The organism is Nonomuraea dietziae, from assembly GCF_014195505.1.
GTDB classification, from domain to species: Bacteria; Actinomycetota; Actinomycetes; order Streptosporangiales; family Streptosporangiaceae; genus Nonomuraea; species Nonomuraea roseola.
Window position 1 is genome coordinate 2,513,472 of sequence record NZ_JACIBV010000001.1, and the last position, 55,369, is coordinate 2,568,840.

55 protein-coding genes, 1 pseudogene and 1 riboswitch (2 of these 57 only partly in view) are annotated in these 55,369 nt (G+C 71.2%); of the genes and pseudogenes, 32 read left to right on the plus strand and 24 right to left on the minus strand.

The window, feature by feature from the left end:
* Together FHR33_RS12145 and FHR33_RS12150 are read left to right on the plus strand one after the other, a co-directional pair.
* Positions 1-967 carry the 3' portion of an MFS transporter gene (locus FHR33_RS12145; RefSeq protein ID WP_183646159.1) on the plus strand. The gene continues 344 nt to the left of window position 1, outside the view, so only the last 967 of its 1,311 coding nucleotides appear in the window; its start codon lies off the left edge, out of view; it ends in the stop codon at positions 965-967.
* A gap of 17 nt (positions 968-984) precedes the next feature.
* Positions 985-2,463 carry an acyl-CoA synthetase gene (locus FHR33_RS12150; RefSeq protein ID WP_183646161.1) on the plus strand — a complete coding sequence of 493 codons (1,479 nt, stop codon included), beginning with the start codon at positions 985-987 and terminating at the stop codon, positions 2,461-2,463.
* Positions 2,464-2,703: 240 nt separating this feature from the next.
* Here FHR33_RS12150 and FHR33_RS12155 read toward each other — a convergent pair whose 3' ends face one another.
* The 3 genes from FHR33_RS12155 to FHR33_RS12165 all read right to left on the minus strand — a co-directional run bounded on the left by FHR33_RS12155 (position 2,704) and on the right by FHR33_RS12165 (position 5,896).
* Positions 2,704-4,014, minus strand: coding sequence for a uracil-xanthine permease family protein (locus FHR33_RS12155; protein WP_183646162.1), 1,311 nt, complete (start codon positions 4,012-4,014; stop codon positions 2,704-2,706).
* Between the two features lie 81 nt (positions 4,015-4,095).
* Complete coding sequence (locus FHR33_RS12160) at positions 4,096-4,305, minus strand: RNA-binding S4 domain-containing protein (RefSeq protein ID WP_183646163.1); 210 nt, start codon at positions 4,303-4,305, stop codon at positions 4,096-4,098.
* Between the two features lie 10 nt (positions 4,306-4,315).
* Positions 4,316-5,896: a PucR family transcriptional regulator gene (locus FHR33_RS12165; RefSeq protein ID WP_183646164.1), complete on the minus strand. Its 1,581-nt coding sequence runs from the start codon at positions 5,894-5,896 to the stop codon at positions 4,316-4,318.
* A 110-nt stretch (positions 5,897-6,006) separates the two neighbouring features.
* On the opposite strand from FHR33_RS12165, the gene FHR33_RS12170 reads away from it, so the two are divergent.
* The 6 genes from FHR33_RS12170 (at position 6,007) to FHR33_RS12195 (ending at position 14,345) form a co-directional block, all read left to right on the plus strand.
* Complete coding sequence (locus FHR33_RS12170) at positions 6,007-6,870, plus strand: oxamate carbamoyltransferase subunit AllH family protein (RefSeq protein WP_183646165.1); 864 nt, start codon at positions 6,007-6,009, stop codon at positions 6,868-6,870.
* Complete coding sequence (locus FHR33_RS12175; RefSeq protein WP_183646166.1) at positions 6,867-8,216, plus strand: AllF/FdrA family protein; 1,350 nt, start codon at positions 6,867-6,869, stop codon at positions 8,214-8,216. The genes FHR33_RS12170 and FHR33_RS12175 overlap by 4 nt, the downstream gene beginning before the upstream one ends.
* A complete protein-coding gene (locus FHR33_RS12180) occupies positions 8,213-9,592 on the plus strand; it encodes a YlbE family protein (RefSeq protein ID WP_183646168.1) in 1,380 nt (459 codons plus the stop codon). Before FHR33_RS12175 ends, FHR33_RS12180 begins: the two co-directional genes overlap by 4 nt.
* 205 nt (positions 9,593-9,797) lie before the next feature.
* Positions 9,798-12,035, plus strand: coding sequence for a serine/threonine-protein kinase (locus FHR33_RS50140; RefSeq protein WP_312895489.1), 2,238 nt, complete (start codon positions 9,798-9,800; stop codon positions 12,033-12,035).
* A gap of 31 nt (positions 12,036-12,066) precedes the next feature.
* On the plus strand, positions 12,067-12,882 hold the full coding sequence (locus tag FHR33_RS12190) for an MOSC domain-containing protein (RefSeq protein ID WP_183646170.1): 816 nt from the start codon (positions 12,067-12,069) through the stop codon (positions 12,880-12,882).
* 197 nt (positions 12,883-13,079) lie between these two features.
* Positions 13,080-14,345, plus strand: coding sequence for an MFS transporter (locus FHR33_RS12195; protein ID WP_312895490.1), 1,266 nt, complete (start codon positions 13,080-13,082; stop codon positions 14,343-14,345).
* Positions 14,346-14,664: 319 nt separating this feature from the next.
* Here the strand turns inward: FHR33_RS12195 and FHR33_RS12200 are convergent, their stop codons facing one another.
* Both FHR33_RS12200 and FHR33_RS12205 read right to left on the minus strand, forming a co-directional pair.
* Positions 14,665-16,263: a bifunctional 3'-5' exonuclease/DNA polymerase gene (locus FHR33_RS12200; RefSeq protein WP_312895491.1), complete on the minus strand. Its 1,599-nt coding sequence runs from the start codon at positions 16,261-16,263 to the stop codon at positions 14,665-14,667.
* A gap of 235 nt (positions 16,264-16,498) precedes the next feature.
* The gene (locus FHR33_RS12205; protein ID WP_246451790.1) at positions 16,499-17,986 is read right to left on the minus strand and encodes a metallophosphoesterase family protein; all 1,488 of its coding nucleotides are present in this window, start codon (positions 17,984-17,986) and stop codon (positions 16,499-16,501) included.
* 100 nt (positions 17,987-18,086) lie between these two features.
* On the opposite strand from FHR33_RS12205, the gene FHR33_RS12210 reads away from it, so the two are divergent.
* On the plus strand, positions 18,087-18,470 hold the full coding sequence (locus FHR33_RS12210) for a hypothetical protein (protein WP_183646176.1): 384 nt from the start codon (positions 18,087-18,089) through the stop codon (positions 18,468-18,470).
* Here FHR33_RS12210 and FHR33_RS12215 read toward each other — a convergent pair.
* Positions 18,439-19,977 (minus strand): FAD-binding oxidoreductase, encoded by a 1,539-nt coding sequence (locus FHR33_RS12215; protein ID WP_183660028.1) that lies wholly within the window; start codon positions 19,975-19,977, stop codon positions 18,439-18,441. The genes FHR33_RS12210 and FHR33_RS12215 overlap by 32 nt on opposite strands.
* A gap of 32 nt (positions 19,978-20,009) precedes the next feature.
* Between FHR33_RS12215 and FHR33_RS12220 the strand changes: the two genes are divergently transcribed.
* The 4 genes from FHR33_RS12220 (at position 20,010) to FHR33_RS12235 (ending at position 23,391) form a co-directional block, all read left to right on the plus strand.
* Positions 20,010-20,507: a TetR/AcrR family transcriptional regulator gene (locus FHR33_RS12220; RefSeq protein WP_183646178.1), complete on the plus strand. Its 498-nt coding sequence runs from the start codon at positions 20,010-20,012 to the stop codon at positions 20,505-20,507.
* Positions 20,504-21,985, plus strand: coding sequence for a glycerol-3-phosphate dehydrogenase/oxidase (locus tag FHR33_RS12225; RefSeq protein ID WP_183646180.1), 1,482 nt, complete (start codon positions 20,504-20,506; stop codon positions 21,983-21,985). Before FHR33_RS12220 ends, FHR33_RS12225 begins: the two co-directional genes overlap by 4 nt.
* 160 nt (positions 21,986-22,145) lie before the next feature.
* Positions 22,146-22,979, plus strand: coding sequence for a sucrase ferredoxin (locus FHR33_RS12230; RefSeq protein WP_246451792.1), 834 nt, complete (start codon positions 22,146-22,148; stop codon positions 22,977-22,979).
* Positions 22,980-23,079: 100 nt separating this feature from the next.
* Positions 23,080-23,391 (plus strand): WhiB family transcriptional regulator, encoded by a 312-nt coding sequence (locus FHR33_RS12235; RefSeq protein ID WP_183646185.1) that lies wholly within the window; start codon positions 23,080-23,082, stop codon positions 23,389-23,391.
* A gap of 235 nt (positions 23,392-23,626) precedes the next feature.
* On the opposite strand, the gene FHR33_RS12240 is transcribed toward FHR33_RS12235, so the two are convergent.
* A complete protein-coding gene (locus FHR33_RS12240) occupies positions 23,627-23,860 on the minus strand; it encodes a DUF397 domain-containing protein (RefSeq protein ID WP_183646187.1) in 234 nt (77 codons plus the stop codon).
* A gap of 64 nt (positions 23,861-23,924) precedes the next feature.
* Positions 23,925-24,815 carry a Sco1979 family transcriptional regulator gene (locus FHR33_RS12245; protein ID WP_183646189.1) on the minus strand — a complete coding sequence of 297 codons (891 nt, stop codon included), beginning with the start codon at positions 24,813-24,815 and terminating at the stop codon, positions 23,925-23,927.
* A gap of 178 nt (positions 24,816-24,993) precedes the next feature.
* Between FHR33_RS12245 and FHR33_RS12250 the strand changes: the two genes are divergently transcribed.
* Positions 24,994-25,458: an ATP-binding protein gene (locus FHR33_RS12250; RefSeq protein ID WP_183646190.1), complete on the plus strand. Its 465-nt coding sequence runs from the start codon at positions 24,994-24,996 to the stop codon at positions 25,456-25,458.
* Positions 25,459-25,461: 3 nt separating this feature from the next.
* Here FHR33_RS12250 and FHR33_RS12255 read toward each other — a convergent pair whose 3' ends face one another.
* The 6 genes from FHR33_RS12255 to FHR33_RS12280 all read right to left on the minus strand — a co-directional run bounded on the left by FHR33_RS12255 (position 25,462) and on the right by FHR33_RS12280 (position 31,181).
* Positions 25,462-26,091, minus strand: a complete 630-nt coding sequence (locus FHR33_RS12255) for a phosphoribosyltransferase (RefSeq protein ID WP_183646192.1) — start codon at positions 26,089-26,091, stop codon at positions 25,462-25,464.
* A 99-nt stretch (positions 26,092-26,190) separates the two neighbouring features.
* Positions 26,191-27,291 carry a ribosome small subunit-dependent GTPase A gene (gene rsgA / locus FHR33_RS12260; protein ID WP_183646194.1) on the minus strand — a complete coding sequence of 367 codons (1,101 nt, stop codon included), beginning with the start codon at positions 27,289-27,291 and terminating at the stop codon, positions 26,191-26,193.
* Positions 27,292-27,603: 312 nt separating this feature from the next.
* Positions 27,604-28,881 carry a serine hydroxymethyltransferase gene (gene glyA, locus FHR33_RS12265; protein WP_428834758.1) on the minus strand — a complete coding sequence of 426 codons (1,278 nt, stop codon included), beginning with the start codon at positions 28,879-28,881 and terminating at the stop codon, positions 27,604-27,606.
* Between the two features lies 1 nt (position 28,882).
* A riboswitch (ZMP/ZTP riboswitch) is annotated at positions 28,883-28,966 on the minus strand.
* A gap of 12 nt (positions 28,967-28,978) precedes the next feature.
* On the minus strand, positions 28,979-29,941 hold the full coding sequence (locus FHR33_RS12270) for a YihY/virulence factor BrkB family protein (RefSeq protein ID WP_221241073.1): 963 nt from the start codon (positions 29,939-29,941) through the stop codon (positions 28,979-28,981).
* Between the two features lie 65 nt (positions 29,942-30,006).
* Positions 30,007-30,378, minus strand: coding sequence for a YccF domain-containing protein (locus FHR33_RS12275; protein ID WP_183646197.1), 372 nt, complete (start codon positions 30,376-30,378; stop codon positions 30,007-30,009).
* 32 nt (positions 30,379-30,410) lie between these two features.
* Complete coding sequence (locus tag FHR33_RS12280) at positions 30,411-31,181, minus strand: TIGR03084 family metal-binding protein (RefSeq protein ID WP_183646199.1); 771 nt, start codon at positions 31,179-31,181, stop codon at positions 30,411-30,413.
* 1 nt (position 31,182) lies between these two features.
* On the opposite strand from FHR33_RS12280, the gene FHR33_RS12285 reads away from it, so the two are divergent.
* The 6 genes from FHR33_RS12285 to FHR33_RS12305 all read left to right on the plus strand — a co-directional run bounded on the left by FHR33_RS12285 (position 31,183) and on the right by FHR33_RS12305 (position 34,975).
* Positions 31,183-31,323, plus strand: a complete 141-nt coding sequence (locus FHR33_RS12285; protein ID WP_183646201.1) for a hypothetical protein — start codon at positions 31,183-31,185, stop codon at positions 31,321-31,323.
* Between the two features lie 62 nt (positions 31,324-31,385).
* Complete coding sequence (locus FHR33_RS53240; RefSeq protein WP_350655632.1) at positions 31,386-31,469, plus strand: putative leader peptide; 84 nt, start codon at positions 31,386-31,388, stop codon at positions 31,467-31,469.
* 116 nt (positions 31,470-31,585) lie between these two features.
* Entirely contained in the window at positions 31,586-33,259 is a 1,674-nt protein-coding gene (locus FHR33_RS12290; protein ID WP_183646203.1) for a nitrite/sulfite reductase, read from the plus strand.
* The gene (locus FHR33_RS12295; protein WP_183646205.1) at positions 33,256-33,399 is read left to right on the plus strand and encodes an Insertion element protein; all 144 of its coding nucleotides are present in this window, start codon (positions 33,256-33,258) and stop codon (positions 33,397-33,399) included. Before FHR33_RS12290 ends, FHR33_RS12295 begins: the two co-directional genes overlap by 4 nt.
* On the plus strand, positions 33,396-34,124 hold the full coding sequence (locus FHR33_RS12300) for a phosphoadenylyl-sulfate reductase (protein WP_183646207.1): 729 nt from the start codon (positions 33,396-33,398) through the stop codon (positions 34,122-34,124). Before FHR33_RS12295 ends, FHR33_RS12300 begins: the two co-directional genes overlap by 4 nt.
* A complete protein-coding gene (locus FHR33_RS12305; protein ID WP_376773135.1) occupies positions 34,121-34,975 on the plus strand; it encodes a sirohydrochlorin chelatase in 855 nt (284 codons plus the stop codon). The genes FHR33_RS12300 and FHR33_RS12305 overlap by 4 nt, the downstream gene beginning before the upstream one ends.
* 127 nt (positions 34,976-35,102) lie before the next feature.
* On the opposite strand, the gene FHR33_RS12310 is transcribed toward FHR33_RS12305, so the two are convergent.
* Positions 35,103-35,762 carry a DUF1707 SHOCT-like domain-containing protein gene (locus FHR33_RS12310; RefSeq protein ID WP_183646213.1) on the minus strand — a complete coding sequence of 220 codons (660 nt, stop codon included), beginning with the start codon at positions 35,760-35,762 and terminating at the stop codon, positions 35,103-35,105.
* A gap of 157 nt (positions 35,763-35,919) precedes the next feature.
* Between FHR33_RS12310 and FHR33_RS12315 the strand changes: the two genes are divergently transcribed.
* The 4 genes from FHR33_RS12315 to glgX all read left to right on the plus strand — a co-directional run bounded on the left by FHR33_RS12315 (position 35,920) and on the right by glgX (position 40,709).
* Positions 35,920-37,287, plus strand: coding sequence for an ankyrin repeat domain-containing protein (locus FHR33_RS12315; RefSeq protein ID WP_246451794.1), 1,368 nt, complete (start codon positions 35,920-35,922; stop codon positions 37,285-37,287).
* A gap of 118 nt (positions 37,288-37,405) precedes the next feature.
* Positions 37,406-37,933, plus strand: a complete 528-nt coding sequence (locus FHR33_RS12320; RefSeq protein ID WP_183646215.1) for a hypothetical protein — start codon at positions 37,406-37,408, stop codon at positions 37,931-37,933.
* Between the two features lie 97 nt (positions 37,934-38,030).
* Positions 38,031-38,459 (plus strand): OsmC family protein, encoded by a 429-nt coding sequence (locus tag FHR33_RS12325; RefSeq protein ID WP_183646218.1) that lies wholly within the window; start codon positions 38,031-38,033, stop codon positions 38,457-38,459.
* A gap of 123 nt (positions 38,460-38,582) precedes the next feature.
* Positions 38,583-40,709, plus strand: a complete 2,127-nt coding sequence (glgX, locus tag FHR33_RS12330; RefSeq protein ID WP_183646221.1) for a glycogen debranching protein GlgX — start codon at positions 38,583-38,585, stop codon at positions 40,707-40,709.
* An 8-nt stretch (positions 40,710-40,717) separates the two neighbouring features.
* Here glgX and FHR33_RS12335 read toward each other — a convergent pair whose 3' ends face one another.
* Together FHR33_RS12335 and FHR33_RS12340 are read right to left on the minus strand one after the other, a co-directional pair.
* Positions 40,718-41,605, minus strand: coding sequence for an IS5 family transposase (locus FHR33_RS12335; protein WP_312895989.1), 888 nt, complete (start codon positions 41,603-41,605; stop codon positions 40,718-40,720).
* A gap of 152 nt (positions 41,606-41,757) precedes the next feature.
* Positions 41,758-42,129, minus strand: a complete 372-nt coding sequence (locus tag FHR33_RS12340; RefSeq protein ID WP_312895492.1) for a hypothetical protein — start codon at positions 42,127-42,129, stop codon at positions 41,758-41,760.
* Between the two features lie 156 nt (positions 42,130-42,285).
* Here FHR33_RS12340 and FHR33_RS12345 point away from each other — a divergent pair, with 156 nt between their 5' ends.
* The 6 genes and pseudogenes from FHR33_RS12345 (at position 42,286) to FHR33_RS52565 (ending at position 48,044) form a co-directional block, all read left to right on the plus strand.
* Complete coding sequence (locus tag FHR33_RS12345; RefSeq protein WP_183646226.1) at positions 42,286-43,005, plus strand: pyrimidine reductase family protein; 720 nt, start codon at positions 42,286-42,288, stop codon at positions 43,003-43,005.
* 3 nt (positions 43,006-43,008) lie between these two features.
* A complete protein-coding gene (locus FHR33_RS12350; protein ID WP_183646229.1) occupies positions 43,009-44,133 on the plus strand; it encodes an ATP-dependent DNA ligase in 1,125 nt (374 codons plus the stop codon).
* 26 nt (positions 44,134-44,159) lie between these two features.
* Positions 44,160-44,513, plus strand: coding sequence for a hypothetical protein (locus FHR33_RS12355; RefSeq protein WP_183646232.1), 354 nt, complete (start codon positions 44,160-44,162; stop codon positions 44,511-44,513).
* 37 nt (positions 44,514-44,550) lie between these two features.
* On the plus strand, positions 44,551-45,981 hold the full coding sequence (locus tag FHR33_RS12360; protein WP_246452794.1) for an aldehyde dehydrogenase family protein: 1,431 nt from the start codon (positions 44,551-44,553) through the stop codon (positions 45,979-45,981).
* Between the two features lie 43 nt (positions 45,982-46,024).
* Positions 46,025-46,855: pseudogene (locus tag FHR33_RS52560) on the plus strand (acyl-CoA dehydrogenase family protein); the annotation flags it as partial.
* A gap of 178 nt (positions 46,856-47,033) precedes the next feature.
* Entirely contained in the window at positions 47,034-48,044 is a 1,011-nt protein-coding gene (locus FHR33_RS52565) for an acyl-CoA dehydrogenase family protein (protein ID WP_312895493.1), read from the plus strand.
* Between the two features lie 5 nt (positions 48,045-48,049).
* Here FHR33_RS52565 and FHR33_RS12370 read toward each other — a convergent pair whose 3' ends face one another.
* The 3 genes from FHR33_RS12370 to ligD all read right to left on the minus strand — a co-directional run bounded on the left by FHR33_RS12370 (position 48,050) and on the right by ligD (position 50,354).
* Positions 48,050-48,739, minus strand: coding sequence for a class F sortase (locus tag FHR33_RS12370; protein ID WP_183646238.1), 690 nt, complete (start codon positions 48,737-48,739; stop codon positions 48,050-48,052).
* Positions 48,736-49,293: a hypothetical protein gene (locus tag FHR33_RS12375; RefSeq protein ID WP_183646240.1), complete on the minus strand. Its 558-nt coding sequence runs from the start codon at positions 49,291-49,293 to the stop codon at positions 48,736-48,738. The genes FHR33_RS12370 and FHR33_RS12375 overlap by 4 nt, the downstream gene beginning before the upstream one ends.
* Before the next feature lie 62 nt (positions 49,294-49,355).
* A complete protein-coding gene (gene ligD / locus FHR33_RS12380; protein WP_183646243.1) occupies positions 49,356-50,354 on the minus strand; it encodes a non-homologous end-joining DNA ligase in 999 nt (332 codons plus the stop codon).
* Positions 50,355-50,684: 330 nt separating this feature from the next.
* On the opposite strand from ligD, the gene msrB reads away from it, so the two are divergent.
* Positions 50,685-51,086 carry a peptide-methionine (R)-S-oxide reductase MsrB gene (msrB, locus tag FHR33_RS12385; protein WP_183646246.1) on the plus strand — a complete coding sequence of 134 codons (402 nt, stop codon included), beginning with the start codon at positions 50,685-50,687 and terminating at the stop codon, positions 51,084-51,086.
* Between the two features lie 6 nt (positions 51,087-51,092).
* Here msrB and FHR33_RS12390 read toward each other — a convergent pair whose 3' ends face one another.
* From FHR33_RS12390 to FHR33_RS12405, 4 genes are all read right to left on the minus strand, one after another.
* Positions 51,093-51,713: a hypothetical protein gene (locus tag FHR33_RS12390; RefSeq protein WP_183646249.1), complete on the minus strand. Its 621-nt coding sequence runs from the start codon at positions 51,711-51,713 to the stop codon at positions 51,093-51,095.
* Between the two features lie 208 nt (positions 51,714-51,921).
* The gene (gene hemQ / locus FHR33_RS12395) at positions 51,922-52,623 is read right to left on the minus strand and encodes a hydrogen peroxide-dependent heme synthase (RefSeq protein WP_183646251.1); all 702 of its coding nucleotides are present in this window, start codon (positions 52,621-52,623) and stop codon (positions 51,922-51,924) included.
* 4 nt (positions 52,624-52,627) lie between these two features.
* Complete coding sequence (gene hemG, locus FHR33_RS12400) at positions 52,628-54,040, minus strand: protoporphyrinogen oxidase (protein ID WP_312895494.1); 1,413 nt, start codon at positions 54,038-54,040, stop codon at positions 52,628-52,630.
* 36 nt (positions 54,041-54,076) lie between these two features.
* Positions 54,077-54,718, minus strand: coding sequence for a class I SAM-dependent methyltransferase (locus FHR33_RS12405; protein WP_183646253.1), 642 nt, complete (start codon positions 54,716-54,718; stop codon positions 54,077-54,079).
* A gap of 145 nt (positions 54,719-54,863) precedes the next feature.
* Between FHR33_RS12405 and FHR33_RS12410 the strand changes: the two genes are divergently transcribed.
* A protein-coding gene (locus FHR33_RS12410; protein WP_183646255.1) for a DUF4349 domain-containing protein crosses the window boundary here: on the plus strand, positions 54,864-55,369 show its 5' portion. Its footprint extends 505 nt past the window's final position; the window shows 506 of its 1,011 coding nt (coding positions 1-506); its start codon is at positions 54,864-54,866; its stop codon lies beyond the right edge, outside the window.

Genomic DNA, 55,369 nt, shown 5'->3' on the forward strand with positions numbered 1-55,369 from the left:
CGCCCTGGCGCCGGTCGCGCTCGTCGTACTGCGGATCCTGCAGGGCATCGCGGTCGGCGGCGAGTGGGGCGGGGCGGTGCTCATGTCCGCCGAGCACGCCACCAGGCGCAGAGGCCTGTGGGCCAGCTTCACCAACGCGGGAGCGCCGTTCGGCATGGTGCTCTCGACCGCGGCGCTGGGCGGCACCGCGGCCCTCGTGGGCGACGAGGCGTTCCTGGCATGGGGCTGGCGCGTCCCCTTCCTCATCAGCGTCGTGCTGCTCGCCGTCGGCCTGTTCGTCCGCCTGCGGGTGGAGGAGACCCCGGTGTTCGAGGCCGCCAGGGACCAGGCCGTGCGCACCCCGCTGGGCGACGTCTTGCGCAACCAACCCAGGACGCTCCTGCTCGCGGTGGGCGTCGGCCTGTCCGCCTTCGTCGCCCAGGGGACGCTGACCACCTTCCTCATCGCGTACGGCGTGCAGGCCGGTTACGCGCGCCAGGACATCCTGAACGGCCTGACCCTGTCCTCCGCTCTGGCCGTCCTCGGCATCGTCGGCTGGTCCGCACTGTCGGACCGGGTCGGGCGGCGCCCCGTCGTGCTCACCGGTGCGGTGATCATGGCCGCGTTCGCCTTCGCGCTCTTCCCCCTGACGAACACGGGCAGTGTGGGCCTGCTCGTCCTCGCACTCGTGCTCGGCCAGTCGGTGATCCACCCGATGATGTACGGCCCGCTCGCCGCGCTGTACGCCGAACTCTTCAGCACCCGCAGCCGATACACCGGCGCCTCGCTCGGCTACCAGGTCGCCGGCCTCGGCGCCGGCCTCGCTCCCCTGCTCTTCGCCCAGATCCAGGCCGCCACGGGTGGCGGGGGGACGGTCGTGATCTCCTCGGTCATCGCCGGATTCTGCCTGCTGACGGTGCTGTGCACCCTGGCGCTCAAGGAGACCAGCCGCGAGGATCTGACCTCGGGCCCGGCTCCCTCTTCCTGACCGGAGGTCGCTCAACCATGAGGAACGCAGGAGTGGGCGGGTGGCCGGCCCGGCGGGCCCGGATGACGCCGGGCCGTACCGCCTTCGTGTTCGGGGACCGGCGCCTCACCTACGCCGAGGTCCACGAACGGAGCGCCAGGCTGGCCTCGCGGCTGCGCGAGGCAGGGGTGAGAGCAGGGGACCGGGTCGCCTACCTCGGCCCCAACCACCCCGCCTTCGCCGAGACGATGTTCGCCACGCACCTGCTGGGCGCCATCTTCGTCCCGCTGAACTTCAGGCTCGCGCCCCCCGAGATCGCCTACATGCTGGACCACTCGGGCGCGAGCGTCCTGGTCCACGCGCCGGAGTGCGCGCCGCCCGCCGCCTCGGCCCCGCTCACGCTCTCGCTCTCGCTCGAGGAGCTCGAGCCCTGGCTGTCGCAGGGCGAGGCCACGCCGCTCGACGTGCCGGTGACGCTCGACGACGTCGCCCTCATCCTCTACACCTCGGGCACGACGGGCCGCCCCAAGGGGGCGATGCTCACCCACGCCAACCTCGTGTGGAACACCTTCAACGTCATGGTCGGCGTCGATGTGACAGGCGACGAGGTGACGCTGATCAGCGCGCCGCTCTTCCACGTTGCGGCGCTGAACCAGACGCTGCTGCCGACCTTCGTCAAGGGTGGCCGCTCGGTGATCATGCCCTCGTGGGACGTGGAGGACTGCTACGACCTCATCGAGAAGCACGGCATCACCTGGATGTTCGGCGTCACCACGATGTTCGCCGCCCTCGCCCGCTCACCGCGGTGGGCCGGCGCCGACCTGTCCTCGCTGCGCCACCTCATGGGCGGAGGAGCGGCGATCCCCGCCCCGCTGATCCACACCTACCAGGAGCGGGGGCTGGTGTTCTGCCAGGGGTACGGGCTCACCGAGACGGCGCCGGGGGCCACCTTCCTCGAGGCGAGTCAGAGCGCCAGGAAGGTCGGCTCGGCGGGCGTCCCCGTCTTCTTCGCCAACGTGCGGGTGGCCGGTCCCGACCTCGCCGACGCCGTGGTCGGCGAGGTGCTCGTCCAGGGGCCCAACGTCACGCCCGGCTACTGGCGCGACCCTGAGGCGACGGCGGCGGCCTTCTCCGAGGACGGCTGGTTCCATACGGGCGACATCGCCAGGATCGACGAGGAGGGGCACCTCCACATCGTCGACAGGGTCAAGGACATGTACATCTCCGGCGGGGAGAACGTCTACCCGGCCGAGGTCGAGGCGGTGATGTTCGAGCATCCTGCGGTGGCCGAGGTCGCCGTGGTCGGGGTGCGGGACGCGACCTGGGGCGAGGTCGGCCGCGCGTTCGTCGTCCGCCGCCAGGGCGCGGACGTCACAGAGGACGAGCTGCGCGGCTTTCTCCTGCGACGGCTGGCCAAGTACAAGATCCCACGCTATTTCGAGATGGTGGACGACCTGCCGAGAACAGGCTCCGGCAAGATCCACAAACCCGCCCTCCGCGACCACCCGGCACCCTGACGGCCTCCCCGAGCCGAACGAACGCTCGCCATCACCCCACCCCACACCCCCCGCTCCCGACAGAACGCCCCGCCGCCGCCCGTTCAGCAGAACACCCGCCGTCCTCCCGCCACGCACCTCCTTTCAACAGAACGCCCGCCGCCGCCCCACCCCTGCCCTTCAGCAGAACGCCCGCCGTCCTCCCGGCCGTACGCGAAGGTGACGGAGCGGGGAGACCGCGGGCGTTCCGCTGAAGGACCGTCAGTCCCGGTGAAGGGCGCGCAGCCCGTGGTAGCCGGCCAGCAGCACGATGGTCCCCAGCGCGATCCCGCTCAGCGCGAACGTCCCCGTCATGGGAAAGGCCACGGGCCCGATCGCGCAGATGATCCCCGCGCCCACCGGCACCAGGTTGACCGGGTCGTTCAGATCGACCCTGTTCTCGATCCAGATCTTCGCCCCCAGCAGGCCGATCATGCCGTAGAGGATCGTGGTCACCCCGCCCAGCACCCCGCCCGGCGTCGCCGCCACCAGCGCGCCGAACTTCGGGCACAGCCCGAACAGGATCGCGATCACCGCCGCCACGTAGTACGCCGCCGTGGAGTAGACGCGCGTCGCCGCCATGACGCCGATGTTCTCCGCGTAGGTGGTCGTCGCGGGCCCGCCCACCGCCGTCGACACCACGGTGCCCACGCCGTCGGCCATGACCGCCCGCCCCATGTAGGCGTCGACGTCCGCGCCCGTCATCTCGCCGACCGCCTTGACGTGCCCGACGTTCTCGGCGATCAGCGCGATCACCACGGGCAGCACCAGCACGATCGCCGACACCTCGAAGACGGGCCCGTGCAGGGTCGGCAGGCCGATCCAGTCGGCCTGGGCCACCGCGTCGAAGTTCACCCTGAAGTGCTCGGTGACCTTTCCGTCGCCGCCGGGCGCGGTGATCATCCCGCCCGTCCTGTCCCACAGCCACGACAGCGCGAACCCGAAGACCAGACCGAGCAACACGCCGATCCTGCCGAGGAAGCCGCGGAAGACGCCGATGAAGACGAAGGTCGCCACCATCGTGATGAGCGCCACCCACGGGTCCTGCGGCCAGTAGACGTCGGCCGCCACGTAGGCCATGCCGAAGCCGATCAGCATGACGACCCCGCCGGTGACGATCGGCGGGAAGACCCTGTGGATGATCCGCACGCCCAGCAGGTGGATCGCCAGTCCCGCGAGGCCGAGCACCACCCCGACCGCCAGCAGGGCGCCCGTGACGGTGCCGTCGCCGCCGCCCGCCGCCCTGATCGCGACCACGGCGCCCACGAACGAGGCGCTCGAGCCGACGTAGCTGGGGATCCTCCCCTTGACGATCAACAGGAAGATGATCGTCGCCACGCCCGACATCATCACCGCGAGGTTGGCGTCCAGACCCATCACCAGAGGGAAGACGAACGTCGCGCCGAACATCGCGATCACGTGCTGGGCGCCGAAGCCCACCATGCGCGGCCACGACAGCCGCTCGTCGGGCTTGACCACCTCGCCCGGCGAGAGCTTCCTCCCGTCGCCGTGCACCTTCCAGCCCAGCGCCATCACACCACTTCCCAACCTGCGGTTACGTCTCCTGATTGATGTCGGAGAGAACCTTAGAGGTCAGGAGGACACGCCCGGTCGTCAGGTCACGTGAATGGTGAAGCCGTCGCCGCTGACCACGGCGCCAGACCTGATCTTGCAGGTCTTGCGGAGCTCGACCTCGCCGTCCACCAGCACCATGCCCTCGGCGATGAGGTGCTTGGCCATCCCGCCCGTCTCGGTGACGCCGCAGTACTTCAGCAGGTCGCACAGCGGGATGAAGTCAGAGTTGAGTTCGAAGTCCAGGTCCACGCACCACAGCCTAGATGCCGCGCATGCGCAGCACGTGCAGGGCCAGGGTCAGGTTGAGCCGCAGGTGGGGGTCCTCGGTGAAGTTGCCGAGCAGCCGCTCCAGCTTGCCGATCCTGTAGCGCAGGGTGTTGTAGTGGAAGTGCAGCCTGCGCGCGGTCTCGGCGACGTTCAGGTTGGTCTCCAGCAGCACCTGCAGCGTCCTGCGCAGGTCGGCGTTCTCGGTGTCGTCGTCCGCGGCGAGCGGTCCCAGCGTCTCGCGGACGAAGGCGTGTAACTCGGCGGTGTCGTTGACCAGCGACAGCAGCCGGTAGACGCCGAGCTGGTCGAAGTGGGCGACGGCGCCGGGCCCGTGCAGCTGGCGGCCCACGCGCGCCGCCTTCAGCGCCTGGCCGTAGGCCTCGGGCAGGGAATCGGCGCCGGGGCAGGTCCGGCTGGTCCCGGTGGAGAAGGTGCCGGAGGAGATCGCGTCGGCGAAGGCGGAGGCGGCGTCACGGGCCACCTTGGCGCTGTCGGCCGAGGCGTCGACGACGGCGACGACCTCGTGGGAGAAGCCGGCGACCGCGCCGCGCTGGTCGTGGCGGCGCACGGCCGCCGTCCACGAGGTGACGAGCCTGTCCTGGGCGGTCCGCTCGTCGCCCTCGGGGTCGAGCTCGGCCACCAGGACGGTGACCGGGCGCTCCAGGTCCCAGCCGAAGGCCCTCGACCTGTTGGCGACGCGCTCGCCCGTGCCCGCCCTGCCGGTCAGGACGTCGCGCAGGAAGTCGGCGCGGTACTTGCTCTCGACCGCGTTGACCGCGTCCTGCCTGGTGATGACGAGGGCGGCGACGGTCGCCGCGCGCTCCAGGATGCCGACGTCGCTGTCGTGGATGACCCCCGAGGGGCTGTGCGCGACGATCCTGCCGTGGTGGTGTCCCCCCGCCACGATGGGGACCGAGGTGAAGTCGCCGGCGCGGCCTGCCGTACCGGCCGGCTGGCGCAGGGCGGCGACGTGCTCGGGCGGGCCCGCGGCGGCCAGCGTCCTGCCCGCCCCGTCGATGGCCGCCACGGCCACGTCGAGCAGGCCCGCGACCTCGGCGGTGACCTCGCCGAGCCCACCGCCGGCCAGCACCACCTGCACCAGCGCGCGGTGCGCCTCCTCGGCGCGGACCAGCACGGCGGCCTGCCTGTTGAGGATGTCGGTCAGCACCTGGTTGAGGATGTCGTCGAAGCCGACGTTGTTGGGCAGCAGGATCAGCGGGAAGCCGAGCCTGTCGGCCTGGGCGACCATCTCGTCGGGCAGCTCGTCGACGTAGCGGCCGAGCTTGATGGCGAGCGCGGCCAGGCCGCGTTCGTCGAGGTCGGCGACCAGGCGGTCGAGCGACTGGGGGGTGTTGCGCAGCGGATAACCGGTGGTCAGCAGCAGCTCGTGCGGCTTGACCCAGGCGAGGATGTCGGGAACCTCCATCACGTTGAGCCGCTGGACGATCCGGTCGAGACCGGACCTCCCGGCGATCAGCCGCGCCTCTGCGAGCGTGGAGACGCCGAGCACCTCGCCCACGGAGACGCCATGGATGATCGTTCCGGTGCTCGCCAGGCGGACGGGGGGCTCCATGAAGCGATTGTGACCGATGAAGGCGTGTGTCAGGAAGAGCCAACCTTTTGACCGACTGTTGGCACATTTCTCCGTACGGAGGGGTGAGGGCCCGCTCTACCGTCGGGACCATGACGCTCGGCACGCAGAGAAGGGTTCACCCGCTGACCCACCTCACCGGGGCCGCGAGCTCGGCCGTGCGCCCGGTGCTCGAGTCGGCCAGGGCGCCCGCCAGGGTGCTGGCCGCCGTGTCCATGGGCGTGTACCTCGAGGTGCGGACCGAGCTGGAGCCCTCGGTGATCGCCTTGATCACCGGGGAGGCGACGAGGCTGCCCAACTCCGTGCTGCTGGCCGGCGAGCTGCCGCACGTCAGCGTGGGCGACGAGGCAGCCGTCGGCGACGGGGTGATCGAGCTCGGACGCTACAGGGTGAAGGCGCGCCGCTGGTGGGATCCCTCGCCCGCGCTGCCCTCCGTCGATCTCGTACGGCTGGCGCAGGCCACCTCGGCCCTGTCGCCCCAGACCACCAGACGCCCGGGTCTCGAGGGCAACGCCGCGATCACCCTGCTGGCCTCGGGCTGCGCGGCGGGCTCGCTGCTGAGGGCCGTGACCGCCGCCGAGCAGCTGGTGGGGCTGGGTCCCGGCCTCACGCCCAGCGGCGACGACGTGCTCGCGGGCCTGCTGGTGGCGCTGCGTCACCTGGGCTCGGCAGCGAAGGTCGAGCGCGCGGTGTGGCTGGCCGACTGGCTGGCCGCCGCCGTCACCTTCGACGCCGGCACCCGTACCACCCCGATCTCGGCGACGCTCCTGCACTGCGCGGCCAGGGGTGAGGCCAGCCCCGAGGTGAGCGCGGTTCTTCGCGGCATCACGGGGCAGCAGGCGCTCGAGCCCGCGCTGAGACGGCTGCTCCAGCTCGGCCACACCTCAGGCGCGGATCTCGCCCAAGGGGTCAGGATCGGCCTGGACTCCGTGCTCGCTTTGGGAGCCCGTCCATGAACTCGCTGGTGAAGGTGGTGCAGGGCGTCTACCACGACTCGGTGAGCCTGATGCGGGTCAGCCAGGCTCTGTCGGCGCTGCAGGGCGTGGAGGTGGCGGTCGTCGCGATGGCCACGCCGCTCAACCTCGATCTGGCCAGGGACCTGGGCTTCGAGATCCCGCCCGCCGAGCCCTCGGAGCTGCTGGTGGCGCTGAGGGCCGAGGACGTGACGGCCGCGACGGGCGAGCTCGAGCGCCTGCTGGGAGAGCTGTCGAGCCGTTCGGTCGCCACGGAGAGCGCGGGCTTTCCTCCTCGCACGACGCGCTCGGCCGCCAGGCTCGGCGAGGGGAACCTGGTGCTGGTGTCGGTGCCCGGCGAGCACGCCTTCGGGGAGGCGCTCGACGCCGTCGAGGCGGGCCTGCCCGTGATGATCTTCAGTGACAACGTTCCCGTGGAGCAGGAGGTGCTCCTCAAACGGCTGGCCGAGGAGCGCGGCGGACTGGTCATGGGCCCCGACTGCGGCACCGCGGTGATCGGCGGGGCGGGGCTCGGCTTCGCGAACGTGCTGCGCCCCGGGCCCGTCGGCGTGGTGGCCGCCTCGGGCACGGGGGCCCAGCAGGTGACCTCGCTGCTCGATCTGGCGGGGGTAGGCGTCAGCCAGGTGCTCGGGGTCGGGAGCAGGGACCTGTCGGAGCAGGTGGGCGGGGTGTCGGCGATGCGGGCGCTGCGCCTCCTCGACGAGGATCCCGCGACCGAGCTGATCGTGCTGATCTCCAAGCCGCCCGCGCCCGAGGTGGCAGGCGCCGTGCGCGAGGTGGTGGACAAGCTGCGCACGCCGGTGGTCACCGCGCTGCTCGGCACCTCCGACGGCGACCTGACCTCGGCCACGGCGCAGGTCCTCGACCGGCTCGGCCGTCCCGTGCCCGACTGGCTCTCGTGGAGCAGGCCGGTCGCGAAGGGATCGGTCAGGGGCCTGTACTCCGGCGGCACGCTGTGCACCGAGGCCTCTCTCATCACGCCTGGCGGGTTCGTCGACTACGGCGACGACGTCTTCACCAGGGGCAGGGCGCATCCGATGATCGACGCGACGCTCAGGCTCGAGGCGCTGGCGAAGCTGGAGCCAGGAGAGGTGGCGCTGATGGACGTGGTGCTCGGGCACGGCGCCGACCCCGACCCCGCGCTGCGCCTGGCCCCTGCGATCGAGGCGGCCACGCGCGGGGACGTCCAGGTCGTCATCGCGCTGGTCGGCACCGAGGGCGACCCGCAGGGCCTGCGCCGGCAGGCCGAGGCGCTTCACCAGGCGGGCGCGTCGGTCTTCACCTCCAACGCCCAGGCAGCCCGCCACGCCGCAGGGAGCGCACGGTGACCCTTCTGCCCGCCGATCCGCACGTCATCACCGTCGGCGCCGACCTGCTCGGTGAGGCGCTGGACGCGCAGGCCGTACCGAGGACCCCTGTCGAGTGGCGGCCACCGCTGCGGGGCACCGCCGCCGCGCTGGCGCGCGTGCTGGCCGACCCGCGCAGGAGCGCGGCCAACGAACTGGCCGTGGGCCGCCTGCTGTCGGCCAGGCCGCAGCTGGTCGGCGTACGGCCGGCCGCCGACGCGCTCGGCCTGGAAAGGGGCACCTTCCTGCACGCCGGGCCGCCGATCACCTGGGAGCGGGCCTCCGGCCCGATGCGCGGCGCGCTCATCGGCGCGGTGCTGCTGGAGGACATGGCCGCCACGGAGGAGGAGGCGCGGCGCCTGCTCGCAGGGGGCCGGGTGCGGCTCGACCCCTGCCATCACCACGGCGCGGTCGGTCCGATGGCCGGGGTGGTGAGCCCGTCCATGTGGATGTTCGAGGTGCGCGACGCCGAGCATGGCGGCACCGCCTACTGCTCGCTCAACGAGGGCCTGGGCAAGGTGCTGCGCTACGGCGCCTACGGCCCCGAGGTGCTCGAGCGGCTGCGCTGGATGGGCTCGGTGCTCGGCCCCTCGCTGCGTGACGCGCTGCGGGTCACCGGACCGATCGACCTGCGCGGGTTGATCGCCCAGGCCCTCCAGATGGGCGACGAGCTGCACAACCGCAACAGGGCGGCCACCTCGCTGTTCCTGCGCGAGCTCGCCCCCGCCCTGGTGGAGGCCGCTCCCGCGCACGCGGCCCAGGTGCTGCGCTTCGCGGGAGGCAACGACCACTTCTTCCTCAACCCGGCCATGGCGGCGGCCAAGGTCAGCACCGACGCCGCCCGCGGCGTGCCCGGATCGTCGCTGGTCGTGGCCATGGCCCGCAACGGCACCGACTTCGGCGTGCAGCTGTCCGGTCTGGGCGACCGCTGGTTCACCGGGCCCGCGGGCGTCCCCGACGGGCTCTACCTCGGCGCGTACGGCCCCGCCGACGCCAACCCCGACATCGGTGACTCCACCATCACCGAGACCTCCGGCCTGGGCGGCTTCGCCATGGCCGCCGCTCCGGCGATCGTGAAGTTCGTCGGTGGCGAGGTCGGCGACGCGATCACCGCCACCCGCTCGATGTACGAGATCACGCTCGCCGAGCACCCCGCCTACCAGATCCCCGGGCTCGGCTTCCGCGGCACACCCGTCGGAATCGACGTCGCGCTCGTCGCGCGGACCGGTCTGCTTCCCGTGGTCAACACCGGCATCGCGGGCAGGGTCGCGGGCACGGGCCAGGTGGGCGCGGGACTGGTGAGCCCGCCCGCCGAGGCGTTCATTGCCGCGTTGAACGCGCTCGCATTCGATAAGTGATCTCTTTGGCATTTTCCGCGTTGCCGCAGCTCACCCTGAAGATTACCTTCCGTTGACTTAGGTTGATCATTCTTCGACTTCCGTTTACTAATGGCATGCCTATATCGTGTCGAACCTCGCAATTTGCGTTGGGAATGGGGGGCGGGAGATGTCGGACCGCTTGCTCGGAAAGGTTCCCACCGAGGGAACCGGTGCGCCGGGGGGCGTGGAGAGTCAGGGTCGTCTGATCGGCCGCAGGTACAAGCTGCTGTCCCCTGTGGGCAGGGGCGGCATGGGCATGGTCTGGCATGCCCACGACGTGTTGCTCGACAGGCCCGTGGCGGTGAAGGAGCTGATCCTTCCCTACGGGCTCGACCACGCGGGCCTGCAGGTGGCCCACCGGCGCATGATGCGCGAGGCCCGCTCGGCCGCGCGGCTCGGCCACCCTGGGATCGTCACCGTCCACGACGTGGTCGAGGAGGACGGGCGGCCGTGGATCGTGATGGAGCTGGTCAGGGCCTGGTCGCTGGAGCAGGCCATACGGCAGAGCGGCCCGCTGCCCGTCATCCAGGCCGCCGAGATCGGCGTCAGGGTGCTCGACGCGCTCAGGCACGCCCACGCGGCCGGAATCCTGCACCGTGACGTGAAGCCCGGCAACGTCCTGCTGACCGCCGACCGGGTGGTCCTCACCGACTTCGGCATCGCCGCGATCGAGGGCGATGTCACGATCACGCAGACCGGGCTGCTCATGGGCTCGCCCGCCTACGTCCCGCCCGAGCGGCTGTCGGGGCAGCCCCTCACGCAGGCCGCCGACCTGTGGTCGTTCGGCGCGACGCTCTACGCCGCCGTCGAGGGCAGGCCGCCCTACGAGGGGCCCGACGCGATCGCGGTACTCGGCGCGGTGCTGACGCAGGAGCCGATCAAGCCGCAGCGGGCGGGGGCCCTGCTGCCGGTCATCGAGGGGCTGCTGCGCAAGAACCCCGCCGAGCGGATGAACGCCGCCCAGGTGGCCGAGCTGATGGAGCGGGTGCTGCGCAGCCACGGCTCCACCTCGGCGCGATCGGCGGGGCCCATCCCGACGCCCGCGGACTCCACGCCGATGCATCTGCTGCCGCCGCTCGATCCACCGTCGGGGCCGCTGCCCTCGCGGATCGTGGAGACGCCTTCGGGGCCGGTGCGGGTGCCGTACGACCCGCTGAACAGCCCTTCGGGTGCGCACGCCGAGCCGTACGCGGGGGTGGAGAGCCCTTCGGGCGCGCACCGCACCGACATGCTCTCCGCGCCCTCTACCGGTTTCGACGCCTTCGGCAGCTCCTCGGGCGGATACCCCACGGTCAGCCCCGCGGCCCGCCCCATGGGCGGCCCGACCGGCAACCCCACGGGCGCCCCGGCGGGCAGCCCGGTGGGAGGCCCGCCGGGCGGTCCGGTGGGAGGCCCGGCGGGCGGTCCGGTGGGCGGTCCGTTCGGCGGCTCGATGGGCGGTCCTGCGGGCGGCCCCACGGGAGCGCATGGTTACGACGCCCTGCGCAGCGCCTCCGACCCTCACGGCCACCGGCTGCCCAGCGGTTATGACGCCCTCCGCTCGCCCTCGGGCCCGCACGGCGCTCCCCCGCAGGCGGGCTCCCTCGAGAGCTCGCAGGGACGCGTGGGACCCCCCGCCTCGCCCGTACCGCAGCCGCAGCCGCAGCCGATCCTGCCGCTGACCGACAGCGTGCGCACGGGCCCCTCCGCGCAGTCTCCGTGGTCGCCGACCTCGGGAGAGACGACCCGCGCGACCACCCGCGACAGAGAGGACCGCTCGGCCAGGGGCCGCAGGAGGAGCTCGGGCGGCGGCGACGGCTGGCTGCACGAGGGCCGCCCGACCCCGCGCCTGGTGGTGACCGCCGTCGCGGCCGTCGGCGTGCTGACGGCCGCGATCTTGATCATCTCCTCGGGCGGCCCCTCGTCCGAGCCCGGCGTGGCGGCCTCGCCCAGCGCCTCACCGGCCGCCTCCTCTGCCCCCGTCCCCGTGCCGCTGGCGGCCGTGACGGTGCCCGAGGGGTTCAAGGAGCACGCCCCCGACGGCTTCTCCGCCGCGGTTCCCTCGGCGTGGAAGCTGAGCTCCTCCGCCGACAAGGCCGTCTTCGACGGGCCCAAGGACTCCGGCATGAAGATCACGGTGGAGCCCGCGACCCCGCAGAACGACGGCGGGCTCGCCGAACTCACCGGAAGGGAGGCCAACGGCGGCGTCGAGGGCTACCTCCGGGTGCAGCTGCAGGAGGCGAAGTACCGCGGGTGGAAGGCGGCCGACTGGGAGTACCAGTACACCCAGTCGAACGGCGTGCCCATGCAGGCCCTGACCAGGCACGTCACGCTGACGGGACAGAGCGCCTTCACGATCACTTTCGTCGCGCCTCAGCTCCAGTGGGACGACCAGGCCAAGACCCGCGAGGTGTTCCTGAACACCTTCAGCCCCGCTTCCTAGCCTCAGGGGGACATGGGGTACCGTCGCCGCCATGAAACTGGCGAGCGTCCATTTCTATCCGGTCAAGTCCACGATGGGTCACGACGTCCCCGAGGCTGAGGTCGAGCCCTGGGGACTGAAGGACGACCGCCGATACCTGGTGGCCACCCCCGAAGGCCAGATGCTGACCGCCAGGGAGGAGCCTCGGCTGCTGACCTGCAGGGCCGAGGTGTCCGGCGGCACGCTCACCCTCACGGGCCCGCACCGCGAGCCTCTCAGGGTGACGCCGACGGCCCTGTTGACCGAGGTGCGCGTGTGGCGCACGGAGGTGAAGCTCACCGACTGCGGCGACGAAGCGGCGGACTGGCTTTCGGCCCTGCTCGGCCGCTCGGTGCGTCTGGTGTGGCTGGACGACCCGACTCGCCGTCCCGTCAACCCCAAGCACGGCACGCCGCAGGACCGGGTGTCGCTCGCCGACGGCTATCCCGTGCTGCTCGCCTCCACCACCTCCCTCGACCGGCTCAACGACTGGATCGCCGAGACGGCGGTCGAGCGGGGAGAGGAGGTGCCCGCGCCGCTGCCGATGCGCAGGTTCCGCCCGAACGTGGTGGTCTCGGGCGTGGAGGAGCCGTTCGCCGAGGACGGATGGAAGCGCGTGCGCATCGGCGAGGTGGACTTCCGCGTGACCAAGCCGTGCGACAGGTGCGTGCTCACCACGATCGACCCCGACACCCTGGAGAAGGGCAAGGAGCCGCTGCGCACGCTCGCCAAGTACCGCAGGATCGACAAGCAGCTGCTGTTCGCCGTCAACCTCATCCCCGACGGGACCGGCGTGATCAGGATCGGCGACCCCGTCGTCCCCTCCTGACCACCCTGGGCTCAGAGTCCCCTGCGGCCGGTCACCCCCCTCCCGACCCACCCCGAGGTCGCAGTCACCTACGGACGGTCGGCCTCCTCCGCCACCCCCAGACCCCCAGTCACCTTTGGGCGGTCAAACCCTCGCCACCCACCCCAGGCCCGCAGTCCCCTTTGGGCGGATGTCAGGGGCTATGCGACACTTCACCGGTGACCACCGCCCCTGCCAAACCAGGATCGCCATCCGTCGAACGGGTGCAGCGCCGCACCCTCGCCGTCCTGTCCGCCGCGCAGATCACCGGCGGCGTCGGGGTGGCGGTGGGCCTGGCACTCAGCTCGCTGGTCGTCTTCGACCTGTCCGGGTCCGAGGCCATCAGCGGCCTCGCCGGAACGGCCACCGTGCTCGGCGCGGCGCTGCTCGCCCTGCCCGCGGCCAAGGCGGCGGGCAAGGACGGCAGGAGGGCCGGGCTCGGCCTGGCCTACGTCGCCGCGCTGACCGGATGTGTGATCTCGGTACTGGCCATCAGCATCGCCTCGTGGCCGCTGCTGCTGGCCGGACTGGTGCTGGTGGGCGGCGGCAGCGCGGGCAACCTGGCCGCGCGCTACTCAGCCACCGACCTCTCGCCTCCCGGCCACGCCGGCAGGCACCTGTCCCTGGTGGTGTGGGCGGCGACGATCGGCTCCGTCGCGGGCCCCAACCTGGCCGACCCCGCCGACCGGCTCGGCATGAGCATGGGCCTGGCGCCGACGGCGGGCCCCTTCGCCTTCGCCGCGCTGGCCTTCGCGGTGGCGCTGCTCATCGTCGTGGCGGGGCTGCGCCCCGACCCGCTCAAGCTCGCCAGGCAGCTCACCGGGACGGCCGGCGCCACCGGGGGCAGGTCGAAGACGATCAAGGACGCGTGGGGCACCCTGCGCGCCACCCCCGCCGCCCGCGCCGCGCTGCTGGCCATCGCGGTCAGTCACACCGCGATGGTGTCGGTGATGTCGATGACCCCTGTCCACCTGCGTCACGAGGGGGCGGAACTCAAGGTCATCGGCCTGGTGCTGAGCCTGCACATCGCCGGCATGTACGTGCTGTCGCCGGTGGTCGGGTGGCTGGCCGACAAGGTCGGCAAGGTGCCGGTACTGGTGCTCGGCATGGCGCTGCTGGTGGCGTCGGCGGCGCTGGCGGGTACGGCGGGCGACCGTGTCTGGCAGATCACGGCCGGCCTGACGCTGCTGGGCATCGGCTGGTCGTGCGGCCTGGTGGCGGGCTCGGCGATGCTGTCGGAGGCGGTGGCGATCGAGCGCCGCCCCGCCGTGCAGGGCCTGTCGGACCTGCTCATGAACATCTGCGGCGCCACCGGCACCATCATCGCGGGCGCGATCGTGGGAGCGCTGTCGTACGGCGTGCTCGGCCTCGTGGTCGGCGTCATGGTCACGGCCACCGGCCTGTGGCTCGCCCTGGCCCGCCCCTCGACGAGCACTCCCGCGTAGCACCCCATCCGCCTACGCTCCCGGGTGAAGCCGAACCGCCGCCGCCCCGTCGCAGACCCCTCCCCAGTGACCACAGCTCCCGCCCCCTCGCGCACCTCTCCTGGATGAGCCCCATCCCCACCCCAGCCACCTAGGCTCCCGGGTGAAGCTGAACCCCCGCCGCCGTCCTGCGCAAGACCCTCCCCGGTGACCAGAGCTCTCCACCGGCGCCCTGCGTTGCCCGGCAATCAGGGGTCGCCGTCCCGGAGCACGGCCCTCTCTGGTCAGAGCGCCGGAGGCGCGGTCTGGAAACGTCCGGCGGGAACCGCGGGCGCGGCGGTCACTTGGCGTCGGCGTAGCACGAGACCGTGACGGCCTCCATTGGGAAGCGCACGGGTGTCGCGCCGAACAGCAGCCTGCTCGCCTCGGCCGCGGCGGTGGCGATCGCCGCGGTCACCTGCTCGGCCTGCTCCAGCGGGCAGTGCACCATCACCTCGTCGTGCTGGAAGAACACCAGCCGCGCGGGTTCGGGCAGGAGCCCCCTCAGCACGGCCAGCAGCGCGAGCGCCCACTCGGCGGCCGTGGCCTGGACGACGAAGTTGCGGGTGAAGCGCCCCCTGTCGCGCGCCGCCCTGGCGCCGTCGGGCCCCGCGACGAGGTCCTTCCACCGCTGGGAGGGCGGCGGGCTGGTGCGGCCCAGCCACGACCTGACGAGCTTGCCCTCCTCCCCCGCCTTGGCCGCGTCCTCCACGAAGCGGTAGGCCAGAGGGAAGCGCTCGCGCATCACGGCCAGCAGCTTGGGCGCGTCGCCGCTGGTGCCGCCGTACATCGCCGACAGCATCGCGATCTTGGCGTGGTCGCGCTCGCCCCCGAACGCCTTGGCCAGCGCGGAGTAGAGGTCGATCTCGCCCGCCGCCCTGGCCAGGCCGCGGTCCCCCGCCATGGCGGCGAGCACCCTGGGCTCCAGTTGCGCCGCGTCGGCGACGATCAGCGCCCAGCCCTCGTCGGCCACCACCACCCTGCGCATCATCTTGTGGATCTGCAGCGCGCCTCCTCCGCTGGTGGCCCACCGCCCCGACACGACGCCGCCCACGACGTACTCGGCCCTGAACCTGCCCTCGCGCACCCACTGGTCGGCCCACGCCCAGCCGTGGAAGCTGTAGAGCCTGGCCAGCTCCTTGTAGGCCAGCAGCGGCCCGACGGCGGGGTGCTCGATCTGCTTGAGCTCACCGGACCTGGTCGTCTTCAGCGCCACCCCCGCCCCCTTGAACGCCTTGACCAGCTGCTGCACGGAGTCGGGGTTGACGGGGTGGCCGAAGGCGGCCGTCACCTGGTCGGCGAGCGCCTGGAGCTTGGCCGGCCGCATGCCGTGCACGGGCCTCGGGCCGAGCAGCTCGGTGAGCAGCTCGTCGTGAATGTCTCTGCGCCACGGCATGCCGTCGTGGCCCATCTCGGCCGCCACCAGCGCCCCTGCCGACTCGGCGGCCACCAGCAGCCTGAACCTGCCGGGGTCGGGCAGCGCCTCGATCCTGGCGAGCTGGTCGCGCAGCACCTCGGCCAGCGCGTCGGCGCCGAGCTCGGCCCGTTCGGGCTCGAACAGCGTGTCCTGCCGCGCGGCGGGGCCGGCGCCCTCGTCGTCGGGCACCGGCAGCCCGTGCAGCCTGGCGTGGGCGGCCTCGGCCGAGCGCGCCTCGCCGTAGCGACCCTCATGGGCCAGCAGCAGCCCCTCGGTGAGGGCCAGGTCGTGGCAGCGCGACACCCGCACGCCCGCTGCCAGCAGGCCGGGGTAGAGGTGGCGCGCGTCGGCGAAGACCCAGCGCGGCCTGTCCTCCTCCATCTCGCGGACGGCGCGCACGAGGTCGTCGACCCTGCGGAGCTCGCCCCCGACGGGGAGAAGGGAGCCGCCCCCTGAGGGGTCGGAGGTCAGCGCGACGTACACGCCTTCCAGCCTGCCAGGCCTTACCGACATTTCCCCGGCGGGCCCGCGCCGGAGCACCCGGTCGGCCCGCGCCGGAGCACCCGGTCGGCCCGCGCCGGAGAAGCCGGTGAGCCCGCGCCGGAAAACCCGACGGCGCCCGCGCTGGAGAACCCTGTGGCGCCCGCGCCAGGGAATCCGGTGGCGGCCGCACCAGGGAACCCGACGGTGCCCGCGGGGAACCCCGGTGGCGCCCGCGTCAGAGAAGGGAGATCGACACCTCGTCCTCCAGCGGCGGGTCGAGCTCCTGCGGGAGGCAGCCGGTCGCCGCGAAGCAGCGGATGGTCAGCTGCGAGGGTGTCACCTCCAGGTGCAGGAAGCTCTTGAAGAACGGCGGGGTGTCCCAGTCCGACAGCTCCGACAGGTAGCGGTGGAAGACGCTGCCGACCGGCAGCCTGAACGGCATCGGCCACGCGCCCAGCACACGCGCGGCCCACCTCATCCTTCGGGTGATCGTGACGGCCGGGTCGATCTGCCTGACCGGCGTGTTCTTGATCCGGTCGGCCATGATGCAGGCCGCCTCGGCGGGGGTGAGGAAGAGCCACCGCATGCGCAGGCGCTTGGCGTAGAGCTGGCTGTAGAACGACAGCGAGTCGCCGCGCAGCGGGTAGCACTTGAAGTCGTCCTCGTGCACCCCGGCGACGCCGACCCTGCCGATCGTGTGCGTGGCGTGCATGAAGGCCCCCGCCCCGCCCGAGACGATGTACTGGATCACCCTGTCGCCCACCCTGACCGGGTAGCGCTGGTAGTTGTGCACGTCACCGCCGATCGCCGCGACGTAGCGGTGCGCGGGGTCGCGGACGATGTCGTCGATGGTGCCCCCGCCCTCCAGGGCCGAGGGCTTGTGGACGTCGCGCGTGTAGATCGGCTTGCCGGTGATGAGGATCTTCGGCCGGGGGTCGAGCGAGGTACGGCGCAGCCACGCGGTCTGCTCGGCGTCGATGGCCCCCTTGATGCCGGTGTCGACGCCCACGATCAGCAGGCTCTCGCTCTCGATGGCCCAGTAGGGGGCGGGCTGCACCGCCTGCTGGGAGGGGGCGCCGCGCAGCTTGCGCGCCTCGGCGAGCGCCTGCTCGTCGATCCGCTCCGACTTGCGCCACAGCAGCGCGCGCAGCCCCCTGTCAGGGCGGGGCTTGAGCGGCGGCGCGTCGCAGAAGACGCGCATGAACCCGCCGAGCCCGTCGTACCAGTCGTGGTTGCCGGGAATGGCGTAGACGGGGGCCTGGTAGTCCTTGTAGGGCCTGAAGAACTTGTCGCAGTACTCGTTGCCCGCCCCCGTCGGGTAGACCACGTCGCTGGCGATCACCGCGAACGAGGTGTCCGCGCCCACGTGCAGCATGCCCGGCACGACCGCGTACTGGGAGTCGTCGCCCTCTCCCGGATCGCCTAAGAGCAGGAAGCTGAAGCTCTTGCCCACGCCTGGCCTGATCCTGAAGTCGCCGTCGACGCCGCGCGCCCGCTGCGCCTCGACCCAGCGCCGCCGTACCTCGCCCGAGGGATCGCCGAACAGGCCGGCGAGGATCTCGTTGCGTGAGCGCCAGAGCGTGCGCGGATGGAACCAGGAGAAGGTGTCGGTGTTGGGCCGAAGGCCCTTGTACGACCCGATCTGCTGGCATCGCCAGCCCGCGCCCTCCTCGGAGGTGCGGGAGGAGGACCGCTTTCCACGCTCTGCGGCGACTTCGACCATGACCATATCTTTACCCGATCACTGGGCCTGTCATCGAGTGACCACGTGCGGTAGCCTTCATCCCCCAAGCAAGCGGTTGTCGATCGTGCGGGGGGCTGGGATGGCCCGCAACGGTTCAGGGGATGGGCTGAGTGCCGACGCCGTCGAGGGGCTGCTCGCCTATGCCGCGACGCAGCGGCGGTTCGGCGGGCGAGCGGTGAGGAACGTCGAAAGAGCGATAGCGGGCGCCAGGGGGCTGGCGGCCCGCGATCCGGTCGCGCACACGGGCCTGCTGGTCAGGGCGCTACGCGAGGGCGCGAGGCTGCGGCTGGCGCGCGGCGACCCCGCGCGGGCGCTGCCGATGGCCGAGGAGTCGCTGGGTCTGGCCAGAGGGCTCGGCGGGGCGCCGCTGGCCATGACGTTGCACTGCGTGGCCGACGTGCTGACCGCTCTCCACCGCAAGGACGAGGCCCTCAACCTGCTGAGGGAGGCGGACAAGCAATGAGCACGCCGGGGTTCATGATCCCCTGGGGGTCGAGCCGTTGCTTGACCGCGCGCAGGATCTCCACGCCGAGCGGCCCGATCTCCTCGGCGTAGGCCTGGCTGTGGTCCCTGCCGACACCGTGGTGGTGCGAGATCGTGCCGCCCGCGGTCACGATGGCCTCGTTGACGGCCCGCTTGGCGCGCTCCCACTCGGGCAGACCCTGATTGGTCACCACGGTGAAGTACAGCGAGGCCCCGGTCTCGTAGACGTGCGAGATGTGGCACATGACCAGGGGTGAGCCGAGTTCGGCGTGCAGGGTGAGGCGCACCGCGTCGTACAGCCTGGGCAGGTTCGACCAGAAACCCGCCGTCTCCAGCGTCTCGACGGTGGCGCCTGCCGCGAGCAGGGAGTCGCGCAGGTACGGCGCGGCGAACCTGCCGTGCTCCCAGGCCCGGCCAGGCTCGGCGCCGAGGTGGGCGCCGCCCTGCTCGGCGAGGACGGCGGCGGCCGCCCCACGGTCCTTCTCGTGCCCGGCGATCAGCAGGCAGCCGGAGTCGCCCGAGCCGATGGCCTCGGGCCTGGCCAGTCCGATCATCGTCTCGGTCTCGTCCGACAGGCGCAGGACGGCAGGCAGCACCCCTTCCTGGGCGAGTCTGCGCATCGCCGCCGATCCCGCCTGGAACGTCTCGAACCGCCAGCCCTCGTAGACCGTCGCGGACGGCCGTCTGCGCACCCGCAGGCGCAGGGAGGTGATGACGCCGAAGGCGCCCTCGGAGCCGAGGACCAGCTGGCGCAGGTCGGGCCCCGCCGCGGACTTGGGCGCCCTGCCGAGGTCGAGCGCGCCGCTCGGGGTGGCGACGGTCAGCCCGACCACCATGTCGTCGAAGCGTCCGTAACCGGCCGAGGCCTGGCCGCTGGAGCGGGCGGCGGCGAACCCGCCGAGCGTGGCGTACTCGTAGGACTGGGGGAAGTGGCCCAGCGTCAGCCCGTGCTCGGCCAGCAGCCGCTCGGCGTCGGGGGCGCGCAGGCCCGGCTCGAGCTCGGCGACCATCGACTCGGTGTCGACGGAGACCAGGCGGTCGAGCCTGCCCAGGTCGAGCGCGACGACGCCCTGGCCGGCGACGAGCCCGCCGACGACCGAGGTGCCACCGCCGAACGGCACGACGGCCACCCGGTGCGCGGAGCACACCTCCAGCACGCGCAGCACCTCCTCGTGGCCGGCGGGGAGCACGACCGCGTCCGGCGCGTCGGAGGCGTCGCCCTCGCGCATGCGCATGAGGTCGGGCGTGGACTTGCCCCTCGTGTGCCTGACCCTGCTCTCGTGGTCGGTGCGCACGTGCGCCGCGCCGACCACCGCGGCCAGCTCGACCAGCGCCGCAGGGGAGAGCGTCGGCCGAGGGAGCCGCACCTCCTCGAGCGCCACCGCCTCGACCGGCTCGCCCACGCCCATGAGGTCACGCAGGAGCGTGCGGATCTGGTCGGGCAGCTCACGGGCCTTGGCGGGGTCGCCCCAGCCGCTCCACAGCATCGGTTCGTTCTCCACGCCTTACACTGTGACATATGACGGCAATTCGTCACAATGACGCCGTGCTGGACGCCGCATACGACTGCGTGCTGGCCTACGGGGTGCGGCGTACGACGCTGACCGACGTCGCGAGGCGGGCGGGGGTGTCGCGCATGACGATCTACCGGGGCTGGCCCGACGTCGGCAGCCTGGTGGGCGACCTGATGACGCGCGAGTGGCTGCGGGTGGTGTCGGGGCTCGACCTGTCGGACCCCGTCGCCGCCGTGGTCGAGGGCGTGCGCGCGCTGCGCGAGCACCCGCTGTGGCGCAAGATCGTGGAGGTCGACCCCGAGCTGCTGCTGCCGTACCTGACGCGGCGCAGGGGCGCCAGCCACGACGCCATCCTCGCCGTGCTCGAAGGCGCGATGAGCCCCGCGCGGGCGCGGACCGTGCTGCTGACCGCCCAGTCGTTCCTGCTGTCGGCCCACACCATGGGCGACCCCGAGACACTCGACGCCGAACTGGCGACCCTCCTGGAGAGGTATCTCACATGAACACCTCGCTGAACGCCGCGCGCAGGCTGGCCGAGCTGGACCGGGTTCGCGTCGAGACCGTGGACGTGCTGGTCGTGGGGCTTGGCGCGACGGGGGCGGGAGTGGCGCTCGACGCCGCCTCCCGCGGCCTCACAGTAGCCGCGATCGACGCCCACGACCTGGCTTTCGGGACCTCCAGATGGAGCTCCAAGATGATCCACGGCGGCCTCCGCTACCTGGCCCAGGGGCAGGTCGGCGTGGCGCGCGAGAGCGCGGTCGAGCGCGGCATCCTGCTCACCCGCACCGCGCCGCACCTGGTGAGGGCGGCCCCGTACCTGCTGCCGCTCACCCCAGAGGTGTCGAGGGCGCAGGCGGCGCTGGTCATGACCGGCTACCGCATGGGAGACGGGCTGCGCGCCGCCGCCCGCACCCCGCGCCGCCTGCTGCCGGGGCCCTCCAGGCTCTCCCCGCCCAGGGCGAGGGCGCTGGCGCCCGTGCTGCGTGAGCGCGGCCTGCGCGGCGCCCTGCTGTCGTGGGACGGCAGGCTGCTCGACGACGCCCGCCTGGTGGTGGCGCTCGCGAGGACCGCGGCGGGCCACGGAGCTCGGATCCTGACCAGGTGCAGGGCGCTGGAGCTGCACCGCGAGGGGGCGCAGGTGCGCGACGAGCTGACCGGCGAGTCGTTCACGATCAGGGCGCGCGTGGTGATCAACGCGGCGGGCGTGTGGGCGGGCGGGCTCACCCCCGGCCTCAGGCTGCGGCCCTCGCGAGGCACCCACCTGGTGCTGCGCGGCGAGACCCTTTCCGGGCTGCGCGCGGGGCTGCACGTGCCGATTCCCGGCGAGAGCAACCGCTTCGCCCTGGTACTCCCCCAGGCCGACGGGCGGGTCCACGTGGGGCTCACCGACGAGCCGCTGGAGGGGCCCGTGCCCGACGTGCCCGAGGTTCCCGAGACGGACGTCAGCGCCCTGCTGACCGTGCTCAACACCGTTCTCGAGGTCCCGGTGGCCAGGAGCCAGGTGGCGGGCGCCTACGCGGGCCTCAGGCCGCTTCTGGAGGCCGAGGGCCGCACGGCCGACCTGTCGCGCAGGCACGCCGTCCTGACGTCGGCGGACGAGGTGATCACCGTCACCGGCGGCAAGCTGACCACGTACCGGCGCATGGCCCAGGACGCGGTCGACCGTGCGGTCCGGCTCAGGAACCTGCCCGCTGGGCCCTGCGTGACGCATCGCCTCCCTCTGGTCGGCGCGCGGCCCTACGACGGCTCCTCACGGCTGGCCGCGCGGTACGGAGGCGAGGCCGAGGCCGTAGGGGCGCTGACGCGGGCGCACCCCGAGCCTGTCGGCGCCGGCGTCACGCTCGGCGAGCTGGTCTGGGCGGTCAGGCACGAGGGCGCGCTCGACGAGGCGGACCTGCTCGATCGCCGCACCAGGATCGGGCTCGTCGCCGAGGACAGGGAGGCCGCGACCGGCGCCGCCCGTCACGCGTTGACCCTCTGAACGCGTGTTGACCCCTCCTGCACACCCCCTAAAGCGTTAGGTTAGTCTTACCTAAGACGGGGATCGGGGGAAGTGACACATGCGCAGGGGCTGCGACCATCCGGCCGGCGCTCACACCGGTGACGTGCCGACCCTTGCGAGCGCCACGGTGGGCGCCCGCATGTGGCTGCTGATCGAGCACGACGGTCCGTGGGCGTCACATCTGGAGAACTGCGACCTTCCCGCCGACATCGCGGAACTCGTGCGCAGAGCGTCGGAACGCGGTATCAGGCCCCAGTTGATCCGCCGTCCGGGGCGCAGGACCCGCCAGCGGGGGCAGGGCCTGCGTGTGCTAGTCGGCTACGCGGCGGGAGCGAACCCCTGGCTCGCGGGGGGTGTCATCGCAGGTCCGGACGATCTTGACTTGGACGCCGTGATGGCCGGAGTGGTCCCAGAGTCCTGCATACTTGAAGACGAGCCGGTATTTCTGGTCTGCACGCACGCCAAGCGCAATGCGTGTTGCGCCCGCATTGGACTACCCCTCGCTCGTCGCCTGGCAGAAGTTTTGCCGGACAGAGTGTGGGAAACCTCACATGTTGGCGGCGATCGCTACGCCGCCAACCTCGTGTGCTTGCCACACGGAATTTTCTACGGCAGCATGTCTCAGGCTGCTGCGATCGCAGCGGCCAACGCGTACCGGTCCGGCGAGGTGATTCTCGACCGTTACCGGGGACGCGCAGGCATCCCTGAGCCATCGCAAGCCGCCGAGCATTTCGCCCGTGTCCACACGGGTGAGCTCTCGGTCGGCGGAGTGGCCGTGGAATCCTCAAGGTCGGAAGGCGACGTCACCGAAGCCATCGTGCGCTGCGGTGAGGTCCGGTTCCAGGTTGTGGTTGAGCCATCGGTGTTCCAAGCACCGTGTGGTACGGCTTGCGCCGAGACGATCACCACCTACCGGCTGGTCTCGCTGGACAGGCTCACGCCTGTGCGGTACGCCACGCCCGCCCTCACCTGATCACGGGAACATCACGGTCCACCCCTGCGTTGGAACAGTGACGCCGAAAGCGTCCAATGCGGCTCAACTACGAAATACCTCTCACGAAGGTGGTTTTCTCATGTCTCAGGTACGTCGGCAGATCGCCCGCCCGCGCCCCAGCTGGGGTTGGCAGGATGATGCCGCGTGCCGAGGTGAGGACCTCGTGCTCTTCTTCGGTCCCGACGGCGAGCGGCAGCCCGAGCGTGACGTTCGCGAGCGGAAGGCCAAGGCGATCTGCGGCCAGTGCCCCGTGCGCGCCGAGTGCCTTGACTACGCGCTGTCCCGGCCCGAGAAGTACGGCACGTGGGGCGGTCTGAACGAGGACGAGCGCGCTTCCGAGCGTCGTCGTCGTATGCGCCGCGCGGCCAGCGCCGGCATCTCCGCCGCCTGAGTTCCACCCCGGCAGCGCCCAGAAAGCTGCGTGATCACGCAGTTGTCCCGATGACCAACTCGAACCCGGTCGGGACAACTGCCTGATCAGGCGAGCGTCCTTCGCTCCTGCGAAGGGCCCAAGACGTTTCAAGCGAAGAAGGCTCCGGTTCAGGCGAACCGGAGCCTTATCGTCATGCCGGTGACCACGCGCATCGCCCTTTCGGAACCCGGCCTCCACGCCGTCTGGCGAGCATTCAGGCGATCAGGTCGTCGAACTCCCCGTCCTTCGCGCCCAGGACGAAGGCGGTGATCTCCGCCTTGGTGTAGATCAGTGCGGGGTCGTCGGGAAAGCGGGAGTTGCGGACCGCGTACTGACCCGTCGGCAGCACGGCCACCTCCACGCAGTTGCCGTCGGGATTGCTGCGTCTGCCCTTGCGCCAGGCCACCGCGAGACTGCTCGCGGTGATGCCGTTGGGAATCTCCCCCATGGTTCCTCCTCGTGCGCGCGAATGCACGTGCATCAGTGCTTGCAGGGCACGAGAATACGGGCTACTAGACGATCTTGCGCAGCCGCTCCAGAAAACGTCGGCTTTCGGCGGGGGTGTCCGCTTGAACGCTCAGCCTGTCCATGACCTTCGTGTAGTGCTCGGACTCGGCGAGCTTGTCCAGGTAGAGCGCGCTCGACAGCTGCTCCATGTAGACCACGTCCGGCAGCTCGGCCTCGGGGAAGCGCAGGATGGAGAACGGCCCGCCGGCCGCCGCGTGCCCGCCCCTGTCGAACGGCATGACCTGGACGGTCACGTTCGGCAGCTCCGAGGCCTCGATGAGGTGCTCGACCTGGGCGCGCATCACCTGCGCGCCGCCGATGGTGCGGCGCAGCACCGCCTCGTCCAGCACCGCCCACAGCGACAAGGGCCGCTCCCCCGTCAAGCGCTGCTGCCTGGTCGTCCTGAGCGCCACCCTGCGCTCCATCTCGCCGGCCGGCGCCCTGTCGTGGGCCAGCGAGATCACCGCGCGGGCGTAGTCGGGCGACTGCAGCAGCCCCGGGACGAACTGGTTCTCGTAGGTGCGGATGATCGAGGCCGCGCCCTCCAGCCCGATGTAGACCTCGAACCAGCCGGGCAGCAGGTCGCTGTACTTGTGCCACCAGCCAGGCTGGTTGGCCTGCCTGGCCAGCTCGATCAGGCGCGCCCTGTCGTCGGGGTCGATCACGCCGTACATGGTGAGCAGGTCGGCGACGTCGCGCTCCTTGAAGCTGACCTGGCCCAGCTCGAGGCGGCTGATCTTCGCGTGCGAGGCGCGGATGGCGTAGCCCGCGTCCTCCCTGGAGATGCCCTTGGCCGTGCGGAGCCTGCGCAGCTGAGCGCCGAGCAGGATGCGCAGCACCGTGGGGCCGCCGCCCTGGGCGGGGCTCAGGGGCCGCACATTCTCCGCCGCTTCCATCGCGCCGTCTCCTTCATCGGGAAAGATCCAGTCTTACACGGATCGGCAGTGGGACGTTCCAAGCGCACGTGCAAATGCGACTTGCATCTGTAAAACATGAAAAGTCTTGCATCGGTAAGCCCTCGCCGTAAATATGGACACTTGGACCGCGTGAAGTATCCGAGCCCCGGGGACCTCCATGACCACTTCCGCAGCACCATGGCACGCCACGAAGGGCACCGCACCGCCCGCGTGGCTCGAGGACCTGCTGTCAGGCGAACCTGGCGAGCAGGTCGCCTTGCTGGAGTTCACGATGCCCGCCGATCCCGCGCTGGTGGGCAGCGCGAGGCGGTTCGTGCGCGCCACCTTCACCGGCTGGGACTCCGGCGAGACCGCCGTCTTCGACGCGCAGCTCGTCGTCTCCGAGCTGATCACCAATGCCATCAGGCACGGGGGCGGCGCCAGATCGCTCAGGCTGATGTGCTCGGAAAGGCGGCTCGGCTGCGCCGTACAGGACTTCAGCGGAGCCGTGCCCGTGGCCTCCACCTCGGGCTTCCTCGCCGAGTTCGGCAGGGGGCTGCCGCTCATCGAGGCGCTGGCGACGGCCTGGGGGTGGCTTCATCCCCCCGGCGGCGGCAAGCTCGTCTGGGCGGCGCTCGCCTGAGGCTCAGCGCGCCCGCAGCAGCGAGAGCACCTCGGCGTCGCCGAGCTGGTCGAAGTACTCGTACCACTGGCCGACCGCGCGGAAGTCCGGCGGTGTGGCCAGCACCACCACCTCGTCCGCCTCACCGCGCAGCATCCTGACCGTCCGCGCCGCTCCGACCGGCGCGGCCAGCGTGAGCCTGTCGGGCTCGGCTGCGGCCAGCGCGCGCAGCGCGGCCCTGGCGGTGACGCCGGTGGCCAGCCCGTCGTCGACCACCACGACGTCGCGCCCCGCCACGTCCGGCAGCGCTCTGCTCCCCCTGTAGACCCGCACCCTGCGCGCCAGCTCCCTTCGCTCGCGCTCCACCACCTCCTCCAGGTCGGCGGTGGTGAGGCCGAGGCGGGCCATCAGCTGCTCGTCGAAGACCGGCTCGCCGCCCTCGGCGATCGCCCCCACACCCAGCTCCGGCGAGTCGGGGTAGCCGATCTTCCTGGTGACCAGGACGTCGAGCACCCCGCCGAGCCTGCGAGCCACGGGCAGCGCCACCGCCACCCCGCCGCGGGGCAGCGCCAGCACGACCGGGTCGTGCAGGCCGAGCAGGCGCTCGGCCAGCAGAGCGCCCGCCTCCGCCCTGTCGATGAAGAGATGGGCCATAGCGCAGTGATACCCGCTGCGGGAGGCGAGCCCCTCCCCTGAGCCGGTCACCGGTGACCTTCACGCTAGGTCACCGGTGACGGCACGGGGACGGCCCCGCTACGGCCTGTTGCGGCCCGAGCGGCGCATCTCCTTGTGGATGATCTTCCACCGGTTCTGCTGCTCCTTGCGCAGCCTGGCGTCGGTTCTGCCGGCCATCCAGGCCGCCTCCCTCTGCAGCTTGAACCAGCTCTCCAGCCGCCGCTCGGCCAGCTCGCCGCTCTCCACCGCCGCCTGTACGGCGCAGCCGGGCTCGCCGTCGTGCCCGCAGTCGCCGAACCTGCAGGAGCCCGCCAGCGCCTCGATGTCGGCGAAGACCAGGTCCACGCCGTCGGTCATCTCGTAGAGCCCGACCCGCCTGATGCCGGGCGTGTCGATGATCAGCCCACCGCCCGGCAGCGGGATGAGCTCCCTGTGCACGGTGGTGTGCCGCCCCCTGCCGTCGCCCGCGCGGACCAGCTGGGTCTCCATGACCCCGTCCCCGGCCAGCGCGTTGACCAGGGTGGACTTGCCCGCGCCCGAAGGCCCGAGCACGACGGCGGTGCGTGAGCCCGCCAGGTAGTCGCGCACCAGCGCGACCCCCTCGCCCAGCACGGAGGAGACGGCGTGCACCGCCACGCCGGGCGCGGCGGCGGCGACGTCGGCCAGCAGGTCGTCGAGGCCCCGCTCGAACAGGTCGGACTTGGTGATGAGGACGACGGGCGTGCCGCCGCTCTCCCACGCCAGCGCCACCAGCCGCTCGATGCGGCCGAGGTCGGCGAAGTCGATGGCGTGCATGGACGGCTCGGCCACGAAGACGAGGTCGACGTTGGCCGCCAGCACCTGCCCCTGACCGTCGCCGGAGAGCCCGCCGCGCGAGGTGCGGCTGACGCCGCCCCTGACGAAGGCGGTACGGCGGGGCAGCACCGCTTCGAGCTCGTGCCGCCCCTCGGGCAGCTCCTTGAGCGCCACCCAGTCGCCGACGCAGGGCAGGGCCACGGGGTCGTCGGAGGAGGCCCGCCGTACGCGGGAGCCGTACTTGACGTGGTGGTGCCCGTCGGCGGAGATGACCTCGGCGGCGCCGCGGTCCACCCTGGCCACTCGTGCGGGGACGGTGCCCGCGGGAAGCTCGGCGGCCAGCGAGTCGGTCCAGCCGAGCAGAGAAAGATCGTGCGTGTTCAACGCTTGGGTACCCTTCGGGAAACCGGGCCCCGCGCGGAATCGGTCAGGCGGGCACCCGGAGGAATTCGGACAGCGTGCAGCTCAGAAAGACCCGCATAGTCCTCACCTCCTGTGTCTCGTGGCCGTCTGCCTGCGGGCACCCTACCACGCGAGCCCCGTGGCCCGCCTGGCCCAGCCGCCCAGGTGACCAGGTGACCGGCGCCCCGACGCGCGCTCGCGCGTCGCTGTACTCCCCGGCCGTGGGCGGCTCATGACAGCGCCCGCCGTCCCCCGAGGAGGGGGACGGCGGGCGCGTCGGCGGTGCTGCGGGGGTCAGCCCAGCCCGGGAGCGGGGAACTGCGCGGTGAGCTCGCTGACCTCGTGGTGGACTCGGGTGATGACGTCCTCGGCGTCGCCCTTGGCCAGCGCGGTGACGACCTCGTCCATCCACGCGCCGATCTGCCGCATCTCGGCCTCCTTCATGCCGCGGGAGGTCACCGAGGGGGTGCCGATGCGGATGCCGGAGGGGTCGAACGGCTTGCGGGTGTCGAACGGCACCGTGTTGTAGTTGGTCTCCAGGCCGGCCCTGTCGAGCGCCTGCGCGGCGGGCTTGCCGCCGATGCCCTTGGGCGTGAGGTCGAGCAGGATCAGGTGGTTGTCCGTGCCGCCCGAGACCAGGTCGAACCCGCGCGAGGACAGCTCCTCCGCCAGGGCCTTGGCGTTGGCGACGACCTGCGCGGCGTACTCGCGGAAGGACGGCTGGGCCGCCTCGTGCAGGGCGACGGCGATCGCCGCGGTGGTGTGGTTGTGCGGGCCGCCCTGCAGGCCGGGGAAGACCGCCTTGTTCAGCGCGGTGGCGTGCTCGTCGGAGGTGGCCATCAGCATGGCCCCGCGCGGGCCGCGCAGCGTCTTGTGCGTGGTGGTGGAGATGACGTCGGCGTGACCGACGGGCGAGGGGTGCGCGCCACCGGCCACCAGACCGGCGATGTGGGCGATGTCGGCGGCGAGGACGGCGCCGACCTCGCGGGCGATCTCGGCGAAGCCCTCGAAGTCGATGGTGCGCGGGATCGCGGTGCCGCCACAGAAGATCAGCTTGGGCCGCTCGCGCAGCGCGATCTCCCTGACCTCGTCCATGTCGATGCGGCCGGTGTCCTGGCGAACGCCGTAGCGGACGGGGTTGAACCACTTGCCGGTGGCGCTGACCGACCAGCCGTGGGTCAGGTGGCCGCCGAAGGGCAGGCCCATGCCCATGACGGTCTCGCCCGGCTGCAGGAAGGCCATGTAGATGGCCAGGTTGGCGGGCGAGCCCGAGTAGGGCTGCACGTTGGCGTGGTTGACGCCGAAGACGGCCTTGGCACGCTCGATCGCCACGGTCTCGATCTGGTCGATGACCTGCTGGCCCTCGTAGTAGCGCTTGCCCGCGTAGCCCTCGGAGTACTTGTTGGTCAGGACCGTGCCGGTGGCCTCGAGCACCGCCTTGGAGACGTAGTTCTCGGAGGCGATCAGCTTGACGGTGTCGGCCTGGCGGCGCTCCTCGGCCTTGATGAGGTCGGCGATCTGCGGGTCCACGTTGGCGAGAGAACTCATGACTCCCCTGTCGTCATTGACAATGTGCGAAGACCCAGGCGCTCGGCCTTCGCCCCCTTCCGCTCCCCGGTGGTAGCCCCACCCAAATGCGCCAGTCGCGACGCCTAGACGATATCGGATGTCAGCCGGCCGTACGGCTGGCCCTCGTCGCTCCCTCGCCCGGCCACAGCCTGTCCACCTCGGCGTTCAGTATCGCTCCGATGAGGACGGCGAGCGCGGTGATGTACAGCCACAACAGCACGGCGATGGGCGTGGCCAGCGAGCCGTAGATGGAGACAGGCGAGATCCAGGCGGCCAGGACCGCGCGCAGCACGGCCGCGCAGATGATCCACAGGAACAGCGCCAGGATCGCCCCCGGCAGCTCCCTGTACCACTTGGTGCGCACCGGGACGCTCACGTGGTACAGCACGGTCAGGAACATGACCGAGCCGAGGATCACGGTCGGCCAGTAGAGGACGTCGACGAGCGCGCCGTAGTCGGGCGGCAGCCCGTCCTTCAGCAGGGTCGGCCCGATGACCAGCACCGGCATGACGATGATGCCGATGACCAGGCCGATCAGGTAGAGCCCGAAGGACATCAGCCTGGTGCGGATGATGCCGCGCTCCTCGCCCAGGCCGTAGGCGACGGAGATGAGGTCCACGTAGACGTAGAGCGCCCTCGAGCCCGACCACAGCGACAGCAGGAAGCCGAGCGAGATCAGTGAGACCTTGCCCGCGTCGTCGCGCAGCACGTCCTCGATCAGCGGGGTCACCACGCCCGCGACGGCCTCGGGGGTGAACAGCAGGGCGGCCTGCTGCTCGACCCAGGTCCTCACCTCCTCGACGATGGTCGGCCCGAGCCAGACCCCGAGCTTGGCCAGCACGCCGATGAGGGCGAGGACGAACGGCGGCAGGGACAGCAGCGCGAAGAAGGCGGCCTCACCGGCCAGGCCCGTGACCCGGTAGGTGACGCCGGCGTCCACGGACGCGCGAACGATGGCCCACGACCGGGTGTCGAGCACCCAGTTGAGCCGCTCCCTCGCGCGGCTCATGCTGAGCCGCGGGCCGCGCCGTTTGGTGCGCGGCGGTACGTCGGTGGACGTCATGGCACCCAAGGTATTCGCTGTCACCGGTCACTTCCCGCGACGACCTGTGACAATCCCATCTCGTGTCAGGTTTCGACGATACGCGCGCCGAGGGGCAGGAGGGAGACGGGGATCATCTTGATGTTGGCCACGCCGAGCGGAATGCCGATGATCGAGACGAACAGCGGGATCGCCGTGATGACGTGCCCGAGCGCCAGCCACCAGCCCGCGAAGACCAGCCAGACGACGTTGCCGATGGTCGACATCGCGCCCGCGTCGGAGTCGCGCACGACGGTCCTGCCGAACGGCCACAGCGCGTAGGCGGCGATCCTGAACGAGGCGATGCCGAAGGGGATCGTGACGATCAGGACGCAGCAGATGATGCCGGCGATCACATAGCCGATCGCCAACCAGATCCCGGCCAGGACCAGCCAGATGACGTTCAGGATTGTCCGCATAGTTCCAGCATGTCAGGACCTATCCAAAAAGATCATCCGGTATCGCCCTGAATCGCCCCTGAGGGAGCCCTGCCCTTGCCGGGCGGGCCGGCGAACGCCTGCGCCACCGCCATCCACCGGCCCGCCGTCGCGCCCTCGGCGACCAGCCCGGTGTCGGTGAGGTGACGACGCTGGGTGACGAGCAGGCAGAAGCCGAGCATCGGGCCGCGCACCACGTCCGCCGCCCCTTCCGGGCCCGCCGTCCACGGCGTGCCGTCCGGCATGGTCAGCTCCACCCGCACGGGGTCGCGCGGCGCGGGCAGGCCCCGCACCGCGAACCCGTACGGCATCGCCCGCACGCCCAGCGTCGCCACGTGCCTGAGCCTGGCGGTGGGCGTCCTGGTCACGCCCAGCGCGTCGGCGATGTCCTGTCCGTGGGCCCAGGTCTCCATCAGGCGCGCGGTGGCGAAGGAGGCGGCCGACATCGGCGGGCCGTACCACGGCAGCCTGGTCCTGGGGTCGAGCGTGGCGAAGGTCTCCAGCATGCGGGCGCGGGCCGTACGGAACCAGGCGTGCACCGCCTCCGCCCGCAGCGCGCGGGCCTCGATCACGAGGTCGTCGACGGACACGTCCGTGCGGAGGGAGCCAGGCTCGGTGACCACCCTGGTGGCCGCCTCGTCGAACCAGGCCAGGTGGCCGACCTGGTCGCGAGCGGTCCACCCCTCGGCCGGGGTGGGCAACTCCCAGTCGGCGCCCTCCAGCAGGGCCTCCAGGTCGGCGGTCTCGGCGCGCAGGTCGGCGAGTAGTTCTGCGAAGAAGTCCACGGTGAATAATCAAGAGGTGATCTGCGAGAAGTGCAAGGAGCGGCTGCACGAGGAGTGCAGGGGCGGATCCTGGTGCGACTGCCAGCACCAGGGCGAGGAGAGGCCTCAGGAGTCGGAGCTCGACTGGCCCAGACAGGGCTGAAGATCGTCCAGACTGTGGACCCGGCCTTGGACATACCCGACCACCGAGGTATGGTTCGAGGTATGCCAGCGGACCCGATGCTCGTCGTGCGACGTCACGTCGACCTTCAGCGTGTCCGTAGTGCCATCTGTAGCGACGCCCGCTAACTCCTTCCCGTTTTCTGTAACGGCGCGCGCGTCGCACCAGCCCAAAGCTCAGCCCCTGCACTCGACGAAGAGGCAGGAGGAGGGTAACGCGCGCCCACGAACCCAAAGGACGCGCTATGACCACCCCTGCCAGCCGGCATCACAAGCGCCCGCGTGGCGAAGGTCAGTGGGCTCTCGGCTACCGCGAGCCGCTCAACAAGAACGAGGAGAACAAGAAGAACGACGATGGGCTGAACGTCCGCCAGCGCATCATCGACGTCTACTCCAAGCGCGGCTTCGACTCCATCGACCCTGCCGACCTGCGCGGACGCATGCGGTGGTACGGCCTCTACACCCAGCGCAAGCCCGGCATCGACGGCGGGAAGACGGCCATCCTCGAGCCCGAGGAGCTCGACGACCGCTACTTCATGCTCCGCGTCCGCATCGACGGCGGCCAGCTGTCGCTGGAGCAGCTGCGGGTGCTCGCCGACATCTCCAACCTGTACGGCAGGGGCACCGCCGACCTCACCGACCGGCAGAACATCCAGTACCACTGGATCGAGATCGAGGCGGTGCCCGACATCTGGGCGCGCCTCGAGGCCGTCGGCCTGTCGACCACCGAGGCCTGCGGTGACACGCCGCGCGTGATCCTCGGCTGCCCGCTGGCCGGCATCGACACCGAGGAGGTGCTCGACGCCACCGAGCAGATCCGCGAGGTGCACGACCGCTTCATCGGCGATCCGGCCTACTCCAACCTGCCGCGCAAGTTCAAGACGGCGATCTCCGGCTGCCCCGCGCACTGCACGGTGCACGAGATCAACGACGTGGCCTTCGTCGCGGTCGTCAACGAGCACGGCGAGAAGGGCTACGACCTGTGGGTGGGCGGCGGCCTGTCCACCAACCCGATGTTCGGCAAGCGCATCGGCGTGTTCGTCCGTCCCGACCAGGTGAGCGATGTCTACGGCGGCGTGATCGGCATCTTCCGCGACTACGGCTACCGCCGCCTGCGCCACCGCGCCCGCATCAAGTTCCTCGTCAACGACTGGGGCGTGGAGAAGTTCCGCGACGTGCTCCAGACCGAGTACCTCAAGGAGGACCTGCCCGACGGCCCCGCGCCCGAGCAGCCCCGCGACAGCCGCCGCGACCACGTCGGCGTGCACCCGCAGAAGGACGGCAACTTCTACGTCGGCTTCGCGCCCAGGGTCGGCCGCGTCGACGGCGACAAGCTGCACCTGATCGCCGACCTGGCCGAGCGCCACGGCTCGGCGAGGGTGCGCACCACCGTCGAGCAGAAGATGGTCATCCTCGACGTCGCGCCCGACCGGGTCGACTCGCTGGTGGCCGCGCTGGAGGCCATCGACCTGCAGGTCAACCCCTCCACCTTCCGCCGTCAGACGATGGCCTGCACCGGCATCGAGTACTGCAAGCTCGCCATCGTCGAGACCAAGGCGACGGCCTCCCACCTCATCGACGAGTTGGAGCAGCGGCTGCCGGCCTTCGCCGAGCCGCTCACCATCAACGTCAACGGCTGCCCCAACTCCTGCGCCCGCATCCAGGTCGCCGACATCGGCCTGAAGGGCCAGCTCGTCGTCAACGACCAGGGCGAGCAGGTCGAGGGCTTCCAGATCCACCTGGGCGGCTCCCTCGGCGTCAACCCGGGCTTCGGCCGCAAGGTCCGAGGGCTGAAGACGACCGCCGACGAGCTGCCCGACTACGTGGAGCGGGTCGTGACCCACTTCGAGGAGCAGAAGAAGGACGGCGAGTCGTTCTCCGACTGGGTCCAGCGAGCAGACGAGGCGGACCTGAAATGAGCGAGCGAGCGGTCCCCTTCCACTGCCCCTACTGCGGCGACGAGGACCTGGAGCCCTACGAGGGCGACGGGGGCTGGTACTGCAGGTCCTGCGTGCGCGCCTTCAAGCTGAAGTTTCTCGGAATCGGAGTGAAGATATGACGCTCGTCGACCTCGAAGTCACGTTAAGAGAGCAACGCGGCACGCTCGACCTGCAGGCCATCGTCGAGTCCGCTGCCGTGTTCCTGGAGGACGCCCCCGCCCGCGAGATCATCCGGTGGGCGGCCGCGACGTTCGGCGACCGGTTGTGCCTGACCTCCTCGATGAGCGACGCCCTGCTGATCGACCTGGTGAGCAGGGTGAAGCCGGGGGTGGACGTGTTGTTCATCGACACGGGCTACCACTTCGCCGAGACGATCGGCACCCGTGACGCGGTCCAGCAGGTCTATGACGTCAACGTGATCAACGTGCAGCCCTCGCGGACGGTCGGTGAACAGGAGCGCGACCTCGGTCCCCGCCTGTTCGGCCGCAACCCCGACCTGTGCTGCTACCTGCGCAAGGTGGAGCCGCTGAACAGGGCGCTCGAGCCGTACCTCGCCTGGATCTCCGGTATCCGCCGCGACGAGTCGCCCACCCGCACGGGCACCAGGGTCGTGGAGTGGGACGCCAAGCGCCAGATGGTCAAGGTCAACCCGATCGCCAGGTGGACCCAGGACGACGTCGACAACTACATGTCCGACAACGGCGTGCTGATCAACCCGTTGCACTATGACAACTATCCCTCGATCGGCTGCGCGCCCTGCACCCGCCAGGTCGCCGACGGCGAGGACCCGCGCAGCGGCCGCTGGGCGGGCATGGGGAAGACCGAATGCGGCATTCACCTGTGATCTCCGCACCTGTGATCTCCGCACCTCCGGCCACCGCCGGGCGGCATCCGGCGGGTGAGGGGGCGCGCCTTGGCAGGGGCGCGGTCCCGTTGGTCGCGGTGGCGCACGGGTCGCGCGACCCGCGCGCCGCCGCGACCGTGGAGGCGCTTCTCGAGCGGGTCAGGCAGGCGCGGCCCGGCCTGACGGTCCGCTCGGCCTACCTCGACCACGGCCCGCCCACGCTGGCCCAGGCGCTGCACGGCCTGCGCGAGGCGGTCGTGCTGCCGCTGCTGCTGACCGAGGCCTACCACAGCCGCGTCGACCTGCCCGCCGCGCTCGCCGAGGCGCGCGCCCGCGACTCGCTGCTGCGGGTGCGTTACGGCACGACGCTGGGCCCGCACCCGCTGCTGCTGCCGGCGCTGGAGCGCCGCCTGTCCGAGGCCGGGGTACGGCCCGGCGCGCCCGACACCGCGCTGGTGCTGGTCTCGGCGGGTTCGAGTGACGCCAGGGCCAACGCCGTCATCGCCGACCTGGCGAGCGCCTGGACGGCCCGTCCCTCCTGGGCGGCTCCCGGGTTCCATGAAGGCGGTGCAGGCCGATGGTGGGAGGTGGTCCCGGCCTACGCCTCGGCCGCGGGGCCGACGCCCGCCGAGGCCGTGGCGTCGCTGCGGGCCGCGGGAGCGCCGAGGGTGGCGGTCGCGCCGTACCTGCTCGCACCCGGGTTCTTCGCCGACAAGGTGCGCAGGGACACGCTGGCGGCCGGCGCCGACGTGGTGGCCGACGTGCTCGGCCCCTCCCCCGAGCTCGTGGAGGTCGTGCTGGAGCGTTACACGAGCGCGCTGAGGCACGAGCCTGTCAGGGTGCCCGCCTGAGGGCCTGAGGGGACCGTCACGGCCCCCGCCTGCCGTCTCGGCCGCCTGGCCGCACGCAAGGGCCCATGGGGGCGCTCGGACGCGCTCGGTCGGGCTCGGTCAGTCGGGCTCGGTCAGTCGGGCTCGGTCAGTCGCGGCCGAGCTGCCTGGGCTCGCCCCACAGGTGCTCGCCGCCCAGCCCGAGGTGCTCGCGCCACGCCGACCAGCCGCGCTTGATCGGCTTGGCCCTGGAGTCGCCGATCACCTTGACGTCGCCCATGACGGCGTAGGCGTGCACGCGCACCACCGGCACGTTCATGCCGGGCGCCGCCTCCATCACGTCGACCTTCTTGTCGCCCATGATCGCCATGCCGTCAAGGTCCACGTCCACGCCGTCGGGCACGATGATCTTCACATCGCCCATCACCGACACCGCGGTGACGTCGATGACGTTGGTGCGCACCTCGGCCTCGCGCAGGTCGAGCAGCACGTCGCCCATGACCGCCACCGCGCCGAGCTCCTGCTCGACCTTCCACTTGCCGCGCCGCTTGGTGTCACCCATGATCGCCACGAACCAGCGCCGTTTGCGGGAGGGCGAGGGAACGGGCGAGGGCGCGTACGTGCCCTCGGCGGGCAGGTCCTGGGTGAGCAGCGCCAGCTGGGCGTGCGTGGTGGCCAGGTAGGCCGCCTCGGTCCTGTCCGTCAGCTCGACCAGCGTGAGCCTGCCCTCGACGGAGGCGACCCGCAGCCGCTCGACGACGGCCTCCCTTTCCATGTCAGAGGCGCGCAGTTCCCCCGGTTCACTCATAGACGCAACATATCGCGTTTTGTCGTTCCTGCGGAGGGGCAAACCTCGAACCGCTCGCTCTCCACGGCGGCGGGCACCACTCGACCGGGCCGGGATCCGGGTGGGGATCCAGGTCGAGATCCAGGTCCAGGGCCTGGGCTGCGCTAGGGTCCGTGACATGCATGAGGAACAGCTCTACCGGGCGGCGCTGGCCGGAAACCTGGAGACCGTGAGCGACCTGCTGGCCGGTGGCGCCGACCCCAACGTGGTCAGCGAGGGCGAGGACGAGGGGCTCCCGCTGTGCGGGGCCGCGGCGTGGAACCACGTGCCGGTCGTGGGCGCGCTGCTTGCCGCGGGCGCCGACGTCAACGGCAGGGAGCCCGGCGGCTGGCAGGCGCTGGCGTGGGCGGCGGCCAACGGGCACGCGGAGAGCGCCCAGGTGCTCATCGAGGCGGGCGCCGAGGTCGACGCCGCCAACGACGCCGGTGACACGCCATTGACGCTGGCGGCCAGGCGCGGCGCGCTCGGCGTGGTGCAGGTGCTGCTGGCGGCCGGCGCGGACGTCGGGAAGTACGACGGCGACGGCGACAGCGCGCTCGACATCGCGGCCGACTGGGTGGGCGTGCATCTCGAGAGCGCGCTGCTCGACCAGATCCAGCACGACGGTCCCGACGACAGGCAGTACGTCGTGACCAGGCAGTACGCCAAGGACGGCACCGAGCTGGTGACGGTGACGGCGCTGACCGCCGACGGCGAGCGCACCGTCGAGGCCCAGGCGCAGCGCGGCCACGCCGCGATCGCGACCGTGCTGGAGGAGGCCGAGGGCGTCGAGACCCCGGTGGAGCAGCTGGTCGCGCGGGCGCTGGCGCACCGCGACACCGACGAGGACGCCGAGACCTGGTGGATCGTCGCCGACAACCTCGCCAGGCGCGGCGACGAGGAGACCTACGAGGCGCTGTCCAGGCTGTGCGTCAGCGAGGACGCCCGCGAGCGCGAGTTCGGCGTCGACGCGATCGCCCAGTTCGGCGTCACCGAGGACGGCGAGAAGCCTTATCGCGAGCGCACCCTGCCGCTGCTGCAGAAGATGGCCACCACGGAGGGCAACCCGCAGGTGCTGCGCTCGGTGCTGTCCGCGCTCGGCCACCAGGGCGACCACAGGGCGCTGCCGCAGGTGCTCGACATCATCGGCAGGCCCGGCCACAAGCGGACGATGACCGATGCCATCGCCCTGGCCGACGTGCTGCCGAACGACCACGCCGAGGGGCTGGCGCTGCTGATCGACATGACGGGCGACTCCGACGAGGAGGTCCGCGACTGGGCCACCACCGGTCTCGCCAACCTCGACGCCGACACTCCCGGCATCCGGGAGGCCCTGGCCGCGCGGCTGACGGACACCGATCTGCACACCGTGGCCGAGGCCGCCCGCGGGCTCGCGCTGCGCAAGGACGAGCGGGCCAGGCAGGGCATCGAGCGGGTGCTGGCCGAAAGCGACGACGACTACGCCCGCGACGTGGCCGAGGAGGCCAGGACGACGCTGGGCTCCTGACGGCGCAGGGGAAGGCGGGTGACGAGCCACGCCGTGAGGCCGTTCGGTTCACACGGAGCGTCAGGTCGCGCTAACGTTCCGTGGTCACTTCCGGCTTGGCCACCCGCAAGGAGCGTGTGTGAAGACCAGACTCGCTGTCGCTTCGGCGTTGCTCGTCGCCCTCCTGCCGGTCCCCGCCGCCCAGGCGGCCGCGCCGCGTCGTGACGCGTGCGCGGCCGACGCCGCCAGGGCGCTCGACGCCCAGCTGCGGCGGCATCCAGGAGGCAGGCGGGTCGACGGCAACACCGTCGCCTACGACGGCGGGGCGCTGTCGGTCCATGTCTTCCCCGAGACCTGCGCGCGCTTCGACGGCCTCGGCGACTGCGACTCGGGCGTGGCCTGCTTCTGGCAGAGGGCGGGCTACCTGGGCACGCAGTGGGTGCTGAGCGCCGCCGACAGGTGGACCGACCTGCGGGTCGGCTCGTTCGGCTCGGCGCACAACAACCACGCGGGCCAGCTGCTGCTGCGACGCGAGAGGACCGGGGCGACGGTCAAGATCTTCCCCTCCGACACCGGCAGCCGCGACACGAGGCCTCCCGGCGAGGCCGCGCCGGTGGGCAGGGCGGGCTGGGCCTGCCTGCGGACCTCATCGCGCGGCTGCGCCTGACGGACGGGCGAGCCCGCGCGATGACACGCCCCCTGGCGTGGCAGGTTACGCACGGTTACCGGGATATGTTGGGATTTTCCAGCGAAAGGACATCGCCATGGCGACCACTCGTACCGCGACGACCCAGTGGAAGGGCGCGCTGCTCGACGGTTCGGGCACCGTTTCGCTCGACACCTCGAAGGTCGGCACCTTCGACGTCTCCTGGCCCTCGCGTGCCGAGGCCGCGAACGGCAAGACCTCCCCTGAGGAGCTCATCGCGGCGGCGCACTCCTCCTGCTTCTCGATGGCGTTCTCGCACGCCCTCGCCCAGGCCGGCACCCCTCCGCAGACCGTGGAGACCAAGGCCGACGTGACGTTCCAGCCTGGCGAGGGCATCACGGGCATCGTGCTCAGCGTGCGCGCCCACGTGCCCGGCATCACGGCCGAGCAGTTCCAGGAGACGGCCGAGGCGGCGAAGGCGAACTGCCCGGTGAGCAAGGCGCTCACCGGCACGACCATCACGCTCAACGCCGAACTGCTCTCCTGAAGCGCCGCGGCCTCCCGCGCGCCCCGCGCGGGAGGCCGCCCAGATGACCGAATTGGAACTCCAGGTGAGGTGCTAGAGCCGTCCTGGCGACGAAGAGGCGGACACGTGCGACAATTGGGCCACATGCGAGAGGTCTGGCCGGGCGAGCCTTATCCACTCGGCGGCACCTGGGATGGAGTCGGCACCAGCTTCGCGGTGTTCTCCGAGGTCGCCGAGCGGATCGAGCTGTGCCTGTTTCACGATGACGGCTCCGAGGAACGCCTCGACCTTCCCGAGGTCGACGGCTTCGTATGGCATGGCTACCTACCGGGGATCGCCCCTGGCCAGCGGTACGGCTACCGCGTCCACGGCCCCTACGATCCCTCACGGGGCTACCGGAGCAACCCCGCCAAGCTGCTGCTCGATCCCTACGCCAAGGCGATCGAGGGTGAGCTGCGCTGGAACGAGGCGGTCTTCCCCTACCACTTCACCGACCCTGCGAAGATCAACACCGTCGACAGCGCGCCGTACATGCCGAAGAACGTGGTCATCAATCCGTTCTTCGAATGGGGCAACGACAGGTCGCCGCGCACGCCGTACCACCAGACGGTCATCTACGAGGCGCACGTGCGCGGGCTCACCATGCGCCACCCCTCGGTCCCCGAGGAGCAGCGCGGCACCTACGCGGGCATCGGGCACCCCGCGGTCATCGACCACCTGCTCTCGCTCGGGGTCACCGCGGTCGAGCTGATGCCGGTGCACCACTTCGTCCCCGAGCACTTCCTGGTCGCCCGCGGGCTGACCAACTACTGGGGCTACAACACGATGGCCTACCTGGCCCCGCACGGCGCCTACTCCAGCGCGGGGCAGCGCGGCGAGCAGGTGCTGGAGTTCAAGGCGATGGTGCGGGCGCTGCACGAGGCGGGCATCGAGGTGATCCTCGACGTGGTCTACAACCACACCGCCGAGGGCGACCACATGGGCCCGACCCTCGGCTTCCGCGGCATCGACAACAGCGCCTACTACCGCCTGCACGACGGCGACAGGCGCTACTACCTCGACTACACCGGCTGCGGCAACAGCCTCAACGTGCGCTCGCCCCACGCGCTGCAGCTGATCATGGACTCCCTGCGCTACTGGGTGCTCGACATGCACGTCGACGGCTTCCGCTTCGACCTGGCCGCCGCGCTGGCCCGCGAGCTGCACGACGTCGACAGGCTGAGCGCCTTCTTCGACCTCATCCAGCAGGACCCGGTGATCTCGCAGGTCAAGCTCATCGCCGAACCGTGGGACGTCGGCCCTGGCGGCTACCAGGTCGGCAACTTCCCTCCCCTGTGGACGGAGTGGAACGGCAAGTACCGCGACTCGGTGCGCGACTTCTGGCGCGGCACCGGCTCGGCGCTGCCCGAGTTCGCCTCCAGGCTGGCCGGCTCCGCCGACCTCTACGCCTCCTCCGGACGCCGCCCGGTCGCCTCCATCAACTTCGTCACATGCCACGACGGCTTCACCCTCAACGACCTGGTCTCCTACAACCGCAAGCACAACGAGGAGAACGGCGAGGAGAACCGCGACGGCACCGACGACAACCGCTCGTGGAACTGCGGCGCCGAGGGCCCGGTCGAGGATCCCGAGATCGTCAGGCTGCGCCACCGCCAGCGCCGCAACTTCCTGACCACGCTGTTCCTGTCGCAGGGCGTGCCGATGATCTCGCACGGCGACGAGCTCGGCCGCACGCAGCGCGGCAACAACAACGCCTACTGCCAGGACAACGACATCTCCTGGGTCGACTGGTCGCTGGCCCGCACCGAGAACGGTCTGCTCGACTTCGTCCGCGCGCTGTCGAGGCTGCGCCGCGAGCACCCGGTCTTCCAGCGCCGCCGCTTCTTCGCGGGACGCACCCATGAGGACAACAGGCGCGACCTGGTCTGGCTGACCCCCGCGGGCGCCGAGATGAGCGCGGGCGACTGGCACACCGGCTACGCCAAGTCCATGGGGGTCTACCTCAACGGCGAGGCGATCACCGAGCCTGGCCCTCGCGGCGAGCGGATCGTGGACGACTCCTTCCTGCTGCTGATCAACGCCCACCACGAGGACATGACGTTCACGCTGCCCGGCGCCGAGTTCGCCGCCTCGTGGGTGGTCGTGCTCGACACCAACGACGACACGCCCCGCGAGGACCCCTATCCCGACGAGCAGCTCGCGCCCGGCACGCAGGTGGAGGTCACCTCCAGGAGCATCCAGGTCCTGCGCCACCCGCGGCGGGTCGTCTAGGGCGTGTTTCATAAACCGCGGAGCCACTCGTTGATCGCAGCGATGGTGAGTGTGGCCTCGAAGCGGACAGCGAGCTTGTCGTACCGCGTAGCCATGGCACGGTTCTGTTTAAGCTGGTTGATGCCACATTCCACGGCATGACGCCGACGGTAGAGGGCGGCGTCGAAGGCTGGAGGCCGCCCGCCCTTGGAACCCTTCGCGCGCCGGTGAGCGTCCTGGTCGGCCTTACTCGGGATGCATGCCTTGATCCCACGCCGGCGCAAATGGTCGCGGTTGGCCTTGCTGGTGTAGGCCTTGTCGGCCAGGACCCGATCGGGACGAGTCCGGGGCCGGCCACCACCAAGACGGCTGATGCGGATCTTGTTCAGCACTGGGATGAACTGCGGGCTGTCACCCCGCTGACCGGCCGTCACCAGCAGGGCCAGGGGTTTGCGGCCCTGCTCGCAGACCAGGTGTGTCTTGGTGGTCAGCCCACCGCGTGAACGGCCCAACGCATGACCGTCCGGTTCGCTGTGCACCCCACCAGGCGGTTCCTTCTGCAGGTGACCGTCCCGGCGTGCCCCAGCGGCATGCTGGTGGGCCCGGCTGATCGTGGAGTCCACACTCGCCGTCCAGCCGATCTTCCCGGCGGCGTCCGCGTGCGCCTGCAACGCTGCCAGGATCTTCGCCCAGGTGCCATCACGCTGCCAGCGGCGGAACCGGCCATACACCGTTGACCAGGGCGCATAAAGCTCAGGGACGTCCCGCCACGGCGCGCCGGTCCGAATCCGCCAGCGGATCCCGTCGATCAACTGCCGCCTGCTCCATTTCGGCGGACGACCGCGGCCCGAAGGGGCGGGTAACAGCGGTTCCAGCGCTGCCCATTGCCCGTCGGTCAGGTCGTGCCGCCTCGTCACCGCTACGCTGGCCACGAGGTCTCCGGTACTTGGCTCTTCTTGGTCGTTGAACCAACTACCGGAGGCCTCGTCGTTTATCGATGACCGCCACGCCGCAAGCCCTCAAAGACCCTTTTGGAAACACGGCCTAGCCCGCCGGGCCAGGGCCGTGGCTAGCCGATCGAGGAGGCTGCCACCAGCACCAGGACGAACGTCGTCAGGCCCACCAGGCCGTGGGCCACCACGGCCAGCACGGGGAAGCGCTGCTCGGCGCCCCTGGCGTGCCGTCCGCCGCCCAGCCATCGGGTGAACATGGTGAAGCCCAGCAGCGCGGCCACCGACAGCACGCCGAAGGCCAGCCAGGCCAGCAGGCGCTGGCCGGTCAGCAGGTAGGCCACCCAGAAGGCCAGCGCCGTGACGGCCAGCGCGGGGTGGGAGAAGACCAACGTGGTCGGGAAGCGCGTCACCTTGGTCGCCTGCTGCCGCAGCCCACCGCCCGACAGCCAGAGGTAGAGCAGATAGACGCCGATCAGAGCATTGATCACCCAGGCCGCAACCGTGACCAGACCCACTGGGCCTCCCAGATTCCCCGATCCCTGCCGCCACGTTATGCACAAACAGCTATGTACGTCCTCTGATACACCAAACTGCTAATAACGCCCCTCGCCCCGGTTGTCGGGGCCGTGTGCCAAGGTAGAGGGGTGCGTCGCATCCATCCCGACATAACAGACGATCCAGACATCCCCCAGGCCTACGCCTACCCCGCCGACCGGCCGTGGCTGCGCGTCAACATGGTCGCGAGCGCCGACGGCGGCGCGTGGATCAAGGGCTTGTCCGGCGGCCTGTCCAGCAAGGGCGACAGGCGCATCTTCGGGGTCCTTCGCGGGCTGTCGGACGTGGTCCTCGCCGGAGCGGCGACCGTCAGGACCGAGGGCTACGGCCCCGCCAAGCCCCGCGAGTCGTGGGCGCCGCTGCGGGAGGGCAGGCCCGCCGCGCCGCCCGTCGCGGTGGTGACCCGCAGGCTCGACCTCGATCTGGGCAGCCCGCTGTTCACCGAGGCCGCGCCCGACGCCAGGACCATCGTGATCACCTGCGAGGCCGCGCCCAAGGACCGCCGCACCGAGGCGGCCGATCGGGCCGAGGTGATCGTCGCGGGCGACGACAGGGTCGAGCTCGACCTGGCCGCCGCCGCGCTGCACGAGCGCGGGCTCACGAGGATCCTGTGCGAGGGCGGGCCCAGGCTCAACGGGCAGCTCGCGGCCGCGGGTCTCATCGACGAGCTGTGCCTGTCGGTCAGCCCGATGCTGATCGCGGGCGGCGCCGCGCGCATCCTGAACGGCGAGGCGGGCCAGACCGACCTGCGTCTCGCGCAGGTGCTGGAGGAGGAGGGCGTCCTCTTCTGCCGATACATCAGGGAGTAGGCCATGGACGACGAACTCGAACTCCACCTCGATCTGCCCGTGCTGCCGCCGGTCGCGCCGATGCTGGCCAAGGCGGTCAAGGGCATGCCCAAGCAGAACGGCACGCTGTTCTACGAGCCCAAGTGGGACGGCTTCCGCTGCGTCATCTTCCGCGACGGCGACGAGGTCTTCCTGGGCAGCCGCAACGAGCGGCCCTTCACCCGCTACTTCCCCGAGCTGGTCGAGGCGGTCAGGGCCGAGCTGCCCGACAAGTGCGTGGTCGACGGCGAGATCGTGCTGCGCAAGGGGCAGGAGCTCGACTTCGAGGCGCTGCAGCAGCGCATCCACCCGGCCGCCTCGCGGGTGAAGATGCTCTCCGAGCAGACGCCCGCCTCGTTCGTCGCCTTCGACCTGCTCGCCTTGGGCACGCAGTCGCTGATGGAGACCCCCTTCGCCGAGCGCCGCGCCAGGCTGGAGTCGATCTTCCCCGAGGCGGGCGGGTCGATCAGGCTCACCCCCGTGACCACCGACGACGAGCGGGCCTCGGAGTGGTTCGAGATGTTCGAGGGGGCGGGGCTCGACGGCATCATCGTCAAGCCGGGTGACCAGCCGTACCTGCCCGACAAGAGGGCCATGTTCAAGGTCAAGCACGAGCGCACGGCCGACGTGGTGATCGCGGGATACCGCGAGCACAAGAGCGGGCCGATCGTGGGGTCGCTGCTTCTGGGGCTCTACGGCCCCGACGGCAGACTGCACCACGTGGGCGTGGCGGCCTCCTTTCCGATGGCGCGAAGGGCCGAGCTGGTGGAGGAGCTCACGCCCTACCTCGCCAAGCTGGGCGAGCACCCGTGGGGCGAGTGGGCCGACCAGGCCCTGCTGCGGGTGGGCCAGCCGGCGGCCACCCCGTCGAGCGGAGGGCAGCGCATGCCGGGCGCCGTCTCACGATGGAACGCCAAGAAGGACCTGTCGTTCATCCCGCTCAGGCCCGAGCTGGTGATCGAGGTGGCCTACGACAGCATGGAGGGCGACAGGTTCCGGCACACCGCGCAGTTCCGCCGCTGGCGGCCGGACCGGACGCCCGAATCCTGCACGTATGAGCAACTCGAGAAGCCGATTTCGTACAACCTCGATGACATTCTTGCCCGCTGACCACAAGATGCGTTATATCTCGATCTATGACGTCATCAACGGGCGATGAGCTGCGCGCGGCCGTCGCGGCACGCCGCGACCTCGGCCCCGACTTCGAGGACTCCATCGTCGAGTCCTTCCTCGACAAGATGGGCAAGGAGGTCGACAGGCGCGTCGACGAGCGCATGGCGGCCGACTCCGGACACATGCGGCGCCAACTCCAGCAGCAGCAGAACGTCGCGGGAATGCGGCTGGCGCTGGCGATCGTCTCCCTCGTGATGGGCACGATCGCGACCGTCGCCCTCACCCTCGGCGAGTCGGACCTCCTGGCCTATCTGGCGGTGTGGGGCGGCGTCGCACTGGTCAACATCGCCTTCACGCTGAGCTCGACGCGCCGCTAGCCGCCGCCAGTCAAGCAAGCATATGCTTGGTTGCGTGATGGAGTACCGCAACCTGATCGGCGGCAGGCTCGTTCCCTCGGCCGACGGCCGCACCCTCGACTCGGTCAACCCCGCCACCGGCGAGGTCTGGGCGCGCGTCCCCGCCAGTGGCAGGGCCGACGCCGAGGCCGCCGTGGCGGCCGCCCGCGCCGCGCTGCCCGCGTGGTCGGCGATGCCCGCCCTCGGCAGGGCGCACTTCCTGCGCCAGGTGGCGGCGGTCTTCGCCGAGCACGCCGAGGAGCTGGCCACGATCGAGACCCGCGACAACGGCCGCATCCTTCGCGACACACTCAAACGCGACCTGCCCGGCATGAGGTTCCTGTGGGAGCTGGCCGCCGGCCAGGTGCTCGACGCCGTCAGGGGCGACACCGTCATCCTCGGCCCCGACAGCCTGGGGCTGACCAGGCGGGAGCCGTACGGTGTGGCGCTGGCCGTCATCCCGTGGAACTCCCCGATCTCCACCTTCTCCGCCAAGGCCGCCTTCGCGCTGGCCGCGGGCAACACGGTGATCGTCAAACCGGCCGAGCAGGCCAGCGCCTCGGTGCTGCGCCTGGGCGAACTGCTGGCCGACGTGCTGCCGCCTGGCGTGCTCAACCTCGTCTCCGGCATGGGCGAGGACGTCGGAGAGGCGCTGGTACGGCACCGCGGCGTCAACAAGATCAGCCTGACCGGCTCGACCCAGACCGGCGTGGCCATCACCCAGGCCGCCGGAATCAAGCCGCTCACCTTCGAGCTGGGCGGCAAGTCGCCGAACATCGTCTTCCCCGACGCCGATCTCGACGCCGCCACCCAGGGGGTGACGGTCAACTCCATCTACACCGGCAACGCGGGTCAGGTGTGCGTGGCGGGGTCGCGCATCCTCATCCACCGCTCGATCTGGGAGGAGATGCTGGAGCGGATCTCCGCCGCGGCGGCCGGGCTGGTCCTCGGCGACCCTCTCGACCTGGCCACCACCATGGGCCCGATCGTGTCGGCAGGGCAGTACGAGCGCGTCGCCTCCTACCTGGAGATCGCCGAGAAGGAGGGCGCACGGCTCGTCTTCGGCGGCAGGACCGGCGCCGAGGTGGTGCCCGGCCTGCCCGGCGGCTACTGGGTCGCGCCGACCCTCTACACCGTCACCGACAACACGCTGAGGATCTGCCAGGAGGAGATCTTCGGACCTGTGGCGGTGGCGCTGCCGTTCGAGAGCGACGAGGAGGCGCTCGCCCTGGCCAACGACTCGGACTACGGGCTGGCGGCCGGGGTGTGGACGCGCGACCTGGCACGCGCCCACCGGTTCGTGCGCGACCTCGAGTGCGGCACGGTGTGGGTGAACACCTTCCGCCAGATGCCGCCGGGACTGCCGTTCGGCGGCGTGAAGGACAGCGGCTACGGGCACGACGCGGTGCTGGAGTACACCAGGGAGAAGGCCGCGATCATCAACCTGTGATCACCCCTGGCCAGCGACCGAATAAGGTTCTAGATTCGGGCGCATGGGCATCGCACTGACAGAGGAACACCTGGCCCTGGCGAGCTCGGTCAGGGGGCTGCTCTCACGGTCGCCCGGGCACGAGGCTCTGGCCGCACAGGGACTCCTGGGGCTGCATCTGCCCGAGGAGGCGGGCGGGCAGGGCTACGGGCTGGTCGAGCTCGCGGTGGCGCTGGAGGCGCTGGGCGAGGGGCTCGTCGGAGGGCCCTGCCTGCCCACCGTGCTGGTCTCGGCGGTGCTGGCGAGGTCGGGCAGGTGTCTGTCCCTGCTGCCTGGCCTGGCCGACGGCACGACCACGGCGGCCGCCGTCCTGGAGGGGCACGGGCTCGGCTCGCCCGACGCCGGCCTCGTCCTGCTGCCGGTGCGGGACGGGTGGGCGGTGCTCGACGGCTCCGATGTCGAGGTGGAGCCGCTGGAGGGCATGGACCTGTCACGCCCGCCGGTGCGCGTCAGGGCGCTGAAGGTGCCCGAGGAGCGCCTCCTGGGCGCCGTGCCGGTGCGCGAGCTGGCGGCGGTGCTGATCGGCGCCGAGGCGTGCGGAGTGGCCGCGTGGGCGGTGTCGACGGCCGCGGCCCACGCGAAGGTCCGCGAGCAGTTCGGACGCCCGATCGGGCAGTTCCAGGGTGTCAAGCACCGGGTGGCGGCGGCGCTGGTCGCGCTCGAACAGGCGAGGGCAGCCGTGTGGGACGCCGCCCGCGCCCTCGACTCTTCGGGCGCAGGGCCCGTCCCCGACGAGGCGCGGCTGGCGGCGGGGGTGGCCGCGGTGCTCGGGCCCGACGCGGCGGTGCGGTGCGCCGCCGACGCCATCCAGGTGCTGGGCGGCATCGGCTACACCTTCGAGCACGACGCCCACCGCTACTACCGGCGCGCCCTGTCCCTGCGGATGCTGGTAGGAGAGCCGGGCGGCTGGACGGAGGAGGTGGCGGGGCTCGCCGTCAGCGGCGTGCGCAGGAGCATGGAGCCCGACCTCCCTCGGGAGGGCCGCCCCCATCAGGGAGCGGATCAGGGCGGAGGTGGCGGCGCTCGCCGAGGAGGAGCCGCCTGCCAGGCTGGGCAGGTTCGCCCGCGAGGGCTGGATCATGCCCTACCTGCCCGAGCCGTGGGGCCGAGGTGCCTCGCCGCTGGAGCAGGTGATCATCCACCAGGAGCTGCGCGGGCTCAGGCGGCCCAACCTCGGCATAGCCGCGTGGGCGGTGCCCTCCATCGTCCGGTACGGCACGCGGGAGCAGCAGGACCGCTTCCTGCCCAAGACGTTCACCGGCGAGATCGTCTGGTGCCAGCTGTTCAGCGAGCCAGGAGCCGGCTCGGACCTGGCGGGGCTGTCGACGAGGGCCGTACGGGTCGAGGGCGGCTGGTCGATCAGCGGATCGAAGATCTGGACCTCGCTCGCGCAGTACGCGCACTGGGGCATCTGCCTGGCCAGGACGAGCCCCGACAGGCCCAAGCACGAGGGGATCACCTACTTCCTCGTCGACATGGCCGCGCCGGGCGTGACCGTGCGGCCGTTGAAGGAGATCAACGGGGACGAGCTCTTCAACGAGGTCTTCCTCGACGACGTCTTCGTCCCCGACGACCTCGTCGTGGGCGAGGTGGACGGCGGGTGGCGGGTCGCGCGCGACACGCTGTCGCACGAAAGGGTGGCGCTCGGCGACAGCTGGGGTCCCGGCTCGCAGCACACCGACATGGTGAAGCTTCTCCAGCGCCTTCCCGATCTCCGGCAGGCCCGGCGCGAGCAGGCCGGACGGCTGTGGGCCGAGGGGCAGGCGATCTCGGCGCTCGGCCTGCGGGTCACGCTCTCGCAGCTGGCCGGGGCCGACGCGGGGACCGCCTCCAGCGTCCGCAAGCTGCTGGGCATGCGGCACGCCCAGGCGATCTCGGAGTTCTGCTGGTCGCTGGCGCCCACCGATCCGCACTGGGCCAGGATGATCCTCACCACCAGGGCGTTCACCATCGGCGGCGGCACCACGGAGGTGCAGCTCAACATCGTCGCCGAGCGCGCGCTCGGGCTGCCCCGCGACCCCTGACCCGGTCAGCTCCCGGGGTGGTAGGCGTGCGCCAGGTGGGCGTAGACGATGGTGTTGTCCTGGTAGCTGTGCGCCTTCCTGTCGAAGGCGCCGCCGCAGGTCACCAGGCGCAGGCCCGCGTACTTCACCTTGCCGAAGACCTTCTCTGTGGGGAAGACGCGCTTGGCGACCTGCTCGACCCTGTCCACCACGAAGATGGCCACCGACCTGTCGGCCCGCATCACCTGCACCTGGTCGCCCCGCCTGATCGACCTGAGCCTGGCGAACACCGCAGGTCCCGTGCGGGTGTCGAGGTGACCGGTGATGACCGCGGCGCCGCGCGCGCCGGGGACGGGCGCGTAGCGGTACCACCCCGCCACGTTGGGATGGTCGAGCGGCGGGTTCTCGATCGCGCCCTTGGCGTCGACGCCGAGCTCCATGAGCGGCGCGGAGATGCCGAGCTTGGGGATGTAGACCGCGGTCGGCCTGGCGGTCCTCATCGGCTTGGCCACCCGCCCGACCAGCACCTCGGGCGGCTCGGTCAGCGCGGGCGCGCCCACCCTCGGCAGCTTCGCCGCTGCTGTGGCGGAGACGGGCGCGGGCTCGGCGGCGCCGCTCACCATGCCGCTGACGCCGAACCAGATCAGGGCGATCCCCGCCAGCGATACCACCACCGCGCCCACGAGGACGAGCCGCTGCCCAGAAGGCGTGCTCACTCCGCCGTCGCGGGGCGTCCCCGCCGTAGCGTGGCTGCGGCGGGGCGTCCCCGCCGTAGTGCGAAGCCGGCCAGGCCCGCGCCCGTCAGCAGCGCCGCGCCACCGGCCGCGAACGGCCACATGGGGTCGGCGCCCGCCAGCCCGCCGGCCCCCGTCTGCGGCGGGCCGTCCGGCATGCGGTGCCTGTCCTCGTCGACCGGCTTCCACGGCGCCTCCTGCTTCGGAGGCTGCGCGGGGCCCGACGACCAGGTGTCCTGAGGGGCCGGCGCGTTGGACCAGGTCTCTTGAGGGGCCGGCGCGTTGGACCAGGTGTCCTGCGGCGCGGGGGCGTTGGACCAGGTGTCGTGCGGAAGCGGGACGTCGGGCACCCTGACGTCGGGCTTCCACGGGTCGTCAGGGTCTCCGCCCTGCACGGGCTCGTCGCAGACCAGGACGAGCAGCTTGCAGTCGCTCGCCATGGCGGTGCCCGCACCCGCCACCATGGTCACTCCGCCGACGATGAAGGCCGTCACCGCTCCCGCGGCGGCGAGCCGTCGTGCTGATGCCAAAGCCATAGCCCGAGAGCCTTCCGAACTATTGGACCAGGCGTCAAGTAATGTGATTCAAGTGATACACGTCACTCGTCGCGCGCCTTGCTCGGCTGCACCCGCTTGGGCTCGCCCGGCATCTTCGGATAGTTCGGCGGGTACGGCATGTCGCCGCGATCGTCCTTGGCGTACCACTCCAGGAGCGGCTCGATGGAGAAGGCCCGCTCGTCGATCGCCTCGTGCACGTCGCCGACCCTCACGAAGCGCTCGGGCATGGTCCTGATGTCGAAGTCGGCAGGCTCGGCGTCGGCCAGCTCCTCCCAGGTCAACGGCGCCGAGACGGACCCGCTCGGCTTGGCGCGCACCGAGTAGGCGCTCGCGATCGTCCTGTCCCTGGCGTTCTGGTTGAAGTCGATGAAGACCCTGTCGCCGCGCTCCTCCTTCCACCACGCCGTCGTCACCAGGTCGGGCGCGCGCTCCTCGATGGCCCTGGCCAGCGCGATGCCCGCGTGCCGTACCTCGACGAAGTCCCAGCGGGGCTCGATCCTGACCGCGACGTGCACACCCCTGTTGCCCGAGGTCTTCACGAAACCGGTCATCCCCGCCTCCTCCAGCACCTCGCGGGCCAGGAAGGCGGTACGGCGGGCGGTGTCGAAGCCGAGCCCAGGCTGCGGGTCGATGTCGATGCGCAGCTCGTCGGGGTGCTCGACGTCGGCGGCGCGCACCTGCCACGGGTGGAAGTCGATGGTGCCGAGGTTGGCGCAGTAGGCGATCGAGGCGACCTCGGTCACCCGGAGCGCGTCGGCCGTCCTGCCGCTGGGAAAGGTCACGGTGACCGTCTCGAGCCACTCGGGATGCTTGGCAGGCATCCGCTTCTGGTAGATGGCCTCGCTGCCGACCCCGTCAGGATGCCGCTTGAGGTGGGTCGGCCGGTCCCTGAGCGCGCGCAGCGCCCCCTCCCCGACGCTGACGTAGTACTCCACCAGCTCGCGCTTGGTGGCGCCGATCTCCGGAAAGTACACCTTGTCGGGGTTGGTGACCTTGACGGTACGCTCCCCGACCTGCAGCTCGATGAAAGGTGACGGCATGCGCTGAACCTACCCCGATTCGGCGCGAAGAGTTGGGCGGGTCCGTCCCGGAGACCGCCACGGTGGCGGGACCGGGCACTCGACGGGACGGACCTGAAGACCGTCCGCCTCGTGCCGCACCGGACGCTGGCGCGCCGTCCGGCCGGCCTCGATGGGGCCACCGGCGCACAGCACGGGCGCGGCTGTGCAGCGGCGACGGCCCCGGGCGAGCGGTCTCACCCCTCAGTGAGGAGGCGATGCCACACCTCCTACATAGACAAAGACGCCGAAATGCCGCAGAAAGGATGCTTCGCCCATGGAGATCTTTCCGCGCTCGCATAAAGTGGGGTCATGGACAAGGTCGTCAAGAGCGAGGCCGAGTGGCGCGCGCAGCTGTCACCCGAGGAGTACCACGTGCTCAGGGAGGCGGGCACCGAGCGCCCCTTCACCGGCGAGTACGTCGACACCAAGACCGAGGGCGTCTACTCCTGCCGCGCCTGCGGCGCCGAGCTGTTCCGGTCCGACACGAAGTTCGAGTCGCACTGCGGCTGGCCGAGCTTCTTCGAGCCGTCGAAGTCCGAAGCGGTCACGCTGATCGAGGACCACACCCACGGGATGGTCCGCACCGAGGTGCGCTGCGCCCGCTGCGACTCCCACCTGGGTCATGTCTTCCACGGCGAGGGCTACGCGACCCCGACCGACGATCGCTACTGCATCAACTCCGTGTCCGTACGGCTGGAGCCCGCGCCGTAGCGGGCCTCAGTCCGTCGCGGGATGGGTGACCCTGCAGTCGCCGTCGTCGGGGCCGAGGACGTTGGCGAGCACGGGGTTGCCGTTCTCGCCGAACTCGGCCTGCACGAAGACCACGGGCCGCTCCTCGCCCATCTCCTTCAGGTACTCCAGACCCCGCTCGCACAGCGTGATGGCCTGCTTGGAGTTGTCGGCCGACTCCGGCAGGTCGGTGTAGATGCGCAGGTAGCCGCCGACGGTGCGGATGTCCTTGAGCCGCTTGGCCGCCTTGTCGCCCTTGCCCCAGCGCTTGTCGAAGTACTCGGCGGCCTTGGCGTCGGTGTGCCCGCCCTTGGCGGCGCCCGAATCGTCCTTGCCACTCGCGGGCGCGGGCGGCTCGGGCGGTGGCGCGGAGGGAGAGGCGGCCGGGGGCGACACGGCGGGCACGGGTGCGCTCGCCTGGCTGGCCGCCTCGCCGTTGCCCGTCCTGGCCTGCTTGGCGGCCTGCCCGCCCGCCGCGACAGGAGCGCCGGGCGAGCCGGGCCGCCCGGTCGAGCCGCCAGTCGCCCCTGCGGAGGGCAGGCGCGCCGCGACCTGCTCGGAGCGTTCCCGCGCCAGCATCCCGCCGCCGACCGCGAGCCCCGCGACCATCAGCGCCGCCCCGGCGACCGAGCCTCCCAGCGCCCATGGCCCGCGCGACTTCCTGCGCCGCCGCCTACCCCGCGAACCGCGTCTGGAGCGTGCCAGACTCCCGCCTTCATGCACCCTTTGCCTCACTACGACAGGGGATTTCCCCTGATTATGGCAAAGAAATGTGGATCAGGAACCGGAGATGACACGGGCGAGTGCCTTTACAAAGTCAGGCAAGCGCTGCGATCAGCTCGCCGACCGGCTTGCGGACCCCGGTGTAGAACGGCACCTCGATCCTGGTGTGCCTCCTCGCCTCGGCCCCGCGCAGGTGGCGCATGAGGTCGACGATCCTGTGCAGCTCGTCGGCCTCGAAGGCCAGCATCCACTCGAAGTCGTTGAGCGCGAAGCAGGCCACCGTGTTGGACCTGACGTCGGGGTACTCGCGCGCCATCATCCCGTGCTCGGCCAGCATCCTGCGCCGCTCGCCGTCGTCGAGCAGGTACCACTCCAGTGAGCGCACGAAGGGGTAGACGCACACGAACCCCCTGGGCTCCTCCTCCGCGAGGAACGCGGGGACGTGCGACTTGTTGAACTCGGCAGGCCTGTGCAGCGCCATCGCCGACCAGACGGGCGTGCTCAGCCTGCCCAGCGTGGTGCGCCTGAACCTGGAGTAGACGTCCTGCAGGTCCTCGGCGGTGGGAGCGTGCCACCAGAACATGTAGTCGGCGTCGGCGCGGAAGCCGGCCACGTCGTAGCAGCCGCGGGTGACCACGTCCTTGCCCGCCGCCTGCTCCAGCAGCTCGTCGACCTCGTCGGCCATGCCCTCGCGGTTGCTCGGGCACTGCTCGGTGGTCTTGAAGACCGACCACATCGTGTAGCGGATCACCTGGTTCAGGTCGCGAGCCTTGGGCCGCTGGGTCGCCTCTGTCATGTTCTCATTCTCCCTGCGTGGCGAGGTGGTCCAGAATCCGGGCGGCAGCCGTGCGCGCGGTCGAGACGCAGGCGGGCACGCCGAGCCCGTCGTAGGCCGCGCCGCACACCGCCAGCGCCGGCTCGACGGCCACCGCCGCGCGGACGCGGGCGACGCGGTCGAGGTGGCCGACGTTGTACTGCGGAAGCGAGCCGCCCCAGCGGCTGACCCTCGAGTCGAGCGGCAGCCCGCGCACCCCCATGACCTCGCTCATCTCGGCCATCGCGACGGCGACCAGCTCGGCGTCGTCGCGCTGGAGCAGGTGTTCCTCGCCGACGCGGCCGATCGAGCAGCGCACCAGCAGCACCGAGGGGTCGGCGTCGGTCAGGTGCGGCCACTTGACCGAGCTGAACGTCGCCGCCTTCACCACCCTGCCCTCCACGGGCGGCACCAGGTAGCCGCTGCCGGTGGGCGGTGAGGGGAAGGCCGACAGGGGGTAGGCGAGCGTGACGATGGCCATGCTGGAGTACTCGATCCTGGCCAGCTCCGCCGCCGCCTTCGGCACCTCGTCCTTCAGCAGCCTGGCCGAGGACGTGGCGGGCGTGGCGAGGATGACCGCGTCGGCCTCCATCGTCTCAGGTCGCGGCACGGGGCCGGTGACCAGCTGCCAGCCGTACGGCGTGCGGCGCAGCTCGCGGACGGTGACGCCGGTCCTGATGTCGGCCCCCGACGCCTTGGCCACCGCCTCGGGCAGGCCGCCGAGCCCGCCGCGCAGGCTGGTGAAGACCGGCCCCGCGTCCTTGGGCGTCTCGCGCACGATCTCCCGCACGGCGCCGAGCAGCGAGCGCTCCGAACGGGCCGCGGTGGCGATGCGCGGCATCGTCGCCTCCAGCGACAGCCTGTCGGAACGCCCCGCGTAGACGCCGCCGAGCAGCGGCTCGATCAGTCGTTCCACGACCTCTGACCCCATGCGAGCGCGGATGTAGGAGGCGACGGAGACGTCGCTGCGTACCAGCGTGGCGGGCAGCACCTGGTCCAGCGGCACCCTGATGAGCCCGCCCGGCGAGACCAGGCCCGATCGGGCCAGCTCGGTCAGGTCGCCGGGCACCCCCATGACCTGGCCCTTGGGCATCGCCCTGAGCGCGCCCCTGGAGTAGATGGCCGCCTGGGTGGTGCCGGGGGCGACCAGATCGCCGCCGAGGCCGACCGCTCTGGCCAGGTCCTTGCCCTCGGGCCGCCTGGCCAGCATCGACTCGGCGCCCTCGTCCACGCTGACACCCGCGACCTCGCTGGTCCGCAGCTTGCCGCCGATCCTCGGGCCCGACTCGAGGACGGTCACCCGCACCCGCTCGCCGCCGCCCTGCCTGAGGAACCACGCCGCCGCGAGACCCGAGATCCCGCCGCCGACGATCACTACATGCCGTCGATTCCCTTCCACGTCTCAAGACGCTATCGCCTCACCGCCCCGGACCTGCTACCGGAGCCGGTAGGAGCTGACGGCGTAGGGCCTGCCGCCGTCGTGTTCGACCTGTTCGTCCCGCCTGACCAGCAGCGGGTCGCCGTCCACGAAGCGGTGCAGGCGGCGGGCCTCGGGCCACGGGTGCACCAGGACGAGCGTGCCGCCGGGGGCCAGGAACGAGCGCAGCCGCTCGGAGGCCAGGCGCAGCCTGTCGTCCCTGCCGACGTAGTAGAGCGTCTCCGCGCACACGACCAGGTCGAAGCGCCCGCCTGGGTCCTGGTTCAGGAAGTCCATCGCCGCGAACCTGGTCCTGCCGCTCGGACGGGCCTTCGACCTGGACGCGGCCCTGTGGACGGCGCGCTCGGAGACGTCCACGCCGAGCACGTCGGCCTGCGGATAGGACTCGGCCGCCAGCAGCGTGAAGGTCCCCTCGCTGCAGCCCACGTCGAGGACCCTGTCGAAGGTGTCGCCCTCGACGTGCGCGAGCGTGGTGGCGTACTTCCTGGCCTCGTAGGGATCGACGGCGTGCCGCCACGGGTCGGGTGTGCGGTGGAACCACTCGAAATAGTGCCGCAGAAGGAGGCCCTGTCCTCTGGCGGGCAGCAGCGACATCGACTTGAAGAACGTCCTGTGGAGTTTGTCCGGAAGCGAGCGCATCTCTTCAGCCTGTGTCACGAGATCGTCTCCCTCCTCGTACCCCAGGATGACTTCCCTGCCCTCCAAGTGGTCGCCGTGATCGACCGGAGGGATGAACGTGACATCTTCGTGACGGCACAGGGCAGCTCGCGTCCGTCTCACGGGTATGACCAGATTCCGGTACGGCATGGCGTTGACCGCGGCGTGCGCCGCACTCCTCGTGTCCGGCTGCGGCGGCGGCGGAGGCGAGGCCGCCACATCGGGCTCCGCCCCCCAGCGGATCAGCCCCGCCCATGACTCCGACGTGAGGGAGCAGTCCGGCGAGATGGAGCAGTCCGGCGAGCCTGTGAGCACACAGGCGACACGCGCGGGTGGGCGCGGGGCCGAGCAGGTCAAGGTCGCGCCCGAGCAGCGGTCGATCATCTACGTGTCGCAGCTGACGGTGCGCGCCAAGGACGTCACCAAGGCGGCCGACCAGGCCAAGCAGCTGGTCACCAACGCGGGCGGCCATCTGGCCAGTGAGGACTCCGGCTCCTTCGACGGCGGCGGGGGCGAGGCCACCCTGGTCTTCAAGGTGCCGCCCGCGGTCTACGCGCAGGTGCTCGACCGGCTCGGCAAGGAGATCGGCAAGCGCGAGTCGCTGCGGCAGAACACCAGCGACGTGACCGAGGA

Excerpts from the sequence above, each read along its gene's own strand:
- FHR33_RS12245 (WP_183646189.1), bottom strand. The coding sequence starts at position 24,815 with ATGGAAGCGGCGGAGAATGTGCGGCCCCTGAGCCCCGCCCAGGGCGGC.
- FHR33_RS12315 (WP_246451794.1), top strand. The coding sequence starts at position 35,920 with ATGCATGAGGAACAGCTCTACCGGGCGGCGCTGGCCGGAAACCTGGAG.
- FHR33_RS12310 (WP_183646213.1), bottom strand. The coding sequence starts at position 35,762 with ATGAGTGAACCGGGGGAACTGCGCGCCTCTGACATGGAAAGGGAGGCC.
- FHR33_RS12290 (WP_183646203.1), top strand. The coding sequence starts at position 31,586 with ATGACCACCCCTGCCAGCCGGCATCACAAGCGCCCGCGTGGCGAAGGT.
- FHR33_RS12150 (WP_183646161.1), top strand. The coding sequence starts at position 985 with ATGAGGAACGCAGGAGTGGGCGGGTGGCCGGCCCGGCGGGCCCGGATG.
- glgX (WP_183646221.1), top strand. The coding sequence starts at position 38,583 with ATGCGAGAGGTCTGGCCGGGCGAGCCTTATCCACTCGGCGGCACCTGG.
- FHR33_RS12215 (WP_183660028.1), bottom strand. The coding sequence starts at position 19,977 with ATGCTGTGGAGCGGCTGGGGCGACCCCGCCAAGGCCCGTGAGCTGCCC.
- FHR33_RS12355 (WP_183646232.1), top strand. The coding sequence starts at position 44,160 with ATGACGTCATCAACGGGCGATGAGCTGCGCGCGGCCGTCGCGGCACGC.
- ligD (WP_183646243.1), bottom strand. The coding sequence starts at position 50,354 with ATGCCGTCACCTTTCATCGAGCTGCAGGTCGGGGAGCGTACCGTCAAG.
- FHR33_RS12270 (WP_221241073.1), bottom strand. The coding sequence starts at position 29,941 with ATGACGTCCACCGACGTACCGCCGCGCACCAAACGGCGCGGCCCGCGG.
- FHR33_RS12390 (WP_183646249.1), bottom strand. The coding sequence starts at position 51,713 with ATGGTCGCGGGGCTCGCGGTCGGCGGCGGGATGCTGGCGCGGGAACGC.
- FHR33_RS12190 (WP_183646170.1), top strand. The coding sequence starts at position 12,067 with ATGAAACTGGCGAGCGTCCATTTCTATCCGGTCAAGTCCACGATGGGT.
- FHR33_RS12295 (WP_183646205.1), top strand. The coding sequence starts at position 33,256 with ATGAGCGAGCGAGCGGTCCCCTTCCACTGCCCCTACTGCGGCGACGAG.
- FHR33_RS12165 (WP_183646164.1), bottom strand. The coding sequence starts at position 5,896 with ATGGAGCCCCCCGTCCGCCTGGCGAGCACCGGAACGATCATCCATGGC.
- FHR33_RS12325 (WP_183646218.1), top strand. The coding sequence starts at position 38,031 with ATGGCGACCACTCGTACCGCGACGACCCAGTGGAAGGGCGCGCTGCTC.
- FHR33_RS12405 (WP_183646253.1), bottom strand. The coding sequence starts at position 54,718 with ATGCGCTCGCTTCCGGACAAACTCCACAGGACGTTCTTCAAGTCGATG.
- FHR33_RS12210 (WP_183646176.1), top strand. The coding sequence starts at position 18,087 with ATGGCCCGCAACGGTTCAGGGGATGGGCTGAGTGCCGACGCCGTCGAG.
- FHR33_RS12155 (WP_183646162.1), bottom strand. The coding sequence starts at position 4,014 with ATGGCGCTGGGCTGGAAGGTGCACGGCGACGGGAGGAAGCTCTCGCCG.
- FHR33_RS12375 (WP_183646240.1), bottom strand. The coding sequence starts at position 49,293 with ATGGCTTTGGCATCAGCACGACGGCTCGCCGCCGCGGGAGCGGTGACG.
- msrB (WP_183646246.1), top strand. The coding sequence starts at position 50,685 with ATGGACAAGGTCGTCAAGAGCGAGGCCGAGTGGCGCGCGCAGCTGTCA.
- FHR33_RS12225 (WP_183646180.1), top strand. The coding sequence starts at position 20,504 with ATGAACACCTCGCTGAACGCCGCGCGCAGGCTGGCCGAGCTGGACCGG.
- hemQ (WP_183646251.1), bottom strand. The coding sequence starts at position 52,623 with ATGACAGAGGCGACCCAGCGGCCCAAGGCTCGCGACCTGAACCAGGTG.
- FHR33_RS12250 (WP_183646190.1), top strand. The coding sequence starts at position 24,994 with ATGACCACTTCCGCAGCACCATGGCACGCCACGAAGGGCACCGCACCG.
- FHR33_RS12230 (WP_246451792.1), top strand. The coding sequence starts at position 22,146 with ATGTGGCTGCTGATCGAGCACGACGGTCCGTGGGCGTCACATCTGGAG.
- FHR33_RS12350 (WP_183646229.1), top strand. The coding sequence starts at position 43,009 with ATGGACGACGAACTCGAACTCCACCTCGATCTGCCCGTGCTGCCGCCG.
- FHR33_RS12175 (WP_183646166.1), top strand. The coding sequence starts at position 6,867 with ATGAACTCGCTGGTGAAGGTGGTGCAGGGCGTCTACCACGACTCGGTG.
- FHR33_RS12240 (WP_183646187.1), bottom strand. The coding sequence starts at position 23,860 with ATGGGGGAGATTCCCAACGGCATCACCGCGAGCAGTCTCGCGGTGGCC.
- FHR33_RS12170 (WP_183646165.1), top strand. The coding sequence starts at position 6,007 with ATGACGCTCGGCACGCAGAGAAGGGTTCACCCGCTGACCCACCTCACC.
- FHR33_RS12235 (WP_183646185.1), top strand. The coding sequence starts at position 23,080 with ATGTCTCAGGTACGTCGGCAGATCGCCCGCCCGCGCCCCAGCTGGGGT.
- FHR33_RS12360 (WP_246452794.1), top strand. The coding sequence starts at position 44,551 with ATGGAGTACCGCAACCTGATCGGCGGCAGGCTCGTTCCCTCGGCCGAC.
- FHR33_RS12220 (WP_183646178.1), top strand. The coding sequence starts at position 20,010 with ATGACGGCAATTCGTCACAATGACGCCGTGCTGGACGCCGCATACGAC.
- FHR33_RS12275 (WP_183646197.1), bottom strand. The coding sequence starts at position 30,378 with ATGCGGACAATCCTGAACGTCATCTGGCTGGTCCTGGCCGGGATCTGG.
- FHR33_RS53240 (WP_350655632.1), top strand. The coding sequence starts at position 31,386 with ATGCCAGCGGACCCGATGCTCGTCGTGCGACGTCACGTCGACCTTCAG.
- FHR33_RS12255 (WP_183646192.1), bottom strand. The coding sequence starts at position 26,091 with ATGGCCCATCTCTTCATCGACAGGGCGGAGGCGGGCGCTCTGCTGGCC.
- FHR33_RS12300 (WP_183646207.1), top strand. The coding sequence starts at position 33,396 with ATGACGCTCGTCGACCTCGAAGTCACGTTAAGAGAGCAACGCGGCACG.
- FHR33_RS12205 (WP_246451790.1), bottom strand. The coding sequence starts at position 17,986 with ATGGTCGAAGTCGCCGCAGAGCGTGGAAAGCGGTCCTCCTCCCGCACC.